Here is a 57,451-nt window from a genome sequence, read left to right on the forward strand (position 1 = left end):
GTAGGAGCGGCGTTGTGGCTGCATGAAAAGACCCGCTTAAAAGGCTAGAAAGGGTGTCCACTTAAATTAGGTGGACACCATCGCCTTTGGCGCCGGGGACAGGAAGGGGGGTTGGCCGGACGCATACCCATGTTCTTCCTCTCGTCTACGACCATTCCGCATCATTGCTCAGAGCGGGGATGGAAGTCACCTACAGGCTAAGCACAACGGATGTTAAGCGCATCAGCTGGCCATGCAGTCAGGGCTTGGCCAATAATGACCGAGCAAGGGGCAACAACCCCAGATCCACACGATACACCCACGAGGATGTACTCGGCGCGGTAGGGAAGATCGCAAAGAAGAAAGGAAAAGGGAATGCAACTGTTGACGACATTGTCGCGAAGGTCCCCTTTGGATTCTGGGAAACGATTATCAAAGGCTTGAAGCATAAATCGCACCCTGCTGGCATGCAGGCTAGCGTTTTATCAATAGCATTTCCAAACGCCCCTGACCTTGCTACGACGCCATACGATGATGCGGCGTTTGTCGATAGACTGGCCAACCTACTTAGCCAAGTACGAGATGTTCGAAATAGGATTGGCCATCACGATCAGATCTGGAGAACGCCGGAGTTTGACTCCTATGGCAATCTGGGCTTTATACCTCGCCGGCCACGCCAAACGGTAAACAGCCTCCGTTTGCTCGCAAACCAAATATCTTGGCTAGCAGGCTGGATAGATCCCGAAATTACTAATTACATTAAGGCGTCCGATCACTGGTGGTCCCTGCAAGCTCTGCTGACAAAAGAAGCATTGACAGTCTATCGGAAGAACGGTGGTAGGGTCGGTACCTACGAGGCGGTGATTCGGATGACACCACAGCATGAAGCCGTCACTTGGCCTAACAAGACTCCTCGTACACCTGAAAAAATCCATAGGATCAATCGTCGCAGAGTAACTAAAAATATTTTCTATTGAAGCCAGTTACTGTTGATGAGCCGTTCGTTAGTCTTGAAAAATTCATAACCTGAAGGCCTATGCTCATACTGCACTGGGTAGCGCAAGCCTCTCCCCAAAATACACCTGGGCCAGCCTAGGCTCACTGACAACCAGTTGATCGCTGGGTGGAGAAAGTCCTAAGCTTACTGGCAGGAGATTAAACAGTTTAGGATGACAACATCTGAAACTCGCCTCCATAAAGATAGCACTGATTGCAGCTAATTCAATAGTAAAAACCAAGATAATTACTCTAGAATAGTCTATTTGCCTTCTAAAAGCCGTAACGATAAATTAAATGCGTAAGCTACTTTAATCATCCACTCACGCGTAGATCGCGCTCAGCCAAAAAAATAATTTCAGTGACCTTGAGGTTATCTCGCTGAGTTGAGTGATGAATGCTGTAACAAGCCCCGCCTACTACCTTATAGATATAGCCCTCTTCTGTTCCTGACGCGTCTTCAGCAATGCTCACTTCCTGAAGCGGTTCCATCACCCAGTCGTTACCGCCTCTCATGTGACCAGGTGACATCAGATGTGCTTGCGCGAGCCATGAGCGGTCATCAAGCTCCGAAAGCATCTGCTGTAGGATCGGTACCGTGGGGATCATCAGCATGCTGCCCACGATGTCGTCACCGTAATCGCGCACAAGCTCCACGTAAAACCATGGGTGGTGCAGCTCCAGCTCAATAAATTTCCAGTGACGGCTGGCGGGCTCGCCGAAAATACCGGCTGGGCTGAGTTCGGCATGGCTATAGGTCTTGAACATCGAAAAACCCTCAAAATATTAACAATAGTTAATGGATGTATGGCGTTCAAGACGGCTTCATCATTCCTTTTGTAGGAATGAAAAAATGGAGCTGAAACAGGCATTTGGTAAGGCCATGAGGTTGCTGAGGAAATCTCGTAGCCTCAGCCAAGAAGAGTTCGGCGGCCACAGTAGCCAAACCTACCTTAGTCAACTGGAAGCCGGAGGAAAGGGCCCTACCCTCGAAATGGTGCATGGGCTCGCCTCTGTCATGAATGTTCATCCTTTGACGATCTTGACCCAGTGCTACCTTTTTATGGACAAGGATGCCACTCTGGATTCAATCATTGAGCGCGTTCGTGAGGAGCTAAGCGTGACGCCATCGGACCGATGAGGAGGGGCGCCTGTCCCCCTTCAGCATGGACTGAGATGTCCGATCGGATGCAACCAAAGTCTGCGCGATCTGACCCTGCGGCTGGTTTGATCTTGGGCGCTACCTACGTGGAAGAGGAGAGGCAATGAAGGGCCGACGGAAGGTAAAGACTGATAAGTGGCGTATAAAGTCGGAAAATGAAGACGACGCCCGAAGGCTTTTGCGAAGGCGGGTACAGACGCAAGGAAGGTTTCTCGACATAGCAGCACATGCCGGCAAAGGAATGGAACCTGTTGGCCGAATTGCCGGTTGAGAGATAGGCTTTCACCTTTGAGGTTTGCAAATGAAGGATCCTCAGATATTAGCGCTGTGCCCATGCTCGCCGCAGGGGTGCTGGAGCATCGACCACCGAAGCTTCAAGGGCAGGTGCGAAGAAATCGTGCATCTGGCAACGCTGGTGCTTGGCAGTCGAGTGCTTGCCGCGCAATGGCTGTACAAGCCAGCAATCGGGCTAAGGCATCAGTCACCTTGCAGCACCTTGGTGACTCGATCGGGCTACCAGCAAGTTGTGACACTCCTAGGACGAATTGAACACGGTGTCTACACTTAACGCCGTTGGGTTCCATGCCAGAGGACCTGTCTACATCTCGTCTGACATAGGATTAGCTGTGTCTATCGCAGGATCTAACTCGAACCGCATCAAGCGTATGCCTAAGGGGAAGCCCCTTTGTTAGGAAGGTATTCGAGCGAACGGGCTCACGCTCCGCGGTAAACAAAGCTCTGTCTCGGATGGTGCTCAGTGGTTCGATAGCGCGGTCATTAGCGACTGGCTGCTTGCGACCTCAAGCAGACACGGCCCTAAGCTGAGTTGTCAGCGCCATCGCCGCCAGCCGGAAGCAGGATTATCACTAAACTCCTTCATACTTGCGAAAGCAGAGCTTGCCGGTGCTGGCTCCAACATCCAGCCTTCGCAGTGGGTCGAATGCTGCCAGTAGGGGGCAAGTGGGCGTAGGATGGAGGCTTCCCCATCAGCTCATAAGGAGCCGCCCCTTATGAATGAATCCGTGCGGACAACCTTGAAATGCCAAGAACCAGGTGATGGTACTGGGGATGTCATCACTGACCTCCCGGACGATATCCTCGAACGCATGGGTCTCAAAATCGGTGATTCCCTGAGCATACAGCTGATAGGCGGGAGCATAGTGCTAAAGCCAATTAGTGATGCAGACGCCCAGCCCTAAGGCAGCTTTCGACCCACAGCGGTCGTTGTCGACCGGCCGCTTCATAGGTCGATTACGCTCAGTCGCCACCTGCTGCGACCCAGGTTACCCATGACTAGAACGGCAGCAACCGAGATGCCAGCCTAGGTCTCAACACTGGTCAATGCGCTTGATTGGCCCGAATTGCTTGAACGTACACTGCAGGCGCATCGCTCGCGGTACAAACGGATCGTGGAACACTGCGGTGGCAAGGTCGACATTCACAGCGAGCAAAACCTGGGCAACCAGATTCAACTGACTTTTCTGCTCTCCAATTGAATATTGCAGCTGATACGAGCGAGTATTTCAATCGCACTTCGAGCATTCAGAGGCCGGAGTACGTGCTTCCGGCCAAGGGCTTGCAAGGGGCAGTGAAGTCTAGGGCTGAGCGATACGAGGATGTCTGGACGCTCATCATCCCGAGCACCGTGTGGAACAGGTTGTCATGGCTCAATGGCGAGTTTGTCTGGGCTTTCAAGCAGCCCATATTCAGCCGTTCGCTCTTCGCGATAGAGTCAGACATCCAGAGCACCATTGGCACCTTGGTTTGCTCGTCCGGGGCCATCGCATAGGGCAGCCCATGTAGGTAGAGGCCACCCTCTCCCAGTGACTCCCCATGATCCGAGACGTACATGAGCGCAGTGTCGAATTTGGTGTTCGCAGCCAGGATGTCGATCAGCCCGGCCGTTACGTAGTCGGTGTAGAGGATCGAGTTGTCGTAGGCATTGATCACCTCCTGCTGCTTACATTTGTCGAGCTCATTGGTCTCGCAGACCGGCTCGAATTTCTTGAACTGCGAGGGATATCGCTTGTAGTAGGCTGGGCCGTGGCTGCCTTTGTAGTGGAGCACCAGGACAGCATCGCCTTCCTGACGGTTGATGAAGTCCTCCATTTCCGAGAGCAGCACCCCGTCCTTGCACTCGTCGCTGGTGCACAGCTGAGCATCCGCATGTTGGGTAGCCTTGTGGTTAGGCACCCGGTCACAGACCCCTTTACAGCCCGAATTGTTGTCAGTCCACATTACGCTGATGCCTGCGCGCTGAAGCACATCGAGTAGCCCTTCTCGGCTCTTGGCCAAGCCGTCCTTGTACTCATCCTTGCCGACGTCCAGGAACATGCACGGCAGTGATACCGCGGTGGCGGTGCCGCAGGAACTCACATTTGAGAAGCTTATGACATTGCGTTTTTTCAGTTCCGGATTCGTATCACGGGAGTAGCCATTGAGGGAGAAGTTGGCAGAGCGTGCTGTCTCCCCCACTGCCAGCACCAGCAGCTTGGGTTTGCGAGCTGCTCCCTGCCTTTTCACTACTGCATCGGTACCGATGGTGGTCAGTTCTTTCGGCGTGGCCAACTGACGTTTCAGGTAGCCATGACTGGCCGCAAACAGGTTGGTGGGAACCAGAATGAGCCGAATCTCCCGGTTGTTGCGCAGCAAGGACGCATAAGACTGGTATTGGCTCAGCACAATGCCGGCAAGGGTGACTAGGGCAAGCGAAAGGACAATGAGTCTACTGGCCAACGCTTTGATCCAGGGCTTACGTCGGAGCGGCACCTGACTGATCAGGTAAACGGGCAATCCCCCTACCATTGCCACCCAGAGGCCGAGCTTCCAGTTCAGTAGCTCGGAGACCTCACTGACGTCGGTCTCCACGACGTTGGTGAACATGGTGTAATCAATGACGATGCCGTAAGCATTCATGAAGTAGCTGGCGAAAGCCGCACTGATCAGGATCAGGCACAGTAGCGGTTTGGCGAGCCGTGCCCATGACAGCAGACTGAGTATGGTAAACACCCAAGCAAACACAACAACTGGCAGGCTACTCGCGAGCAGCCAATTAACTTCATCGGCATTGAAAATCAGCCGCGTAAGAACACGCCAAAGCTCAGCGTTCGTAAATAGCAACAACCAAAGAGTTACCAGCCCGATGAGCAGATTGGTGCTGATGCCTTTTTGTCGAGTACTGCGAATAGCAAAGATCAATCTACTGAACAGGGTGTGAACAATGGATTTCGAAGGTGTCATTATCAAACTCTAGGAGGCTGCTGATCCATGACGCATGGCTATGGAATCCTCGGTAGCTACCAGGCAAACCATCGACAGATACTGTGCGAAGGTGGGCGTGCGGAGCGCCAGAGACCCCGAGCCCTATGGCTTAAGGGCGCTTAGGATGTTTGAGGCAAAAGAATTGAATGAGAAGTAAACTCTCGCTAGGCGCATTATTTCCGGAACACGATAACGACACGATGACCTCGTGATTACAATGCTGTCAGAATCGCAGCAATGGCTTTTTTGATTGTGATCGACCAGGCTATGATAAAAAATCGGACACGTTCGACTGCTGTGTGGTTAGTGCCACCCAGCGAATTAAATTAAATTTCATAAACAAAATGGGCTTGTTTTGTCGTACGCTCATTTTGAACTTTTACTTCAATTTAGAAGTCTTTCTCGCGAGCAGAACACTTCCTTAACTTTTGCCCGTGCTTATGTCACTTATCAATGAGGGACGAACACCATGAGCTTTTTCAAGAACATCTTGGGCGGCCACCACGGCCGGGGAAACCACGGCGGTGGTAAGCACCACAGTGGTGGGCACGGGAGCGATCGGCATGACCGCTATGACCAGCAGCAGAGCTGCGACGGCAATGACCGGGTAATTGACAGTGGGCGGGCAATATCCCAAGCCCCAATCACTGATCTGCAGCCTTGCAGGCAGTGCCGGACCGCTAACGCCCCATCTGCGCGCTTTTGTCTAAACTGCGGAACACCACTATCGAGTGGCTGCAAGGCCTGCGGCTCCTCGCTGACGTCAGGAGCGAAATTCTGCAGCCAGTGCGGCCAAGCCACGCCTTAGCGCCTGGCCACCCTGGTAAGCCAACGCGACCACCCCCCTGCGCAAGGAGAAATACGTGGGATCGAATCATGATCATGGCAGTGCAGCAGTACGTGAGGGACATCAGAAGAAGCTAGTCATGGCATTGGCCCTGACTGGCAGCTTTATGATTGCTGAAGTAATCGGTGCATGGATAACCGGCAGCTTGGCGCTGCTGTCGGATGCATCTCACATGTTCACTGACACCGCCGCCTTGGCGATATCGCTGATTGCGCTCCAGATAGCCAAGCGGCCGGCGGATCAAAAACGAACCTTTGGCTATGCGCGGTTGGAGATCCTGGCCTCCACGCTCAACGCAGTCCTGCTCTTCCTGGTGGCAATGTACATCTTGTACGAAGCCTACCAACGCTTCTTCATGCCGACGGAGATCGCCACTGGCGCGATGATGTGGATCGCGATCGCTGGCCTGATCATCAACCTTATTTCGATGCGTCTTCTGGCATCTGCCAGCAACGAGAGCCTCAATGTCAAAGGGGCTTACCTCGAAGTTTGGAGCGACATGCTCGGATCGTTGGGCGTAATCATCGCGGCTCTCATTATCCGCTTCACTGGCTGGACCTGGGTCGACACGATTGTCGCTGTTGCAATCGGCCTCTGGGTACTGCCGCGGACATGGCAGCTGCTTCGCGAGAGCCTGGGCATCCTCATGGAGGGTGTCCCAAGGGGGCTTGACGTCGCGGCAATCGAGACCACCATCCGCAACGTTGATGGCGTCACTGATGTACACGATTTGCACGTTTGGGCCGTCAGTAGCGGCAGCAACGTGATGACTTCGCACGTAGTAGTGGGTGACACAGCAGATGGAGATGCCGTGCTGGCGGGCGTCGTGGAAGCGGTCAGCGATGCGTTCGAAATCCACCACTGCACCATTCAGATCGAGCGCGCAGCTTTCCACCAGAGCATGCCGTTACCGTCGCACTGATCGGTTGGTAACCACCTGGTCAACGCACCACTCTTCAAACAGAGAGAGTGGTGTCGTAAAGGAAAGATCGGGAATGATAGGCGTCAAAACGGCAGGAGCACTTCGTGAGCGCCTTGGGAAGATTCCGACAGACTCTCTCGAGTGCCCGTAGGAGGTTCAGCAATGGCTTGGATCATCACGAAGTACTTAGTCACTGCCGGAATAGTGATTCTAGTATCAGAGCTGGCAAAACGTAGCGACAAGCTGGGTGGCCTAGTTGCCGCTCTGCCTCTGGTCACGGTCATGACGCTGATCTGGCTGTACTTGGAAAACCAGAGTATGGAAAAGATAGCTAATCATGCCTGGTATACGTTCTGGTACGTCCTTCCAACCCTGCCAATGTTTATCACTTTTCCGGTGCTGCTGCCCAAACTGGACTTTTGGCCGACGCTTATCATCAGCATCATCATCACCATGGTAAGTTTTGGGGGCTTTGCTCTGCTGCTACGTCGTTTTGGCATCGAGTTGCTGTGAGCTAAGCGCCGGGGGCAGCAAGTGGGTGGCCGCTCACCGACTATTAACGCACTCGCCTTTCACCAGGTAGCGAACCATGTGCAATTCGCCCTTCGAGTCCTCGTAGGCCATCATGCTTTTCACGTTGCCGCAGTACCGCACGTTGGGCGACACGTACACCAACTTCCCAACGTCCAGATTCATGCCATAGGTGTAGTCTTCAAGCTCTGGCATGGGCTTCTTCACGCTCTGTGCATAGCGCTCTGTAGCCTGCCGAGCAGACTGCTCAAGATCCTCATTGATCTGCACGCTACTTAGAGCATCTGTCGACAGCACAGAGAAGAGCATGAATACGGCAATTGCAGATCTAGTGGTTTTCATGAGAAGTCCATTAATAAAAAAGCGCCCACGGCGGGCGCTAAAATTCACCTTACCAAAGGAGCGTATGGTTCCAAGGTGAATGCATTGGCGTGAGCAGGGTTTCGTTACTCCCGCCATGCTGCTCCGGATGAGACGACTCCAAAGCAGCGCTGCCTGTGTGCTGTACTAAAACTAGCAGAGGCGGCTAACGACAAGATGATTGTGAAATTACAATTTGGACATGTAATAGATTGTAAAGTAATTATCTGCACTTTCGACGGATCAAGAAATCATAGCCGCGCGCAGCGCAGCGCATCCTGCGATGCCACTGATCGGTGGTTGGCAACGAGCTCTTGGTAGCTCCCCAAGGAATTTTCCTGGCAAAACAGAACGGCTTGGCAGAAATGCCGCCTTTTACGACCGAATTCACATGCCAGCTACTGAGTGCTCAACCGGCTGAAGGCCGCTGAATCCGCTAAGCTCAAAGGGTATGCCGGTATGACTGTCAGCAATCTTACGGCTACATTACAAATTTGTAGGATTTCGCCACGGCCAGCTTCTTCGCGTTAAGATTCAAGCGTCCTCAGGTGACCACGGCGTATGGACAGAGGTAGCGACTACCGCATGCCATGCACTCAGCCGAACCTTTAAACAGCCTGCAAACCTCTTGGCGGATTGGCCAATTCCTTCTTCACACCTTGAGATAAGTCATGCGCGTTCTAGTTGTCGAAGACGAAATTAAAACTGCGGAATATCTTCAGCAGGGCCTATCCGAAAGCGGGTATGTCGTAGACATTGTGCACAACGGTGTTGATGCCCTTCACCTATTCAACGTCAATGTCTATTCGTTGGTTCTCCTCGATGTGAACCTCCCAGGTATCGACGGATGGGATCTGCTGGAAACCATCAGGAAATCCAGCCGGGTCCGCATCATCATGCTCACAGCCCGTGGTCGCATCAACGACAAGCTCAAGGGATTGGATGGCGGCGCGGATGACTACTTGGTGAAGCCCTTCGAGTTTCCCGAGCTGCTTGCTCGCATCCGTTCTCTCCAGAGACGTGGCGATGAACTCGTCGAGAAGAGCTCGCTGAAGATTGCCGATCTGGAACTCGACTCCGTGCGCCATCGAGTTTTCCGTGGTGGCACACGCATCGATCTCACCACAAAAGAATTTGCGCTCCTGCACCTGCTCATGAGCAGGACGGGTGAAGCGCTGACTCGTTCCCAGATCATCTCTCTGGTCTGGGACATGAATTTTGACTGCGACACCAACGTCATCGATGTTGCGATCCGGCGATTGCGCTCAAAGATCGATGACCCGTTTGAAACCAAGCTCATTCATACGCTTCGTGGCGTTGGGTACGTTTTCGAGGAACGCGCATGAGTCCGTTCAGCCTGGCTGCAAAGCTAGGGTTCAAAGTCGGGTTGATGAGCGCAGCATTACTGCTTCTGTTCGCGACCTTTGGCTACTTGATGGTGGGTCAAGCGCTGGAAAGAAATGCCAGAGCAGACCTAGAAGTGAAGATGGCAGGCATGGCTCACAACCTGTCCACTATCAACGATATCTCCGGCGTCAACGCGGATGCGCACCAGCTAGTTGATTTGGTCATGGGCCATAACAACCTGTACGTGAGCATATTCGATACATCAACAAAGCAGGTACCTTTGCTCTCGATAGGCTCAAAGCAGGTCAATCTGGAGGTGCACAAGTTCCAGCCGGCTGCGCAGCCTAAAGAGCATGAATGGCGTGATACCCAGGACCGCCCACTGTTGAGCGCTTCTCGTATCATGCGCTTAGCCGATGGAACCGAAGTCAGCGTCTACATGACCATGGACCAGTCATCCAGTGAGGCCCTGCTCGATGCATTGCTGACCTGGGCCCTGATGATGTCGCCCGTCATCCTCGCATTGATCTTGGCCATCGCTTGGTGGACCGTGCGCCGCGGACTGCTACCTCTGACCAAGTTCTTGAAAGTTGCCTCGAAAATCTCCACCGAGAGCCTGGACCATCGCCTGCCAACGGATGGAATGCCCTCAGAGCTTAAAGAGCTCGCTGACGGCATTAACATCATGCTGGCTCGCCTAGATGACGGTGTGCAGCAGCTTTCTCAATTCTCTGACGATCTTGCTCACGAGTTGCGTGCACCGCTTTCCAACCTGATGGGTAAGGCCCAGGTTGCCTTGACCAGAGAACGATCGCTTCAAGAGTACCGGGAAGTGCTGGAATCGTGCACAGAAGAGCTGGACCGCATGAGCCGGATGGTTTCCGACATGCTGTTCCTGGCTCAGGTCAGTCACCCAGCATCCATGGTGGAGTTTGAACCCGTGTCGCTGGTCGACGAGGTTGAGCGTGTATGCGATCTCTTCAGCATTTCGGCAGAAGAAGGCGAGATCCAGCTGCAAATCTCTGGCAATGAGGACGTAGTGCGCGGTAATCGTCTCATGATTCAACGGGCCGTCTCGAACCTGGTGTCAAATGCTATTCGCTACTGCCCACGCGGCCGCACGGTCTACGTGAAGGTGCAACACGGTACGAGCGGTACGACATTGAGTGTCGGCAACCCGGGCCGGGGGATCGCGAGGGAACACCATGCGCATTTGTTTGAACGTTTCTATCGAGTGGACAAGAGCCGAGCACGGAGTGAGGGCGGTACCGGTCTAGGCTTAGCCATCGTTCAGTCGATTATGAGCTTGCATCAGGGCTCGGCGAGCGTGGAAGTAACCGAAGAGAACTTCACGTGGTTCCACCTTCACTTTCCCGAAGCCCAGTTTAAAGAACCTGTAATGGCTGCTGCTTAACCAGCGCAGACATGCATAAGCCCGTCAATTGACGGGCTTTTTTGTGTGCAATAACGGCCGGCACAGGGCGAAACAATCTGTCGGCTGCTAGCACTTAACACACGAGAGGCAAGCAATGATCCGTTCTTCGAACATGCGGGAAAAGCTGTTGGTCGCTGCAATAGTAGGCACATTTTCCTCGCAAGCATTTTCCGGAACAGTCACTACCGACGGAGCTGACCTAGTTCTAAAAACCAAGGGCGGTCTTGAACTTTCTACCACCGACAAGGAATTCAGCTTCAAATTGGGCGGTCGCGTTCAGGCCGACTATGGCCGATTCGACGGTGTCTTCACCAAGAACGGCGATACCGCAGATGCGGCCTACTTCCGTCGCGCCTACATCGAGTTCGGCGGCACTCTGTACCGAGACTGGAAATACCAGGTCAACTATGACCTGTCCCGCAACACTGGTAACGACTCCGATGGCTACTTTGATGAGGCCAGCCTGACGTACACCGGCTTCGCCCCAGTCCAGCTGCGTTTCGGCCGCTTCTACACCGATTTCGGTCTTGAGAAGGCAACCAGCTCGAAGTGGACAACTGCCATGGAGCGAAACCTCTCCTACGACGTAGCCGACTGGATCAACGACAACGCCGGCATGGGTGTTCAGGCGACCAGCACCATCGCTGACATGGCCTACCTGTCGGGTAGCGTTTTCAGCGAAACCAACAACGACTCCGACGGTGACAGCACCAAGCGCTACAACGTGCGTGGTGTTTTCGCACCGCTGCACTCTGACGGTAATGTCCTGCATGTCGGTGCCCAGTATGCCTATCGCGACCTCAAGGACAGCGCCGTCGACACCCGTATACGCTCGCGCCTGGGCGTTCGCGGTGTAGACACCAACGGCGGCGGCGATGCGGGAACCAACGGCAATCGCATGCTGTTCGGTGGTGCTGCTGCGCAAGAAGGCCTTTGGGACAACGATTCGGTCTGGGGCGTTGAAGGCGCCTGGGCCACGGGTCCATTCTCCGTTCAAGCTGAGTACCTTCGCCGCAAGCTGAAGGCTGATCAGTCCGCCAATGACATGAAGGCTTCGGGTTACTACGCACAGATGGCGTACACGCTGACCGGCGAACCGCGAATTTATAAGCTCGACGGCGCGAAATTCGACACCATCAAGCCACAGAACAAAGATCTGGGCGCCTGGGAAGTTTTCTACCGCTTCGACGATATCAAGGTCGAGGATGGCAATCTGGTTGCCACCGCGGACCAATCCGATGAACGCAAGGCCAAGAGCCACACGGTCGGCGTGAACTGGTACGTCAACGAGGCGGTGAAAGTCAGTGCCAACTACATCAACGTGCGCACAGACAACAACGAAAACACTGTCGGCGACGACAAAGGCAACGCCTTCATCACTCGCCTACAATACGTGTTCTGATTCCCCAATCAGGTGACACAAAAAAGCCGGGAGCGCTCAGTGCACTCCCGGCTTTTTTGTGCGCTTCGTTCAATGATCAGGCGTCTTTACGATAAGCCAACAGGCGAAGGGCATTGAACACGACAAGGAGCGTGGAACCCTCATGAATGGCAACGGCAGCGCCGATGCTCAAGCCCATGATGGTGGAGGGAACCAGGATGGCCACGATTCCGAGGCTGACGAACAGGTTCTGGCGAATGATCGAGCGGGTGTGACGACTGAGGCCGACCGCAAAGGGAAGCTGCCGGATGTCGTCTGCCATCAGCGCGATATCGGCCGTTTCCAAGGCGACATCGGAGCCTGCCGCCCCCATTGCGATGCCTACGCTCGAATGGGCCATGGCAGGCGCATCATTCACGCCGTCGCCCACCATGGCGACTTGGGAGCTGAGGCGAAGGTTCTTGATCGCCTGTACCTTGTCGTCTGGCATCAGATCTCCCCACGCTTCGTCCAGGCCGACTTGCCTGCCCACTGCTTCGGCGACGCGGTTGTGGTCCCCGGAAATCATGATCATGCGGTCGATGCCCATTTCCCTGAGTTTCTGGAGTGCCTCTTTCGCTCCTTCTCGGGGGGTGTCCAACAAGCCGATCACCCCCAGATCCTTGTCAGCACGGCGCACCACCATGGTAGTGCGGCCCGACTGGCGCAGGCGCTCTGCTGCCTCTAGGGCGGCTTTGCTAAGGGCCGGAATGGCGTCGGCACCGAACATCTCGACTTTGCCAATCCAGACGAACTGATCATCCAGCTCAGCGCGTACGCCGCGGCCAACCAGGTTTTTCAGGTTCCTGGCCTGGTATTTGCCCCTGCTACCAATCATCTCCTCGCCGTCGCGCACGATAGCTGCGGCGAGTGGGTGGTCGCTCATAGACTCCACTGCGATAGCGACGGCCAGCAGGTCCGGAACCTGGGTACCGGCTAGCGGTATCACATCGGTGATGCGGGGACGCCCCTCGGTCAGGGTGCCGGTTTTGTCGAAGGCCATGGCATTCAAAGAACCGAGTTCTTCGAGCGGAGCACCGCCCTTGATCAGTACCCCGCCTCTGGCAGCCCTGGCGATGCCGGAAAGAATGGCGCTGGGTGTAGCAATCGCAAGCGCACACGGGCTGGCTGCGACCAAGACCGCCATGGCACGGTAGAACGAATCACGGAATGGCTCATCGATGAAAATGCCAGCACACATCAGCCCTACCACCAGAAGCAGGACCAAGGGGACGAACACCCTTTGGAAACGGTCTGTGAAGCGTTGAGTCGGCGACTTTCTGACCTCGGCTTCACTGACCATTTTGATGACCCGCGCCAGGGTGCTTTCCGTGGAGCGACGCGTTACTTCGACCTCAATCAGGGTTTCGCCATTGATGGTGCCGGCGAAGACTTTCGACACAGCATCCACGGCATCCGGCTTGCTGCGGGCAAGAGCGGCATCAGCGACTGGTTGCTTGTCCACCGGGACGCTCTCACCAGTCACGGGAGCCTGGTTGATGCTTGAAGAGCCTACGACCACAAAGCCATCGGCCGGCAAACGGTCATTGGGGCGTACGATGACAATGTCGCCAGGCACGAGGAGTTCTACAGGCAACTCCTTCGTGCCGTTTGTGCTCCGCACGATGGCGGTGGCAGGGGCGAGCTTGGAAAGTGCCTCGATGGCTTTCTTGGCTCTGCCCATCGCATAGCTTTCCAGTGAATGCCCCAGGCTGAACAGGAACAACAGCAGTGCACCTTCTGCCCAGGCGCCAATGCTCGCGGCCCCCGCTGCGGCGAGCAGCATCAGCGTGTCGATTTCGAAGCGCTTCTGGCGGATATTGCTGATCGCCTCCTTGGTGGTGAACCATCCACCGAACACGTAGGCAGATACGTACAGAACTAGCGGCAGCCTGTCGATCAGCCCGAGCTTTCCGGCCAGAACTCCGGCACCGAGCAGCGCACCACAGATCAGTGCGAAGACCAACTCGGTGTTCATGCCGAAGATGCCCCCATGCTCATGGCTGTGGCCTTCGTGCCCCGCTTGGTCGTCGGGGCGTTCAAGCAAACTTTTCATAACTCGTACCTTCTGGGGTATCGCTATTGATTAGCTGAAATCTATTTCACGGCTTGCCCGAGGGCTGATCATTAAGAGTGACGCTCTTAACAAGGCACGCAGGGGAAATAAAAAATGCCAGGCTCTGCCTGGCATTTATGAATTCATTAATTATTCTATTCAAAGCGCTCACTACTTATTGTTGATGCATTGCGAGTACATGGAGTAGCGAACCGTTTTGAGCGTACCCTGGGAGTCCTCGAAGCTCATCAACCGTGGGTAGACCTGGCAGGTGCGGGGGTCTTGAGATTGGCGCACGAATTTCGCCACATCGATTTTCATGCCGTATTTGTAATCTTGAATTTCCGGCATCGGCTTGCCATTTTTCTCGGCATACTTCGCCACAGCGGTCTGGTGGTCGTTGATATATTGCAGCTGCTTGCTTTCTGAGAAAGTGTTGGCCTGCGAAGCCATCGAGAAAACAACAAGTGCAGCAGCAATAATTAGCTTTTTCATAATAACCTCTCAAATTCAAATCTTCTCGGGCGTAACTTTAGCAACGCATAGGCATCACTGGCATGACGAGAAACTTACAATTTTGAAAGGTAAGTGCATCTGGCTCATATAAAACAAAAAAGCCCACAACGTGTGTTGTGGGCTTCTCTTTAGTGGCTATCAGCTAACCACTTCGGCCTCATCACCGTCTTCATCCTTGCGGTGTGCCCATTGATACAGGGCAGGGAGCACCAACAAAGTCAGCGCGGTGGAGGACAGGATCCCGCCAATCACCACTGTCGCCAGTGGCCGCTGAACCTCTGCACCGGTACCGGTTGCCAAGGCCATCGGGATGAAGCCCAGGGACGCCACCAGGGCTGTCATCAGCACAGGTCGCAGTCGGGTCAACGCGCCTTCGTCGACGGCCTGCCTAAGCGTTCGTCCCTCCTCTCGCAATCCGCGGATGAAGGCAATCATCACCAGGCCGTTCAGTACCGCGACGCCGGACAGTGCAATGAAGCCAACCCCAGCCGAGATCGACAGCGGGATGTCCCGCAGCCACAGCGCCACGACGCCACCGGTGAGTGCGAATGGAATACCGGTGAACACCAGCATGCCGTCTTTCAGGTTGTTGAACATCAGGAACAGCAGGGTCATGACCAGCAGCAAGGCCACCGGAACCACGATCTGCAGACGCTTGGCCGCCGATTGGAGCTGCTCGAACTGGCCACCCCAGGTGGTCCAGTAACCAGCAGGAATCTGCACCTTGGCATCCAGCGAAGCGGTTGCCTCTTGAACGAACGACCCCAGGTCGCGGCCCCGGACGTTGGCGCTGACGATCACCAGACGCTTGCCGTTCTCGCGGCTGATCTGGTTCGGACCCAGCTGCAGGTCCAGGTTAGCGACCTGCGACAGCGGGATGAAGCCGATCTGATTGGCACCTTGAGATGCATTGGCCGGTACAGGGATCAGAAGGCTGGACATACCTGCTACGTCGGTACGTACGGTCTCAGGCAGGCGCACCACCATGTCGAAGCGACGGTCGCCTTCATACAACGTGCCGGCCGTACGACCGCCGACAGCGATGGCGATCGAGTTCTGTACATCCGCGATGTTCAGGCCGTAGCGTGCGGCTTTCTCGCGGTCGATGTTGATGGTCAGCACCGGCAGGCCGGTGGTCTGTTCAACCTTGACCTCCGAAGAGCCCGGTACCGCTTTGAGCGCTGCAGCGATCTTGTTGGCCGTGTTGTTGAGCACGTCCATGTCATCGCCGAACACCTTCACTGCGACGTCACTCCGTACGCCCGAGATCAGCTCGTTGAAACGCAACTGGATGGGCTGGGACAGCTCATAGTTGCTGCCTGGGACACCGGCTGCGGCTTTCTGCACTTCAGCAATCAGCTCATCGCGAGGCTTCTTAGGGTCGGGCCACTGATCCTGAGGCTTGAGCATGATGTAGGCGTCGGAGGCGTTAGGCGGCATCGGGTCGGATGCGATTTCGGCTGTACCCGAGCGCGCAAACATCCGCTCTACTTCCGGGACCTGCTCAATCACAGCCTTTTCAAGGCGTTGCTGCATTTCTACGGATTGGGTCAGGCTCGTACCTGGCACGCGCATGGCCTGCATCGCAAAGTCACCTTCACTGAGGCTTGGAATGAACTCGCTACCCATACGACTTGCAAGCACACCACTGAGCACGACCAGGACTACAGCGGCCGAGAACGCGATGTTCCGATGCCCAAGGACCCACTTCAAAATCGGCTCATAACGCAGCCGCGCAGTGCGCATCACCACGCCTTCCTCTTCCTTGACCTTGCCAGTGACGAACATGGCGATGGCTGCCGGAACGAAGGTGACGGAGAGGATCATTGCACCCAGCAGCGCCATCACAACGGTGAAGGCCATGGGGTGGAACATTTTGCCCTCGACGCCGGTCAGGGCGAAGATCGGCAGGTACACCACCATGATGATCAACTGACCGAAGATCAGTGGCCGGCGAGCTTCACCCGCAGCAGCGAAGACCTCATGGAAGCGCTCAGCTTTGGTGAGCATACGGCCATGCTTGTGTTGCGCATGAGCCAGTCGACGGATCGCGTTTTCTACAATTACCACGGCACCGTCGACGATGATTCCGAAGTCGAGTGCGCCTAAGCTCATTAGGTTGGCGCTGACCTTGTTGTTGAACATACCGGTGAAGGTGAACAGCATGGACAACGGGATCACCATCGCGGTGATGAGTGCAGCACGGATGTTACCGAGGAACAGGAACAAAATGGCGATTACTAGAATCGCGCCTTCCACCAAGTTCTTCTTCACAGTTGCAATAGCTTTTTCAACCAGGTTGGTGCGGTCGTAGACCGTCACGGCAACCACACCTTCTGGAAGGGTACGGTTGATGTCAGCCAGTTTGGCGGCAACAGCCTGAGACACGGTACGGCTATTTTCACCGATCAGCATGAACACGGTGCCGAGTACGACTTCGCGACCGTTCTCGGTGGCAGCCCCCGTCCGGAGCTCTTTGCCAATGCTAACGTCAGCGACGTTGCTGATTCGAATCGGTGCGCCATCGACACTGGTGATCACAATGTTGGCGATGTCTTCGATGTTACCGACCTGCCCTGGCGCACGGATGAGGAGCTGCTCACCATTACGCTCGATGTAACCGGCGCCGACGTTGGCGTTGTTGCTTTCCAACGCTGCGACCAGATCATTGAGGGTCAGTTTGTATGTAGCTAGGCGCTTCGGATCCGGCGCGACCAGGAACTGCTTGGCGTAACCACCGATGGTGTTGATCTCGGCCACACCTGGGACGTTCCGCAGCTGCGGCTTGATGATCCAGTCCTGGATCACACGCAGGTCGGTTGGGGTGTACGGTGTACCGTCTTCCTTGACCGCACCATCCTCAGCTTCAACGGTCCACAAGAAAATTTCACCAAGCCCAGTGGATACCGGACCCATGACAGCCTCAACGCCCTCTGGCAACTGCTCCTTCGCAACTTGCAGCCGCTCGTTGATCAACTGGCGGGCAAAGAAGATGTCAGTGCCATCCTTGAAGATCACGGTGACCTGAGACAGGCCAGAGCGAGACAAGGAACGGGTCTGTTGAAGGCCCGGGAGACCGGCCATGGCCGTTTCAACTGGAAACGTGATCCGCTGTTCAGTTTCCAATGGCGAATAGCCAGGCGCAGCAGCGTTGATCTGCACCTGGACGTTAGTGATGTCGGGTACCGCATCGATGGGCAGCTTCTGATAGCTGTAGATACCGATGCCGGCCATGATCAGAACAGCGATCATTACAACGATGCGCTGCTCAATGGCGAATCTGATGATACGTTCAAACATGAGAAATCATCCTGTCAGTTCGCATCAGTGACCGTGTTCGGCAGACGCTTTGCCGAGCTCAGACTTGAGTGTAAAGCTGCCACTGGCTGCTACTTGGGCGCCGGCTTGGATGCCGTCGATGATTTCCACGTATCCATTGTCACGGCGGCCCGTTTTTACCGGCCGAGTGTCAAAGCCTTCCCTGGTGCGCACAAATACCGAGGGTTTGTCTTCAACGGTCTGCACGGCGCCTTCAGGAACGGCCACAGCCACTCGATCGGTCTGAGAAGTGACGGCGATGTTCACGAACAGACCTGGACGCCAGGCGCCGTCAGGGTTGGTCAAGGTAACGCGAACGGTCGCTGCACGGTTTTGCTCACCCAGCAGGCTGCCTACATAACCCACCTTGCCGTCGACCTCGACGTTCATGTCGGGCGATGAAACTTTTACCGCACGGCCCGTCACCACCTTGCCCAGTTCAGTGGGAGGGACAGCGAAGGTGGCCCACACCTGATTCAGGTCGGACAAGATGAAAGCGTTAGTCGCCTCGCTGACGACTTCACCCATGGTCAGGTGCTTCTCTACCACCACGGCGTCAAAGGGTGCCCGAAGCTCGTAACGATTGCCGCCTACGGAATTGACCGAAGCGCCGATGGCACCGACCTTCTGCTTGGCATTGGCCAGAGATATCTCTGCTTCTTGCAGCGCTTGGCGTGCCTGCAGGTAATCCTGCTCGGCGGAGATCTTGTCCTGCCACAGTTGCTTCTCACGGTCGAAGGTAACGCGGGCCAGCTCTACGCGTCGCTGTGCGGCTTGTTGTTCGCTGCGCAGGTCAGAAATCTGTTGGCTGGCAATCACTGCGAGGACTTGGCCTTTCTTAACGGCTTCGCCCAAGTCGGCCTGGACACTTTCAACAACGCCAGGGACCCGAGGGACAACATGTGCAGTCCGGTCTTCGTCGAAACGAATCTCCCCCGGGAAAGTCACAACGGTGCCGAGGTCACGGGGGGCCGCAGACTCCAGGACTACCCCAGCTGCCTTGATCTGTTCAGCGCTCAGGGTCAGCTTGCCCTCTTCCTCACCACCCTCTTCGCTATGGCCTTCTGCACCATGACCCTCATCACCCTCCTCTTTGGCGGCTGATGCGGTCGTCTTCTCATCGCCATGGCCATCGTTAGCGCCGTGCTCGACGGTACTGGCGGCCTGCTCTCCGGAACTGTTGTTCCAGGCAAGGCTGCCAAATCCAAGGGCTGCCACAGCGGCGACCGCGAGGGCGATCTTGCGTTTGTTATCCATTGCTACTCCTGCTGATCATAGGCACCGACGTGTTATGCCGAGCGCCGAAGAAAATTTCTGGCCCGTTCAACGAACGCCGGCAGTCGAACCGACATCGCCATAAACCCTTTCCACCTGCGCACGCGCATTGGTCGCTGTTGCCAACGAATCGAGGTATTGGCCACGAGCGACGATCAAGGTGCGCTGGGCATCCAGCACTTCGATGAAGCCGAATTTGCCCATCTCGAAACCGCGAGTTGCGGTCTCCACAGCCTGCTGTGCGGACGGCAGAATGGTCTTGTCGTAGGACTCGACCTCCTGCATGGCGGTCGCCCACTGGTTTACTGCGGTTTGGGTTTCGCTACGCAGCCTCAGCTCAACTGCGTTGCGCTGGTCTCGGGCTTGATCTGCGCGTCGAGAAGCGGAAAGAATGTTGCCCTGATTACGATCAAACAGCGGCAATGGCATGGACAGTCCTACAGTGTTGACCCGTTCACGTACGGAGCGGTCGTACTGGCTACCCACGCTTACAGTGAGGTCTGGGATTCGCTGAGCTTTCTCTGAGCCGAGGGACGCATCGCTTTTGTCGATCTGCACCACGGCCTGACGCATTTCCGCAGTTTGATCGAGCCTCGACAACAGCTCTTCAGCGTCCGGAGGCAAACCTGGGGAGAGGGTCGGCGAATCCAGGCGATCGAATACTGTGACCGAGCTCCCCGTAATTTGAGCTAGCTGCTGGTAAGCGGTCGCTTTCTCCGTTTCGGCGCGTCTGACCTGCAGCTTGGCTTCGGCCAACTGTACTTGAGCACGAGTAGCCTCTACTGGGGAGGATTTACCTGCGCGAACGCGGCCGTCGACAATGCGCAGACCACGCTCAGTCAGCTCCAGAGATTGCTTGGCTAGATCTAGGCCAGTCTGCGCTCGCAATGCTGCGTAGAAGGCTTGAACGACCTCGGCGCGCAGAGCGTTCACTCGACGGTCCAACTCCAGCTGTGCAGCAGTCTGGCCATAGGTGGCGACGTCAACACGTGCGCCCCGCTTTCCGCCCAGCTCCAGGGTCTGGCTGAGCGTCACAGTTGTCTGGCTAGTGCTGCGACGGGTGTCTTCTACGTCGTACGAGATTGTTGGGTTGGGGATAAGCCCTGCCTGCTTGCGTGCCCCATCTGCGATCCCAATCTCCTGACGGGCGGCGGCCATGTCAGGGTTGGCATCCATCGCCGTCGAAAGCGCTTGAGGCAAGCTGATGCTTTGGGCAAATGCAGCAGGTGCCATCAGCCCGGAGATGACCGCACAGAGTGCGGCTATCTTCCAGGGTGAGATTGAGGTCTTAGGAAAGACATTGCGGATATACCGGGGCACTTTAATGGTCCTCGTGCACAAACTTCGATAAAGCTTGGCGAGAACGCCGAAACAGCTGCCAAGCCCCACTGGATTAGGTGATGGCACTCTAAAGAGCGGTAGCTATCAGAGGGGTGGCTAGAAAATTACAATTTCGTAAGAAAAGTGGGTAATGCCCGTAAACACTGAGAAATTCAGTCGAACCCAGGATTTGATTACAACCGAGAGAGATGGCTAACACACGGTGCTAGGCACCCGGATAACCTGTAGATGACGAAATTGTAATTATCCTATCACCCTCCCGTTATCTTCGGCCTGCAAATATGAGCTCGGCGCTCTTCATAGGCGCGCCGCCGGGTCAGAACATATAAAGACACCCGCGTCGGTACACATAATAAAAACTGCCGTAAATCAAAGGAGCATCAGATGAAAATCAAAGTACCACTGTATTTGGCGGCAGTTTCTGCGCTGTCTGGAAGCTATGCAATTTCTGCTCAAGCTGAAGACAAACCAGAAGGTTTCATTGAGGGCAGCAGCCTTACAGTGCTCAACCGCAACTTCTACTTCAATCGTGATAATCGCGACAGTTCGGCTCCCACTTACAACAGTGGTAAGGGCAACACCAACGGCTACTCCGAAGCCTGGGCGCACGCGCTCATTTCCAAATTCAACTCTGGTTTTACCCAGGGTACCGTCGGTTTTGGTGTTGATGCCTTTGCAATGATCGGCCTCAAGCTTGATACCGGCGACGGTCGCAACGGCGGCCGTAGCTCCTTCGACGTGCTGCCCGTTGATAACAAGGGTGAGGCGCGTGATGAATACACCAAGGTTGGCGGAGCGGCCAAAATCCGCTTGTTCGATACCGTGGTGAAAGTGGGTGATGTATTCCCATCGACGCCGGTCGTCGCAGCGGGCGACTCGCGCCTCCTGCCAGAAAGCTTCCGCGGCGTGACCGTTGAGAACAGCAGCATCCAGGGCCTCACCCTGCAAGGTGGTCGACTGCATGCAATGAGCCAACCGGTTTCCAGTAACCTGAACGACAATTTCGTTACCTTCTATGGCGGCCCGGTCAACTCGCCTTGGATCGGCTACGGCGGCGGTGACTACTCGATCAACGACAATTGGACCGTGAGTGTCTACGGCAGCCAGTTGAAAGATGTCTGGAACCAGTACTACGCCGGTACCAGCTTCGCCTACCCACTGAGCGATGACCTCGCGCTGATTGGTGGGTTCAACTACTACAAAGCCGTGGATGAAGGTAAACGCCGACTGGGCGAGTTCGACAACAATATCTGGAGTGCCAAGGTCGGTGTTCGCTACGGCGCCCACACCTTGGCCCTGTCACACCAGCGCAACAATGGCGATGACGATTTTGATTACCTGCGTCAGTCGGACTCAATCTTCGTAGACAACTCGATCCAGTACAGCGACTTCAACTCGCCGAAAGAACGCTCCTGGATGATGCGTTATGACCTTAACTTCACCAGCTACGGTATTCCTGGTCTGACGTTCATGACCCGCTACGCAAGGGGTTCGGGCGCAGACTACTCGAACGCCAACCAGTTCTACATGCGTACCGACGACAACGGCAATCCGCTCACCGATCAAAAACGTTGGGAGCGTGACGTCGAGGTGAAATATGTCGTTCAAACCGGCCCGGCTAAAGACTTGTCCTTCCGGTTGCGCCAAGCTACCACGCGTGCCACTGCTTTCGAATCGGACCTTGATGAAACTCGCGTGATCATTGAATACCCGCTTTCTATTCTGTAATTCTCTGATCGGATCAGTTTTCCATGAACTGGCCCCTCAGAAAAACGTGCATTACGCATTCACCTTGAGTGGCTTAAGTGCTCCTTTGGTAAAAGGTGAATATTTGGCGCCCTTTGGGCGCCTTTTTTTATCTAAAATTCGAGCAGTTGTTCGAGTTCATGCATCGCATGTCGATGCAGCTCATGGCTACACCAATGTCCAGCCTCCTCAATGAGGGGAACTTCGCCGTCATCTGAACGGAATGAAACCAGAACAAAGAATAGAATAACCCAGCACTTCATAAGGTCAAATCACCTATTGGAGAGAGGGCTCGCATCTGTCAAACCCAAACCGCGACAAGATATAACGCCAGACTATCAAATATATTACCTAGAAATTACAAATCCGTAATTTAGCCCCCCAGACAACTCTTTTTGATTTACCATTCATTTCAATAACGTCGGCGCGCGTGCGCGGTTAATTGCTCAGTGATGTCGAGACAAAATCCCATGCGAATTCTGGTAATTGAGGATGAAGTAAAAACTGCGGAGTATGTGCGTCAAGGCCTTACTGAATGCGGTTATGTTGTAGATTGCGTCCATACCGGTTCAGATGGATTATTCCTGGCCAAGCAGCACGAATATGAGTTGATCATCCTTGATATCAATCTGCCGGAGATGGATGGGTGGCAGGTGCTTGAACTGTTGCGACGTAAAAACTGCCCTTCTCGTATCATGATGCTGACGGCTAGAAGTCGCCTAGCAGATAAGGTTCGGGGCCTGGAGAACGGTGCAGATGACTACCTAATCAAGCCATTTGAGTTCCCAGAACTGCTGGCCCGGGTCCGCGCCTTGATGCGCAGGTCTGACCACCCTGCATCCGTCGAGATAATTCGTGTAGCTGACCTCGAACTCGACCAGAGCCGTCACAGAGCCTTCAGGGATGGCCAGCGCATCGATTTGACTACAAAAGAGTTTGCACTGTTGCACTACCTGATGCGCAACACGGGGGTGGTACTGAGCCGTACGCAGATCATCTCACAGGTTTGGGACATGAACTTTGACTGCGATACAAACGTTGTAGAGGTGTCGATTCGAAGGCTCAGAGCCAAGATCGATGATCCTTTCGAGACGAAGCTTATCCACACGCTCCGAGGCGTGGGCTATGTTCTTGAGAAGCGGTAAGCGACCAACCGCCTAGCCTTGGAAACAGCTCGACTGATTATCCAGCGCCTACTACATTGACAGTTAAATTTTAATTCCAACAGCACTTATCTTCGCAATAAGCATGTCAAACCAACAAGCACCACCCATTGACCCGGAGTCAAGGAGACCAGACCACGAGAAATTTAGTGATACGCAATCCACTCAGAGTACTGATAGGACGGTCGTGGCGGAACGGGGCAACGAAAGCCAACAATCCAGCCATTAATCGCAAAAATCGCTCTGGGTTGCCGATTGGAAAACTACCAATCAGACAGTGGAATCTAGAGATCCACCACATAAAACGCAATTCCCACCAGTACGATCTAGCTCTCCGGGGCCAACAGGTTTTACCATCAAGATACTAATATCAATCGAGTGACTTAGCATTGCCTCGATAAGGTCAATGTATTGAACTCGAATCGCTTCATACATAGTCCGCACCATAACAACTTCACGCTGAAGCTTATGATTCTTTTCTTGAAGATTCCTGTATTTAGCATCGCCATCATGATTAATCTTTGAAACTAGACAAGACCGCAAGCAAGCGTCAATTTCAGATTGATATTTCCTGATTGTCTCTCTAGAAACTCCTGCGTATTTAGAAAATTCTTTTTGGCTATAAACATATCCTCCAATTTCTTTTTGGCGAACACTTATCAATTCCAAAATCTTAGAATTGAGATACCCCTTTAGACGCTCACCTCTGAGCTGCATAAGCCCCCCGATATATTAATTCTTTTTAAAAATCTCATTCAACAGAAAATCAGCCGACAGTTCAATATTTTTGAAATGTTGGTATTGCGGACTCAACTCCCCTCCAGCAGTTAAGATATGATTCTTTATTAAGTTAGCGTCTCGGCTCAATCTTTCAATTTCCAGACGCTGCGCATCATCTTGAACGTTCACTATTAAATCCTCGCAAGGCTTGCCATTTGTCCCCTTCGCCAAACATGACAGACTGTGCTGGCATGGTTTCAACGCAAGGTTGTGAGCGCACGCTCCATGTGGCATTGGATTAACCACACGAATGGCTGCTGAAAGATATTCCTCTGCGGCTTGACGATTTTCAATTCTAAGTTTATTGAAAGTTGTTTGAATAACCCCCACAGCTCTATCTTGCCTAACACTTTCAATCATATCCTGCAGAATCAATGATCTGCTTAAAGCTGGTGTATGATCATAAACCTGAGCCTGCGTGAGGTCTGAACGTCCTAGGATCAGGTTCACCTGAACATCAGATAAACCTCCCTGCTTATAGACAGTATTGAGCCAATGCCTAATATCATGCCAGTAAAACTCAGCCACTTCACCGGTACGAGGATCGAGGACATTAAATTTCTTAAATAATGACTCTTCAGTTCTTGATGTACCATCAAGCCACCCTTGAAACATACCAACCGAAACCTTCCTAAATTCCCTATCACTCTTAGCATTAGAAAATGTCAACAAATTCCGCGGGATAATGAATAATGAATTTTCCGGCTCTAGAATTGCCACACCATTCTTTTGGATCGTAGGCAGAATTTTTCGAGCAAAGTTTAATTCGAACTCAAAATCAGGCTGAAATGGAAAAGTTTTATTCTCAAGCTGACACAACAAAGCCTCATCAAGGATATCGTCAACAATCTCACGCATCCATGATGGATTGAAGGTAACTTCACAAAATGCCTCAAGACGCTGCAACGATATAGCATGAGGGTGGCGCCTCAACCTGCTTCGCCACTTATATACATTTGAAGTCAAAGGCAAATATTCATTCCAAGCTTTCTCATACATAAATATCTTAGAATTCATAGCTTTCTGACATTGAAGCAACTTGACAACTGTTCGTGTAGAGGCACCCAGAAATGCCGCGACCTCAGACACACGCCCGAGGCGTCCAACCAACTGAATTACATCTACAAATTGCCCTGTAGATTGATAATAAACCCCTCGCGGCGTATACAAATCGAATTCGCTCACCCATTTCGCGACAAACTTACGCGCATAATATTTCAAACTAATAGGCGTTTTTTTTACTTCCTTCCAATTCACCCCTGGATTCAATCTCATTTTCTTAACAATACGACGCCCTTCCGCAGTATGTTCAGTGATAAATTCTACCGCTGCGCGTACTGCTGGGTATAAATCTTGCGGAAATGGTCGGAAGTACAATCGCCCTCCCTTTTCGGGAAATATTTTTATAACCCATTTCCCCTCTTGCTGTATCAAGCAATCTACAGGAAGACATGCCAGCTCATTGATTCTACCGCCCACAGCTGCGTTAATCACTAGCGCACTAATATAAAATCTATCCCGAAAAGAAAGTTCTGGATGAGTGGCCAATCCGAATAAATCTCTAATCACCTCTGTAGGTAGGAACTTTCGCTCTCTTCCCTCTTCACTTCCATGCCGGCCATACTTACATCTGCCTTTTGGAGCATCATAGATTACCCTTAAACCAATTCGCTTCTGCATCCATTTAGCAAAGCCCTGAAGTGTTGTTAAAGTTGAAATCTTCCCGGTCACCCCGCGCTCTGCGTAGGTCCTTTCAACCGCTTTAAAATCCAATAGATTCAATCGTGAGATTTCTTTACTACCCATTTCCAAATCAAGCCTAACTAATGCCTCGATGGAGGCGAATGCACCATCAGCGGTTACACCCGCTTGGACTCGCTTTGCTGCTATATACACTTTAGCAACTAATCTAAGCTCGTCATTTCTAATACGGCAAAATCTCAAATTGTATTGCGACAGATTTCCAGGGCGTTCAACCCAGTCGAGAATATTCCATTCATCACAAAAAAAATCGACTGAAGGCTTTAACCCCTCAACAAGTGATGCTGCCAAATTTATCAAAGGCTCTGGGAGGCCATGACCACGCAACTTTGAGTGAATATCCATCTTCGTCATTCCCCACTATTGATCCTAGCCATAACATCGTTAACCGCTTGGTATACGCGCTCCAGCTCTTTCAGTATCTTACTCCTTTCCTTTCCACCCTCAGCTCTACCCCATCTTTCTAATTCAGACTCTAGGTAATCTAAAGATTTTTTATGGTCTGCGTTGCGCCAGGCAATGAAATACCTACAACCATTGTAACAATTAAAAAATGGATGATGCCCACAAGATCCGGACTTGCCACATTCCCCTACTATAGCTGGCTGATTTACGACCGGTATCAATATAGGCATCCCCGAACTCTTATGCCCAAGCTGACCGGCGAAAAATAAACCATTTAACTCTGAGAATATCCCACCTAATTTTCTGTTTGCTCGCTCCAACAACGGGCAAAACTCAGAAGCCAAACAGTCAATGTAAGCATCAGCTGCATGCACGGAGTCATGCTCAAGTACATATTGTATCTCGTCCCTAGACGCGCCTTGGGCGGCCATCTGTGTAGCTCCGCTATGTCGGATTCTATAGGGTGTCAAGATTAGAGGCCTATTCGTACGCGGACTGATCAGCTTTAATCTGCTACACCAGCCAGTTATCGCCCGTCCAAAATTTGATGATTCTCCCTCCCTTGAACTCACTAACAACCTCCCAGTCCTTTCCTGTAACGCCTTAACCTTAGGAGATGAGGAGTACTCGAGAATGGCATTAGCAAGTTGAGTAGTTATGGGCCAAAGCTCTGACGCCTGTCCTGTTTGATATTTTGCCTTAGGCATTCTAAGGAAATATTGGCCCCCTTCTGCCATCGAATCGGGTACCCACAATGCATCACGGAACATTTCATGCAACTGGATAGGTCTCTTTAATGTTTCGAACGAGATCCAAGTAAACAGCCTTGAGGTGAAATCCGCCGTGGATTCCCCCTCTGCAGAAATGATCATTGCTTTTCGAACCACTTCAATTTCGGAGCTTGTTAGCGCCCCGCGCGTCTCGTGCCATTCCAGTATCCTTAAAGTTGGGTGAGGCTTTTTAAGCCTTATAGCCTCTAACTCCAATGCATGAATCTCGTCCGCACCTGCCAACCCCTGAAAAGCAGCGTAAATGTAGAACCTTCGAAACTCGGTCGCCTCCGCATGGGATGATGTCATAACGCTCAACAATTTCCCGAGAGACATATCTGAAAAGTCCTTCCATGAAGGTTGCCAGTGCCTTTCCAAGCAAGAGATCCCCGCGTGCACTGAGCTCAGGATTCTAGGGCAAACCGACTCAAGCTTGTGCACTAGGTACTTTTTGACCACCTCAATAATTACTACTGGGAGCTGGTATCTGCTTAGATCAATAGAATATCTAGCCCTTCTCCACACCGCTTCAACATAATCTGTCGTCACATCAATGAAAAATGGACTACTCGGATCAGCATTACATCTTACATATAGCCGCCCGACTTCATCTTCAAATTCACCAGAATCATTGACTTCAATACCCATTGCTTACCCCTCAAAATTTAACCTCATCAACTCCCTTCTTGCCTTATCCCGAATCGCGCGCCGAGCATAACCTTTTAATGAGTCAGGACTACTCCATCCTCCCATGTAAACTACGTGATCTATTTCCGTAGAATTGTTCTCTAGCAAACTTGCAGCTTCGTAAAGCCTATTGAACACAGCGTGGCGTACGAGATGCCAATGAAAAGCTTTGACACACTCATTGCTAATCATGCAAGCGACTTTATTTGCCGCTGAACAGGATAGTGGATTACCCAGCGAGGCGTTACCGTGAGAGATCAACAGGAATTCGTGGTCTAGATAAGCTGTAAACCCTCCTTTTATTTTTCTTTTAACTCTATATGTATCTACATACTCCTCAATGGCTCTAATCATCCCCTCATCACCAGGACTAAAATAAAGCCGCCTACCAAAAGTTTTAACAAGTGGATTATTGGGAGCTCGCGGATCAGAATAATCTGCCCCTCTATCCTCTATGCGGATAATTTCCAAAAAAGGATATAAACCAGTCAGATCAATATCCACTAGGCGTAATGCTAACAACTCGCCTAGCCTTAATCCAAACCTTCTAACTAAGCGCCACATGATGTAGTTTCTTAGATTCAAGCCGCGAGTCACGTTCGCACTTGAAAGCTGCCCTACTAAAAACCCCTCTATTTTTTTCAATTCATCGTCCGTCAGGTCATGCGCGATTAGCTCTTTTCTGCCGCTCACCATTACACTAGACCAAACTTTCTTATGGCTTTCAATTAAACGAATATAGCTAACATTGACGTCAATACCGGTAGCAAACAAAGGTGTATAGTTCTCAACAAACCAAATTGAGAAAGTGCTGCAGCTTTGTAAGATCTTACAAACATATTTGTTTATCTGGGTCCCATCAACCGGCGGCGATATAATCTTCTCAAGCCAATTGGCAAATTTTCTTACACATCTAAAATCTAGTCCTTTCCCCTCAAGCAGCATGCGCTCGATATCGAGCCCAGTTATGTTTCCCCATGTGAATAAAAAGGCAACGTGGTAGAGCACTGTACGAATACTCGCCTTATAGCGACGATTACCCATTGAATACGCTACTTCGTACAGACTAGCGCTAAGACAAGGTACAAACGTTTCTACTGCCACCAACTGGTACCTAGCTACGTGTTGATGTGAAAACTTAAGAACCTTGTACTCTAACCCTACAGTCCTAACTGATTTAGTTCTTCTAGTTAGTCCAGGCATGAGACATCTCCTTCAGCATCAGTTGCAGAAGTTGTCTTCGAATGAATTTTATCAGCCTGCGACCAAAGCGACTTTAATAAGCCATCCCCAATCGAGTAGTTTGATCTTAACTTAAGACAGCTAGTTGACTTATAATCAACTAGCACGGACAGCAATTGATAACCGGTGAGAATTTCAAACAAAAAACGTATAAATATATTTTTGCCGCCCATATATCCGCACCTTGACATTAGTTTATGTCTTAAAGGTACAGATGCTGGGCCGCGGATAACTCCGTCGTCTGCCAACTATCTAACAACCTACGGTGCTACATTGGCACATTTTTAACGTAAACCAGTTGACTGGACTAATCAAGACCTTACGTCGCAGGTCTGACGGGACGCGGGGCTGCGGAGCTCTCATCCCCCCGCTATCTAGGCACTTTGAGGTCAGATAAATCATCGATAAAGCCGAAGCTGACCGTCATGACAAGATGCTTGAACTCGCTGAGTTGCTCGCAGAAGTGTTGCAAAAAGCCGTGCCGTCCCTGAGTGAGCAGCAGGTGGAGGAAGCCGGGATCTACATGGCGAAGAATCGCGATGTGTTTGCCAAGGCGTTCAAGAGCCAGCCGGATGCGCTGTCCGAGTTGCTGAACCCCGCGGCGGAATAAAGCCCGAATTGAACAGGCCCTGAATTGATGATTCAGGGCCTTTTTAATAAGTGCTAGGCGTACAGCAGGCGCTCGGCCAGTTCATCGGCGACCCGCGCGGGTGAGCGTTTTTCGGCTTGGGCGTGGGCGAAGATTTCGGTCAGGCGTGTACCGATGTTGGACAGGTGCGCGGTGATAGTCGCCAGGTCCGCGCCACCGTGCTTGAGGGCGACGTAGATCAGGCCGCCGGAGTTGATCACGTAATCCGGTGCGTAGAGGATGCCACGTGCCTCCAACTGGTCGGCCACTTGCAGGTGGGTCAGTTGCGCACTGGCCGAGCCGGCCACGGCGGCGCAGCGCAGTTGGGCGACGCTCTGGCGATTGAGCACCGCGCCCAGGCCGCAGGGCGCGAGGATGTCGCACGGGGTGCTGAGCAACGCATCGTTGGCAATCGGGTGGGCGCCCAGTTGCTCCATGGCCAATTGCACTTTGCCAGGGTCGATATCGCTCACCAGCAATTCGGCGCCGGCGGCGTGCAGTTGTTCGGCCAGGGCGTAGCCGACGTTGCCCAGGCCCTGGATTGCCACTCGCAAGCCTTCCAGGTTGTCGCTGCCCAGGCGGGCCATGGCGGCGGTGCGGATGCCGGCGAATACGCCCATGGCCGCATGGGGTGAAGGGTCGCCGGAAGCAGTGGTACTGGTGACGAAACGGGTGTGCTGGGCGATGCAGTCCATGTCGGCCACGGAGGTGCCACTGTCGATGGCAGTGATATAGCGGCCATCGAGTTGCTCGATGCATCGGCCAAAGGCTTCGAACAGCGCGGCACGGCTTTGCACATGGGCCGGGCGGACAATCACCGCGTTGCCACCGCCCACCGGCAGGCCCGCCAGCGCGGCCTTGTAGCTCATGCCTTGGGCCAGGCGCGCGGCATCGGCCACGGCGCTTTCGTCGTCGGGGTAGGCCAGGTAGCGACAACCGCCCAGGGCCGGCCCCAGGCGACTGCTATGGATGGCAATGACCGCCTTCAACCCGGTCACCGGGTCAACGCTCAGGTGCAGGGATTCAAGGCGGGTGCTGTGCATGAGAGCAAACATCGTCGAGCTCCCGAATGACTGCTTGTAGTCGCCAAGTATAGGCCGCCGGGAAAAGGTTGCAGGAGCGCGCAGGAATAAGCAGCCCGTAATTACAGGCTTTGCGACATAACCAGGTAGGCCAGGTCCTAAGGGACTGGACGAAAGTTCTCGGCAAGGCTAAAACGGGACATCCGACGGAGAATGCAATGAATCCCCGCCAAGCCTTTTTCGACTGCCTGCACCGCTCGCCTCCGGCGCTGTTTGAAGCCGCCTTATGGATCGCTGCCGAGCACGACCCTACCGTAGAGCCACGGGCGATCCTGGCTGACTTCACTGCGCTGCACCAGCAGGTCAGCCTGGGCATGCCGCTGCTGCCGGCCGATGAACTGGGCCAGCCGTTGCTGCGGATAATGAATGACCTGGGGTTCGCCCAGGACGACTTCACCCCCTTGCGCCCCGCCGCCGCGCTGTTGGACAAGGTGTTGCAGCGCCGACGCGGGCAACCCCTGGCCCTGGGTCTGATTGCCCTGGAGTTGGCGCGGCGCCTGGGGATTCCCATGGCCGGGGTCAACTTTCCGGGGCACTTCCTGCTACGGGTGAGCGGTGCCGATCATTTGCTCGATCCCTGTGGCGGGCGACGGCTGTACCCCAACGACTGCCGCGAATTGCTGCAACGCCAGTACGGCCCCAATCTCAAGCTGCAAGCCGAACACTTGCGCAGCGCCGAACCGCGGCTGATCCTGCAACGGCTGTCGCGCAACCTGCGGCAACTGCACGTGGCCAATGACAATCACCTCGCGGCGCTGATCGATGCCGAACGGGTGCTGGAACTGGGCGACGCCAATGCCGCCGACTATCTGGCGCGGGCCAGTCTGTACAAGCATCTGGATTGCCCAAATGCCGAGCGCTTCGACCTTGAGCATGCGCTGTTGCTCAGCGAGGATCCGGTGCAGCGACTCAGACTGACTGAACGCCTGGGCCACCTGCCACCTGGCGCGGTGGTGCATTGAAGGGGGGCGACCGTTAAACCGCGTCGCCCCCATCGCAGCCGCCCCGGGCTCGACAGTACCCACAGATAAGCATGGTGTTCTTCAGGTTTTGAGGATATCGCCACGCAATGAATCTTTTGGCGCCTTGGCCTCGGGCGAACGCACCTGAATGATCAGTAACGCGGCAATCACCGCCGGAATCGCACAGAAGAAGAAAATCTGCTGCACCGGTACATGCATCGCCAGCAGCATGCTGCCAAACAGTGGCCCCAGGATCGAACCAAAGCGCCCGACACCCAACGCCCATCCCGTGCCCGTGGCACGCACGTGGGCCGGGTAGAAGTTGCTGGCAAACGCATTGAGGGTCAACTGGCCGCCAATGATGCAAAAGCCCGCCGCAAATACAAATGCCACCAGGTAACGCGGGTTATCGTGATTAAGCCCCAGCAGAATCGTGCACACCGCCGCTGCCGCCAGCACACCCGAGAGCAAGCGCACTTTGCTTTTCAGGCGGTCGGCAAACCAGGCCATGCCAATCGCGCCCAAGGTGCCGGCGAACAGGAACATCGAGGTCACCAGGTTGGCTTTATTCAAGGCCATGCCACTTTCCAGCAACAGTGACGGCAACCAGCTGATCATGAAATACAGCAGGATCAGGCTGACGAAAAAGGTCGACCAGATCAGCAACGTTGGCCGTGCATAACCATTGCGAAACAACTCCACCACCGTCAGTTTGCTGCCCTGTTCCTGGCGATTCTGTTGTTCGCTGGCCGCCGGTGCCTGCCAGCCGGGCAGCATGCGCGCCGTGACTTTTTGCAGGCGCGCATAGGGCGGCGCATCGCGCAACAAACGCGGTAAGGACTCAGGCAGCAGCCATGCCAGAAACGGGAACAACAGCAATGGCGTCACGCCGCCGGCGAGGAACACCGCCTGCCAGCCGAAGCTGTCGATAAAGCCCGCCGCAACAAAACCACCCGCCGCCCCGCCGAACGAGAAGCCACAGGCCGCCAACGTCACCATCAAGGTGCGCATACGCGGTGGCGAGTATTCCGACATCAACGCCATGGCGCTGGGCATCGCGCCGCCCATGCCAATGCCGCAGATAAAACGCGCGACCATCAGCGTTTCGAGGGAATTGGCGAACACCATCAACACCGTGAGGCTGGCGTAGATCAGTACGCAAGCGAGCAAAATTCGGCGCACGCCGAAGCGATCAGCCAAGGGCGTCACGGCCAGCGAGCCGAGGGTCAGCCCCAGCAGGTTGGCACTGAACACAGGGCCGAAGGCGGCTTTTTCCAGGCCCCAGTCCTGGGCCAGGGCCGGGACCACGTAACCCAGCACCTGGGCATCGTAGCCATCGGTCACCAGCAACAACGCCAACAACAGAAGAATCAACCACTGATAGCGCGACACCGGACGGGCGTCGAGTGCCGCGCGAAAGCTGGCAATCTGATTGTGCATCGCAAGGTACCTGTTTTATTTTTATGGGGTATCACTTGTGGGAGCTGGCTTGCCTGCGATGGCAGTGTGTCAGTCAACACCGTCATCGCAGGCAAGCCAGCGCCTACATTGATCTAGGGGGTGTCAGGTTGGTTGGAGGGATGGGCCTGGATAAATGCAGGATGTTTGGCAGCCAAGGCTGCGACGCGCAGGATCCGTGGATAGCTGTCCAGCGCCACTTTGAAGCGCTCCGCCGCGTACAACTGAGGGATCAGAAAGGTATCCGCCAAGCCAGGCTGCTCGCCAAAGCAGTAACCCTGGTCGCCGATCAATTGCTCGACGGCGCCCAGGCCCTGGCTGATCCAGTGCCCGATCCATGCCAGCAACTGCGCTTCGTCATGCCCCCACTGGCGCAGGAGGTTCTGGGTGCTGGAGTTGTGCAGCGGGTGAATGTCACAGCCGATGATCGCGGCCACCGCGCGCTCATGGGCGCGGGTCGCCAGGTCCTCGGCCAGTAGCGCGGGCTGTGGATAACGTTCATCCAGGTACTCGATGATCGCCGGCGACTGGATCAGCAACTCGCCTTCATCGGTGCGCAAGGCCGGGACACGGCCCTGCGGGTTGATCGCCAGGTATTCGGGCTGGCGATTGGCGCCGCCCTTGGGTACCAGCAGGTTGACTGGCAGCGCGGTGAACGCCAGGCCCTTGAGGGCCAGGGCAATGCGCACCCGATAGGACGCCGTGGAACGGTAGTAGGTATAGAGTTCCATGCCCCTGCCCTCTTAGCGCGCCGCGACTACGGTGCCACGGCATTCGCCAAAGCCGATGGAGGCAAATCCATCACGCTGGCAGCGGGCACGCAGGATGATTTCGTCGCCGTCTTCAAGGAACTTGCGCACCTCGCCCGAGGCCAGTTCAATCGGCTTTTTCCCGCCTTCGGTGATTTCCAGCAAGCTGCCGAACTGGCCGGCCGCCGGGCCCGACAAAGTGCCCGAACCAAACAGGTCGCCCGCCTGCAATTGGCAGCCGTTGACACTGTGGTGCGCAACCATTTGCGCCACGGTCCAGTACATGTGCTGGGTGTTACTCAGGGTCAGGCGATGGGCCGGCAGGTTCTGCTCGCGCATCGCGGCGGTGGTGAGCAGTACTTCCAGTTCGATATCAAAGCCACCAGCGGCCTGGTCGCGGCTGTCCAGCAGGTACGGCAGCGGTTGTGGATCACCGGCCGGCCGCGCGGGCTGGGCCTTGCGGAACGGTTCCAGGGCTTCGGCCGTGACCACCCACGGCGAGATGCTGGTGATAAAGCTTTTGGACAGGAACGGCCCCAGCGGCTGGTATTCCCAGGCCTGGATATCCCGCGCCGACCAGTCGTTGAGCAGGCAGAAACCGGCGATATGCTCGGCGGCGTCGCCAATGGCAATCGAATCGCCCATGGCATTGCCCTGGCCGATCCAGATGCCCAGTTCCAGTTCATAGTCCAGGCGTGCGCACGGGCCGAAGGTCGGTTCGCTCTGACCGGCCGGCAGGGTCTGGCCCTTGGGCCGACGCACCTCGGTGCCGGAGGTGCGGATGGTCGACGCACGACCGTGATACCCGATCGGCACGTACTTGTAGTTGGGCAGCAAGGGGTTGTCGGGGCGAAACAGTTTGCCGACGTTCTGCGCGTGCTCGATGCCGACGTAGAAGTCGGTGTAGTCGTTGATTTTCGCCGGCAGGTGCATCTGGCAATCGCTGGCCAGGGGCAACACCTGGGCGCCCAGGGCTTGCAACTGGGCTTGCTGGTCGCTGCCCTCGGCCAGCAATTCCAGCAGGCGTTCGCGCAGGGCAACCCGCGGGCCGCGGCCCAGTTCGAAGAAGGCGTTCAATTGGCCGCCTGCCATGGCGTCGATGGCGCGGCGCGCTTCACCGTCAAACAGCTCACGGGCGGCCTGCAGATCAAAAATATGCTCGCCAATCGCCACGCCACTGCGCGGCGCCGAACCGTTGAGGCTGAAGATGCCCAGGGGCAGGTTCTGCAGGGGGAAATCCGTGTGACCGTTGGCCGAGGCCACCCAACTACGGGTGAGAGTGGACTGAGTCATGGTTTATCTCCGATTCGGGTTGAAGGTTGCCGGCAACGTGGCCCAGCAAGCGTCGTAAGTGTTTTGCAGTTGCGGGCAGTCCAGGGCGAACCGGGTCGGGCGCAGCACCTGGCTGGTCTCGAACATGAAGGCCATGGTGTTATCGATCTTGTGCGGCGCCAGGTCCACGGCGATGGCCTTGGTGCAGGTCTCGCCATCCGGGCCGTGGGCGCTCATGCAGCTGTGCAGCGACGCGCCGCCCGGCAGGAAGCCTTCGGCCTTGGCATCGTAGGCGCCCTGGATCAGGCCCATGTATTCGTTCATCAGGTTGCGGTGGAACCACGGTGGCCGGAAGGTGTTCTCGGCCACCATCCAGCGCGGCGGGAAAATCACGAAGTCGAGGTTGGCCAGGCCATGGACGCTGGTGGGCGAGGTCAACACGGTAAAGATCGACGGGTCCGGGTGATCGAAACTCACCGTGCCGATGGTGTTGAAGCGGCGCAGGTCGTATTTGTACGGCACGTTGTTGCCGTGCCAGGCCACCACGTTCAGCGGTGAGTGGTCCAGGGTGCAGCCCCACAGCTCGCCGAGGAACTTCTGCACCAGGGGCGTGGGTTGGGAAAGGTCTTCGTAGTGGGCGACCGGGGTCAGGAAGTCCCGCGGGTTGGCCAGGCCATTGCTGCCGATCGGCCCCAGGTCCGGCAGGCGCAGCGGTGCGCCGTGGTTTTCGGCAACGTAGCCGCGCGCCTGGGCATCCAGCAGTTCGATGCGAAATTTCAGGCCCCGAGGCAGCACGACGATTTCCAGCGGCTCGACCTCCAACACGCCCAACTCGGTGGCGATGCGCAGGCGGCCTTGCTCGGGAACGATCAACAGTTCGCCATCGGCGTTAAAGAACACGCGCTCCATGGAGCGGTTGGCGCGGTAATGATAGATGCTGATGCCTGAGGGCTTTTCGGCACCGGAGTTGGCAACCATGGCCACCAGCCCATCGATAAAGTCGGTGGGTTCTGCGGGAACATCCAACGGGTTCCAACGCAGGCGGTTAGGCGTGACCTCACCCAGCGGGCCACCGGCCAGTTGCCGTTCCAGTTTGACGAATGCCGGGTGATTGGCCGACGGCTGGATGCGATACATCCAGGTGCGCCGGGCTTCGCTGCGCACCATAGTGAAGGCGGTGCCGGAGAACAGCTCGGTGTACAGCCCGTAGGGCGCTTTTTGCGGGGAGTTCTGGCCGACCGGCAGTGCACCTGGCAAGGCTTCGCTGGCGAATTCATTGCCAAAGCCCGATTGATAATCGAGGGTCATGGATCGTCCTCAGTAAGGAAGTTGTTTTTATCGTAATCCAGTTACGCATAACGTAATTTGCTCCGTATCGACCGTCAAGCTATAAAGACCGCCATTCGTCTTTGGGACACACGTTCTCCATGGAAAAGCCGCCCGCCCCCCGCGACACCGGTAAACAGAAAGTCCGCTCGGCCGAAGTCGGCACCGACATCCTCAAGGCCCTGGCCGAACTGTCGCCGGCCACCTCCCTGTCGCGCCTGGCCGAACATGTGCAGATGCCCGCCAGCAAGGTCCACCGCTACTTGCAGGCCCTGATTGCCTCGGGCTTTGCCGAGCAGAACACCGCCACCAACCATTACGGCCTGGGTCGCGAGGCCCTGCGCGTGGGGCTGGCGGCGCTGGGCAGCATGGATGTACTGAAAGTCGCCACCCTGCCCCTGGCGCAGTTGCGCGATGAGTTGAATGAAACCTGCTTTCTCGCGGTGTGGGGCAACCACGGCGCGACCGTGGTGCATATCGAACCGGCCGTACGCGCGGTCACGGTGGTGACGCAACTGGGGTCGGTGCTGCCGCTGCTCAGTTCCTCAACCGGGCTGGTGTTCAGTGCCTTTTTGCCGGAGCGGGAAACCGTGGACCTGCGTGCGCAGGAGATCCAGGCCGGCATCGCCCATGCACTGGCGGACGACCAGGCGTATAGGCAGGCCTGTGAGCAGATTCGCCAGCGTGGCCTGCACTTTGTGCATGGCTTGCTGATGCCGGGGGTCGATGCGCTGTCGGCGCCGGTGTTCAACGCGATGGGGCAGGTGGTGGCGGTGATGACCGTGGTGGGGCCGACCTCGTTGTTCCATGCCGATGAAGATGGGCCGGCGGCCAGGCAATTGCTTGCGGCGAGCCAGGCGGTGAGTTGGCGGATGGGGTATCAGCCCTGACTGCACGCACGCAGGTAAATGTGGGAGACCCCACTACCTCTTCGACTTAGCGCTGTCGCGCATCAAACTGGATTCCCTGTGGCGAGCGGGCTTGCCCCGCGCTGGGCTGCGCAGCAGCCCCAAAACCAGTCTCTGCGCAGTATCTGGTACACCGCATTCGTCCTTTATTAGGGGCGCTACGCGCCCCAGCGCGGGCGATGCGGCGTTCCGACAAGCCCGCTCGCCACAAAAAACAGTCACTTAAGTAAAAAATTTAATCCTTTAAAATCAACAATTTATTTTATGTTTGATATGAGCTGGCTTGCCTGCTCCTGCATGCTGAGCTGCGTTGCTTGAAAATCAGGCCATCAGGCCCAGGGTCTTGGCCTTGGCCACCGCCTGGGTGCGGCGCTCCACCCCCAGCTTGCTGTGGATCCGCCGGGCATGGGTCTTTACGGTGTGCAGCGAGATAAACAACAGATCGGCAATTTCCAGGTTGGAGTTGCCCAGCGCAATCAGTTGCAGCACCTCCAATTCGCGCTGGCTCAGGGGGTTTTCTCCGGGTGCCGCCACCGCCTCTTGAGGTTCAAGCCCCAACTCACAGAGCAACCCCGGCTGGCGCAGGCGCAGTTCACGCACCGCCTGCTGCACCTGGCAGCGCGCCGCCAGGGCCAGCCCGGTTTGCAGCGAGCGCACCGCGTTCGCTCGCTCGCCCAGTTGCCAGGCCACCTCGCCCAACACCAAGTGCAGTTCCACCTCCAGGCATTGCATGCCGCGCTCGCGGGCAGTGTCGAGCAAGGCTGTGAGCCGCTGGATGGGCTGCTCGGCCTGGCGCAGTTTGACTTGGGCCAGCACCAACAGGTATTCCAGCCGGGGGATCAGTTCCAGGGTCGCCGGCGGTGCCTGTTTCGCCTGGGGCCCGTGATAGTGGCGCAGCACCCGGCTGACCGCTTCCTGGGTCAACTCGGCCCGCCCCTGCTGTAACCAGAAATGCCCGCTGAGCAAGAGCAACACCGCCCGGTACACCGTGTCGGGCACGTGCCGGCGTTGCATCAGGCGTTCGGCGTCACGTAGCTGGATAAACGCCTGGGCGTAATCACCACGATTGGCCGCCAGCATCGCCATCCCAAGGAAACCATAGAGCACACGCTTGTCCTGGCTGTGCAAGCACATGCCCAGGCCGGCTTCGAGGCACTCGGTGGCCAACGCATCATGCCCCTGGCGCAAGGCCAGGTGGCCACGGCGCAAGGCTATCCGGCCCATCAATGGCCCCGCCTTGAGGCGCTGCTGCACCAGCATCGCCTGCACACCTTCCAACAGGCTCTGGGCCCGGTACGGTGCGCCTCGCTGTTCCAGCAGCTGCGCATGGTCAAGTTCCAGCACCGCCTCCAACAGCAACGAACCGTTGGCCCGCGCCAGGCACAACGCCTCACGGTTGAGGGCTTGGGCCACGTCCAGTTCGCCGCGCAGCAACGCTTGCTGGGTCAGGCCCGACAAGCACATTAACCGCGACGTCCAGGCGCTGTCCGGCAAGTCATTCAACGCCTCCAGAAAATGCCCGCGCGCAGGTACCGCGTCCCCCCCAAGATGCAACAACCACCCCCACTGCGCCTGCCAGCGCGCCAGCAGATGCCGTTGCAGGGCGGCCGTAGGTTGCGGGGTGAAGCGCGCCAGTTGGTCGATACATTGCGCGGCCTGGTCGAAACGCCCGGCAAACAGCAAGGCGGCGGTGACCAGCCCCACCAGTTGCGCTGAGCCGAGCATCAACTCGTCGCCATGTTGCTCATGCAGGCGCAACAACAGCACGGCGTTTTGCTGGCGGAACAAGTCTTCAAAACTGAAGTGCTCCAACAGGCTGACCGCCACTTCGTATTCCTCAGCCAACAGCGCCTGCTCAAACGCCGCCTGCCAGTCCTGGGCCGCGGTGAACCATTGGCAGGCGCGCCGATGCCAGGAGCGCCGGGCAGGCCAGGGTTCGTCGCGCAGCAACTGGGCCAGGGGCGGGAAGACCTGCAGCCAGTCTGGCGAGTCGTCCCAGGGCTCGATGAACGCACCCAGGGCCTGAAGGTCGCGCAGGTAGCCGGCGCCATCGCCAAACCCGAACAAGTGCTCGCACAGTCCCGGGTTGAAACGCGGCAGATGTGCCAGGACGCGCCAGGCTTCCTCCAATTCTTCGGGCAACGTGCTGAACAGCTCGTGTTGCAGGTAATCGAGCAAGGTTTGCGAACGCCCATGCCAGGCGCCGCTGTCGGGATGGTTGTCGCCTTCGAGCAGGGCGATACGCACGCCCGCGCACCAGCCCGCAGAAAATTGCAGGACTTTGTCGGCAGACTGCCCGGCAGCGGCGTGGTGATCGAGCAGTTGCTGGACCTCGCGCTGATCGAACGCCAACTCGGTGCCGCCCCATTCCCACAGCTCATCATCGAGCAGCAGCCGCGGCCAATTGCACGCCGGCCGACGTCGCGCGCCCAGCCACCAGGTCAAGGCCGGGCTACTCGAGGCCAGCAGCCGATCGAGCAAAGCATCCAATGCGGGCGCCGCCACCCGGCAATAGTCATCGAGAAACAGCCAGGCCGGCGTTTGCCAGCGGCTCAGGTCCAGCAACAAGCTGGCCTCATCGACAAACGCCAGGCCCAGGCTTTGTGCCAGGCGCTGGCACAGAGCATGAGGGTCCAATGCCGTACCGTTGAGCGCCAACCAATACACCTGGCAGCTCGCCGGTGCCTGCTGGGCGCATTCAGCCAACAAGGCGCTCTTGCCGCTGCCGGCCGGCGCGCACAGCAACCTTACCCGCGCCTGCGTCCCTAGCAACGGCTCGGCCAGGCGGGGGCGCAGCAAATGGTGGGAAGACAAACGTGGCATGAATCCAGGACGATCCAGGCGACGGGTCATGGCGGTCATTACAGCGTCCCTTTTTTATTTTTATGCGGCGTGCGGCCTACCGTAGTCCCCTCGATGGGCGTTGTTGAAGAAGTATTCAGCGGGCTGATTGCCGGGCATAAAAAAGCCGGGCTTCAAAACAAGCCCGGCACGATCAAAGGTAAGCCAGCTCCCACAATGATTGGGTCTACAACCTTGGATCAGCGTACGCCCGAGGCGCGCAGGGCCGAAGGGGTGTAGTCCGCCGCCTTGGCATTGAAGCCGAACACGAAACTGCTCTTCTCCTCGTTCTTCATGCCCAGGGCGATGTAGCGCCCGGCGATGATGTCGTACAGGGTCTCGACAGTGTAGGCCGGGGTCTGGTGGTTGTAGTAGAACTGCGCGTGACCTTCGGCAACGCGCCACAGTTGGCCACGACCGTCGTAGTGATCCACCAGCGCCACCTGCCAGCTGTCTTCATCGATGTACATATGGCGCTTGGCGTAGATGTGCCGCTCGCTCGGCTTGACGGTGCCGACCACCTCCCAGACCCGGTGCAGTTCGTAGCGGGTCAGGTCCTGGTTGATATGCCCGGCCTTGATGATGTCGTCGTACTTGAGCGAAGGCGAGTCGAGCTTGTAGGCGTTGTAGGGAATGTACATTTCCTTCTTGCCCACCAGCTTCCAGTCGTAGCGATCTGGCGCACCGGAGAACATGTCGAAGTTATCCGAGGTGCGCAGGCCGTCGGACGCGGTGCCCGGCCCGTCGTAGGCCACTTGCGGTGCGCGGCGTACGCGGCGTTGGCCGGCGTTGTAGATCCACGCCAGGCGCGGTTCCTTCACCTGGTCGAGGGTTTCGTGTACCAGCAACACGTTGCCCGCCAGGCGCGCCGGGGCGGTGACCGACTGTTTGAAGAACGTCAGCACGTTGGCGCCCTTGGCCGGGTCCATGTCGGGGATCAACTGCGGCACCGCCACTTCTTCTTCAAAGCGGATCGGCGTGTAGCTGCCGTTGGTCTGCGGTGTGGCCTGGGTGATGATGCGCCGCAGGTTGCCACCGTGGTAACGGGTGATGTGGTTCCACAACACCTCGACGCCAGTCTTCGGGATCGGGAAGGCGTAGTAACGGTTGCCGGTGAAGTTCTCCAGGCCGTTGCCGTCGTTGATCGACTTGACGTTGAGTGCGCTGCGCTTGATCGACTCGTAGATATCGTCGGGCAGGTTGACCGTGCGGTGGGTGGTGTAGACCGGGATTTTGTAAGTCTCGGGGTAACGTTTGAACATCGCCACCTGGCCATCCGACAGCTTGTCCTTGTACTTGTCGACCGTGGCGGCGGTGATCACAAACAGCGGTTTTTCATTGGCGAACGGGTCGGCCAAAAAGCCCTTGCTGTCGACTGCACCGGCGTTTTTCGGGATGCCACCGGTCCAGGCCGGGATCGAGCCATCGGCATTACCGGCCATTTGCGCGCCGACCGGAGTCAAGGTGGTCCCAAGCTTGGCGGCTTCTTCCGCTGACACGGCAGCCATCACGTTGGCGGCCAACAGGCTGAGGGCCAGTACGCCGCACTGCAAAATCATCTTACGCATGGTTATTGTCCTTGTTCTTTTTTAGCCGAATCAGAAGTTCACGCCAAAGCTGAGGGCGAGGAAGTCACGGTCGGTCAGGGTGTTGTAGTCACCGCCAAAAAAGTCGGTGTAGCTCAGGCTCGCGGTGTAGGTGTTGCGGTAGTCCGCATCGACCCCGACGCTGAGCGCCTTGGCCCCCTCGTTGAACAGGCCGTTGGGGCCATAGCCCTTGACGTCATGGGACCAGGACAGGTTGGGCTTGAGGTTGATCCCGGCGATCACGTTGTTGTAATCAAGAATGGCCCTGGCGCGATAACCCCAGGACGTCGCCGTGACGAAGCCGTCGGTATCACCACCAAAGCCGTACTGGCCGTAGACCGAATCGCGGCCGTAGCGCAGCTTGGTTTTGTTCTCCAGCCCGCCCACTCGCACGATGGCCGCCTCGCCCACTACAGTCAGGCGTTCGGCGCCCAGCACCTGGTCGAAAAACTGGGTCATGGTGGTTTGGAACTGGGTGATTTCCTTGCGCCGGTAGCCGGTGTTGTCGGCACCGAATGAGCTGCGAATGGGTGACACGGTGTTACCGGCAATCGGGTTGACCAGGGCCAGGGTCAGGTCTGTGGTGTTGAGTTGCACGGGCGCGTTGGGACGGTAGCTGATTTCCCCGGTCCAGGCCGTGCCGGTGGGCAAGGTGGTGGAAAAGCTGGCGCCGTACAGGCGGATGTCTTCCGGGTAATCCAGGTAGTACTGGCCGCGTCCGAGCATCACGCTCTGCGCCAGGCCGGCGCCACTGCCGGGGGCAATGCCGTTGGCGGTATTGATGATATTGCCGATGGTCGCAAGGTTAGTGTTGGCCGTAAGCGTGCCCACGGTCGGCGTGCGGCTGTGGTAATTCATGAAGTACAGGCCGTACTCGGTGTCATCGCCGAGCCAGCGCAACGCCATGCCGAACTGCCCGGAATCCCGTGCATCACGGTCGGCGGCGCGGCGCACAATCACCCCTTCATCGGTCACGCCAAACCCCTGGCCGAATGCGGCGGCCACCGGTTGCAGCGGGCGGATCGCCGGGCTGCCGACGGTGTAGTTGTTGGTGCAGCCATCGGCCGCCACGTCGCCACCAAAGAAGGTGCCGCAGTTATCCAGCACCGTCTGGTCCCATTCCAGTTGGTAGAAGCCTTCCACGGTCAGTTGGTTGGTCAGGCCCTGGGAGGCGAACAGCATGTTCACCGGAATCAGGCCTTCCTTGATCTCGGCGCCGGGCCGGCGGAAGGCCGAGACGTCGATAGGGTTGATGCTGTTGATGGAGTTGCCGATGAAGGTACTTTCGCCCCAGCTGACCACCTGTTTACCGGCGCGCACGGTGCCCGGCAAATCCCACAGGGAGTAGTTGTGATAGACGAAGGCATCGAGGATCTGCGCCCCGCTGGATTTGGAGCCTTCCTTGCGGTTGTGGTCGCTGATGGGCTTGAACTCGCGGTCTTCGTCCTTGAGTTCGAAGTCGTACCAGTATTTGCCCCGCACAAACACACCGGTATCGCCGTACTTGAGCTCCAGGTCGTGCAGGCCCTTGAAGATTTTCGAGAAGGTCTCGCCTTTCTTGAAGTTCAAGCGCCCGTCATCCCCAGTGGAGGCCTGGCCACTGCCGCCATTGACCGTGCCCACCAGCTTGCGGTCGGCATCGCGCATGCCCCAGCTGGCACCTACCGACAGCGACGAATCGAATTGCCCCTCGATCTCGCCGATGTTGAATGAAACAGCCTGCGCCTGAACGCAGCAACCCAAAGCAACCGCAGCGGCCAGCGCCTGTGGCCTGAAGATGGCGCGCATTGTTGTTTTTGTCATGCGTCTTCCCCGGTGGTGTGACAGAAGGCCCCACCCTACTGCCCGCCATCAGGAGCGATAAGCGCACCAAGGAGGTATTCGTTTTGTCGCTCGAAAGGATTAGCGCAGGCTCTAGCGCGGGTATTGGCGAGGCTATCGACGTAGTGGATGAAGGGTTATCAAGAGAATGGATAACCCCCCGCCCCTGTAGGAGCGAGCTTGCTCGCGAAGAACGTGAGTACGCCGCGTTAAACCAGACAAAACGCGTCATCGTTCACGTTTTTCGCGAGCAAGCTCGCTCCTACAGGGGGTAGTCACTGTTGTTGTTTTGGTAATAGTCCTTGTCCTGAATCAGTATTTTTCATTCCGCTACAAGGGACTATTCTTACCGGGCTTTCAGAACAAACCATCCGTTTCCTGGAAGCCAGTCTTCAACAGATTGAAGCGAATTTTCAGTCTGTTACCCGTGTTCACTGACGTTGATTTGTAGCTCCTTGATCCAACGTCTTACTTCGGCCGCTGCGTATGCAGCGGCCTTTTTTATGCCTGAAACAAAGCGGGGCGCCATCAGCGCCCCGCAGGATTGAATATTTTTAGGTAACGATCAGAGGCTGTATTTCTGCAGGTTGTCCATCATCTCTTTCAGGGCTTCGATGTTGTCCTTGGGATGGGCCGCCCCTTCAAAGTCGCAGATCTGCTGCCAGTGCGCCGCCACATCCTCTGGCGAGAAGCCGGCCTCGGGATCAAAGCCCACGCCCAGGCTGCGCTCCCAACGGGTCTTGCCGATCCAGCCGCCCCCCACTTCGAACAGCCCGGAAGTTTCCTGGCACGCCTCGCTGCCCAGGTACACCACCAGCGGGCTGACCAGCTCGGGCTTGAGGCGCTCGAACACCTGTGGCGGGATCAGGCCTTCGGTCATGCGCGTACCGCCCGTGGGCGCGATGGCATTGACCAGGATGTTGTTCTTGCGCCCTTCCAACGCCAGGGTGCGGGTCAGGCCATACAGGCCGAGCTTGGCCATGCCGTAGTTGGACTGGCCGAAATTGCCGTAGATGCCCGACGTCGACGCCGTGAAAATCACCCGGCCATAACCTTGCTCGCGCATATGCGGCCAGGCAGCGCGGGTGACTTTGTAGGCACCTTCGACGTGTACGCGGTAAACCAGGTCCCAGTCGCCGTCCTCCATTTTATGAAAGGTCTTGTCGCGCAGGATCCCAGCGTTGTTCACCACCACGTCGATGCGGCCAAATACATCGAGGGCGTGTTGCACGATCTTTTCGCCGTCGGTCACCGAATCATGGTTGGCCTCGGCAATGCCCCCGGCCTCGCGGATCTCGGCCACTACGCGGTCGGCGGCCGAGGCGTTGGCGCCTTCGCCCTGAGTCGAGCCGCCAAGGTCGTTGACCAGCACCTTGGCCCCGTGCCTGGCGAACAGCAGCGCATGGGCACGACCCAAGCCACCACCGGCCCCGGTGACGATCACGACTTTATCTTGGAACTGCACAGACTCACTCATAGGGAACTCCAGCGAAGACAGTGGACGATGGGTTGAGTGTCAGGCACGGAGCTTGTGGTCACAATAAATACGGGCGGGGGTGAATGGTGCGCAATAAGGTACGGGGATGATCGGCTCGTGTAGAAGCTGGCTTGTGTGGGAGCTGGCTTGCCTGCGATTGCATCACCTCGGTGCAACTGACTTACCGAGGTACCCGCATCGCAGGCAAGCCTGCTCCTGCATAAGCCAGTTCCCACAGGCGATCCTGGTTGCTTTCAATGCCCTCGCGAAACGCCAGGTAATGCTTGAGCACCTGGACCGGCGCCTCCACCTGCGGGTAGTGGCCGATATTGGCCAGCAATACCGTGTCGGCATCCGCTATCAGCTCGCGGTAGCGCGCGACCATATGCCCGCCGGAAATCGGGTCTACCTCGCCATCGATCACCCGCAACGGTACTTCGCCGCGTTGCATGGCCGCCACCCAGCGCTCGCGTTGTTGACGGCGCTGGGGGATGTAGGCGATGAGTTTGTGCAGGATCCGTGGGCCGTCGTTGTTTTCGATCAGGCTCCAGAAGTCATCCAGAGCGCTTTCGCTGGGGCGGGTGCCGGGGCCGAAGATCTGCTTGAAACTGTCAGCCAGGGCGTTGCGCCCGAATGCACGGCCGATCATCCAACCCAAGGGGCTGAGCAATAGTTTTTGCACCAGCGCCGCGCGGTGGGTCTCGGGGAAGAGCCCGCCATTGAGAAAGACACAACTGGCCAGCTGGAAGCTGCCCTCGTAGTGCCGGGCGAGCAGTTCCTGGGCCACGCTGTCGCCGTAGTCATGGGCCATGATATGCACCGGCTGCTGCACGCGCAGATGGGCCAGCAGAGCCTGTTGCAGATCAGCCTGCTCCAGCAGGCAATAGGTGTGGTCCAGGGGCTTGGCCGAGTCGCCAAACCCGAGCATGTCGCAGGCAATCACCAGGTTGCGCTGGGCCAGGGGCTGCCAGAGGTAATGCCAGTCCCAACTGGCGCTGGGGAAGCCGTGGATCAGCAACAATGGCTCGCCCTGGCCGGCCACCCAGTAACGGATGGTCTGCCCGCGAAAAACAAAACTCTGCCCGCGTTTGCGCCAGGCACGCAGCGGAATCTCGGCCAGTGGCATTAGAGTCGGTATCCAGGGTCTTGTGTATCGAGTTTGCGCAACAGCGCCGGCCAGGCCAATGCACCACCCATGCCTTGGGCGCTCTTGGTCACGCCAGCGATCATCGCCTTGGCCCCCGCCAGAATCTGCGGCTCGATGGCGATCAATTCGGCCCCGCCGTTTTGCGCCAGTACCTGGATATCGCAGGCGCGCTGGAAGGTGAACATCATCAGGAAGGTATCGGCGATGGTCGCCCCGCAGGTCAGCAGGCCATGGTTGTGCAGCATCAGAAAATTGTTCGGCCCCAGGTCGGCTTGCAGGCGGGCCTTTTCCTCGTGGTTCAGCGCGACGCCTTCGTAGGCGTGATAGGCCAGGCTCGACAGCACGAACAGCGACTGCTGGCTGATGGGCAGCACGCCCTGCTTCTGCGCCGACACCGCCACGCCGGCTGCGGTATGGGTGTGCAGCACGCAGACCACATCGTGACGAACTTCGTGTACCGCGCTGTGAATGGTGTAGCCCGCCGGGTTGATCTCGTAGGGGCTGTCCATCAGCTTGTTGCCGGCCTGGTCGACCTTGACCAGACTGGAGGCGGTGATCTCGTGGAACATCAGCCCGAAGGGGTTGATCAGGAAGTCTTCAGTGCCGGGTACCTTGGCCGAGATGTGGGTGAAAATCAGATCATCCCAACCATGCATGGCCACCAGGCGATAGCACGCGGCCAAGTCTATGCGGGCCTGCCATTCGGCAGCGCTGACCTGGTCTTTAACACTCTGTGTCGATTGAACGGGGGCTAGGCTCACGGCAATGACCTCGACGCTGTGGTGTTTTTATTATTTTTAGACTGAAGGGCCAGTCTAGTCAGACCTCGGGCACGCCGTAGTTGCGTTGGCAGCCAGCTTGATGACCGAGCGAGTCAACCGTGAGAATAGTTCGGATTCGTACAACGTGGTGTCAGAGAAGCGACGCCAATAAAGGTGCGGCGAACAGGTTGAGCAAGCCCGTAAGCACCATCACCAAGCCCGCCACCGAGCCCTCTTCGCCGCCTACTTCATGGGCACGACTGACGCCAGCACCGTGGGCGCCCACGCCAAACAACGCGCCCCGCGCCAGGGCACTGCGCAGCGGCAGCCACTTGAGCAGCACCCCGCCAAGCAGGGCGCCGAACACGCCGGTGAACATCACGAATACCGCCGTGAGTTCCGGCACGCCGCCCAGGTCGTGGGCCAGGGGCATGGCAAAGGGCGTGGTGATCGAGCGTGGCACCAATGACAGGGTGACCGAACTGTCCAAGGCCAACGCCTTGGCCAAGCCGAAAGAAGTCCCGATGGACGCCGCGCTACCCGCCAGCATGCCCAGCAGCAATGCCGACCAGTGGCGCATCAATAACTGGCGCTGCTGCCAGATCGGGATGGCGAACGCCACCGTCACCGGTCCCAGCACCAGCATCAGCCAATGGGTGTCGGTGGCGTACTCGGCATAGGCGGTGTTCAGCGGCACGGCCACCGCCAGCAGCAGCGCGGGCACCAGGATCAGCGGCGATAGCAGGTAACGCCCGGTGCGCCGGTAGATCCAGCGGCTGAAACCGTAGGCCACAAGGGTCAGGGCCAGCCAGAACAGTGGCATCAGTTCAAGCTTCATGGCGCAGCTTCCAACGGCAGACGAGTTCAACGGTAAATGCCGTGACCAACATCACCGTCAGGGTGCTAAGGGCGATCACCAACATGATGCGCCAACCGTCGTGGCGCATCAGCCCACCGTAATCGAGCAGGCTCATCAACGCCGGGATAAAGAACAGCAGCATTTCCGCCATCAACATGCCAGCGCCCAATTGCAGGGCTGCGGGCTTGATCAGGCCACTGGCGAACACCAGCAACAGCAGGCCCAGGCCGATGACCCCGCCTGGAATCGGCCAGGCCAGCCACAGGGCTACTTGGCAACCCAGCAGGTAAATCGCCAGCAATACCAGCAACTCAACCAGCAACCGGCACACATATTTGAAGGTGAAACGTTTAGTAGACATGGGTTCCTCGCAGGCCCCCATGTTAATGAGCCCCCTGGCACCCCCAAAGCGAATTGTTAGACTGCAAGCCATTCCAATCTGGAATTACCGTAATGGAATTCAAACAGCTGCGCAGTTTTATCGAAGTGGTTCACCGTGGCGGTTTTACCCAGGCCGGGAGAACCCTGCATATCAGCCAGTCCGCGGTGAGCAAGCAAGTGGCGCAACTGGAGCAAAGCCTGGGTACACCGCTGCTCGACCGCATTGGCTCGCAGGTGCGCCTGACCGCCGCCGGGCACGTGGTGCTGCAACGGGCCGAGGCGATGCTGCGCCTGCAAACCGAATTGTTGAGCGAGTTGGACGACTTGAATCAGTTGACCCGTGGCGAGTTGCGCATGGGTCTGCCGCAACTGGGGGGCGACACACTGTTTGCCGAGTTGTTTGCCGAATATCGGCGACGCTATCCCAATGTCAGCATCCAATTGCTTGAGGGCGGCAGTCGCAATATCGAGCAGGCGATCCTCGCCGGGGAGCTGGACGTAGGCGGCAGCTTGTTGCCCACCGATCCGGCGTTTGCCTGGCAAGCCTTCTGTGATGAACCACTGGATGCGCTGCTGCCCGCGGACCACCCGCTGGCGCAGCGTGGGCAGATTGGCTTGGAGGAATTGGCCGACACGCCGTTTTTGATGTATCAGCGCAGCTTTGTGCTCAATGACCGGCTGCTCCAGGCTTGCCAGCAAGTGGGCTTCACACCCCGGGAAAGCGGGCGCAGCGGCCAGGCGGATTTTCTCGTGGCACTGGTGGCTGCCGGCCAGGGCGTGGTGCTGCTGCCCAGTGTGGTCGCGCGCGGCCTGGAGCGCCCTGGCGTGGTGCGCCTGACACTCAGGGCGCCCGAATTCCTACGCTGGGACATCGCTTTTATCTGGCGCCAGGGCGCCTACCTGTCGAAAGCCGCCCTGGCCTGGCTGGCGTTACTACGCGAGTACCCGATCAGCCGCGCAGTGCCGTGACCAGCTCTGCCAACCAGGGCTCGGCATCGGCTTCCGGGGTGACACTTTCGCTGGCGTCCAGGCGCAGCATCGGCAGCACTTCGCGTACGCCCAACTCGCTGAACAGCTCGCGCATCTGCTCCCCGCCGCCACAGAAGGTATCGCCATAGCTGGCGTCGCCCAGGCCGATCACCGCACCTGGCAAACCACGCCAGGCGGCGGGCAGTTGATCGCGGATTGTCGAATACAGCGATATCAGGTTGTCTGGCAATTCGCCCATGCCGGTGGTGGAGGTTACGGCCAGAAAGGCCTCCGGGGCGAACGCCTGCACATCGGCCAGGGTCGCCCGCGGGTTATGCCAGGCCTCGAACCCGGCTGCGTTGAGGAGACCCATGGCGTGGCGGGCAACTTCTTCGGCCGTGCCATAGACCGAGCCGGAAAGGATGGCGACTTTCATCAATCTGATCCTGTAGTTGAGTGAAAACCTGGGATATTAGCAGTTGGCAGCCGCGTGAGTTGTCTTACACTACGAAATCCACAAACACGCTATGGATCGCTCAATGATCAACGCCAAGCTGATGCAGATGGTGATCAATGCCTCTAACGACGGGATCACCGTGGCTGAGAGGGAGGGCAAGGACAAGCCCCTGATTTACGTGAACCCGGCCTTCGAACGCATGACCGGCTACAGCCTGGACGAAATCCTTTACCAGGATTGCCGCTTCCTGCAATCGGGTGACCGTGACCAGCCGGCCCTGATGGCCATCCGCGAAGCCCTGGACACTGGCGGCGCGTGCCGGGAAATCCTGCGCAACTTCCGCAAGGACGGCACGCACTTCTGGAATGAGCTGTCATTATCGACGGTTTACAACCCAGCCGATCAGCAGACTTACTTCGTCGGCGTGCAAAAAGATGTAACGGTTCAGGTCAAGGCCCAGCAGCGTGTAGCCCAGCTTGAAGCCCAGGTGGCGCAGCTTACAGCCGAGCTGGCAGCACTCCGAGCGACGAGCGGATCTAACAAACTTTAGAAAACACGGTCTTTAGGGTGATAATCAGTTTAATCACGCATTTCCTTGAGCCACATCAATGCAACGCGACACGCTCTTGACCCAGGACGAACTGGACTTCATCCAGAACATGCACCACAACCCGCAACTGAATGTGCGGGATGTGTCGTCGAGCCTGACGGTCAATGGCGGAGCGCAGATCCGCGACCTGCTCACGCGCCTGGCGGCCCATGAACAGGTAACGATCCAGGCGCAGTTCGATAACCAGCAGATGACCTTTCCCCTGCAATTGGTGGAGGACGAGTTTCATGCCCTGCACCTGCGACTGGGGGTACCGAGCATTTTTGAAGACGGGCCGATGATCCGGCCTTGGCGCCTGGTCCTCGAAGAGCCGGTCGCCCTGGAAAACGTCAAGGGCCAGCCCGGGGCGCTATGGGTACATGAAGTATCGTTCAAGGGCTTGCTGGTGCAATCCCGTGGCCGCAGCAAACCACCCAGGACTTTCTCGATGTGGTTCAGCCCGTCCGGCTACGAGAGGATTGCGGTGCGTGGCACGCTGGAGCGCGAGACCGCTCGCGGGCTGTTTGCCTACCGCTTGAGCCAGGGCGATGTGGATGAAACCGAGCGCCTGCGCCAGTTCATCCTGCAACAGCATCGCCTGGCGCACCCCGAAGTGCATGCCTGAATTCAGGTATCCAGGGTTCCCCTGAGGAACTGCTGCAAGCGCCGCTGCATCAATCTTCCCTCATTGCCCAGGCAGCCAATGGCAGTATCGGCCAGTAGCTGCTCGGCCATGTCGGAGGCATCACCGGCCAGCAGCAGCGGGCACTCCAGGGTCAGGGCCAATCGCGCCAACCGCTTGGGCAACTCATGGGTCGGTGAACGATTGGAGAACAGCACCAGCGCCTGCGGGCGGGTCTTCTCGCAGATCAGTGTCAACTCATCCAGGGGCTGGCCCACGTTCAGCACATGCACGGCCAGGTCCTCACCACTGAGCATGAGCCCCGCCACCAGCAATTCCAGTTCTCGGCATTCACCGGCAATGGCTGCCAGCAGTACTAGCGGCGTACGGCCGGCGCGGGCCAGTTGCAGGCGCTGGGAAATTCGCGCGCGCAAGAAGCTGTCGAAAAACAGCCATTCGCTGGCCTGGCCAAAACGGCCCTGATGCCGCAGCAATTGGCGCCAAAGGGGCATCAGGATGTCCTGAAACGCCACTGAAGCGGGGTAGGCCGCAAATACCTGCCCGTACAGGCGCTCCAGTTGCAGCTCATCAAACGCGCCGATGGCCAGTTGCAACTGCTGCTGCCACTGCGCCCACTCAAGCTCACCGCTGCCTTCCTGTTGGTCTTGTAGTGAAGACACTTGCGCATCGTCCCGGGCGAGGATCTTGCCGACTTTGCTGACTGCCACGCCCCGCTCGATCCAATCCAGAATGCGATGAACGGTCTCTATGTCCTTCTGCGTGTACAGGCGATGCCCACTTTCGGTGCGCACCGGCTGGATCAAACCATAACGGCGCTCCCACGCACGCAAGGTGATCGGGTTAATACCTGTCAATCTTGCGACTTCACGAATCGGGAACAACTCATCCGCGGCGGCTAGACCGCCATGCTCAAGACCGGGGGGCAGGGCTGTGATTACAGGCATCGAATGACCAGGAACTTATACGAAGTTGGATCCCATTTAACGCTTTTATACCTGTCTTTTTCAAGGGACCTGCCCAGCCGTCCAATGCCGCTGGTGTATTTCGTCAAATCAGGAATAATCCTTGCCTGTTTTTCTGCGTCGCCGCCCTACCCTGCGGTTTCGCCAGGGACGCCACCTACCCGGTGCCGCGCTCCCACGCATTCGGAGATACACAATGTCTACCCTACCCGTCACCTTGATGGTCGCGCGCCGCGCTGCCCAAGGTCGTTATCAGGACATGATGAGCTGGCTGCGCGAAGGCGAGCAACTGGCCACGGACTTCCCCGGCTACCTGGGTTCAGGCGTGCTTGCACCGCCTGCCGACGGTGGCGAATTCCAGATCATCTTCCGCTTCGCCGACGAGCAGACCCTGCACGCCTGGGAGTTCTCCGCGTCGCGCAGCGCCTGGCTGGGGCGCGGCAGTGAATTGTTCGCTGACCCCACGGAACATCGTGTCAGCGGCATGGAGGGCTGGTTTGGCGCCGTAGGCCAGCGCCCACCGCGCTGGAAACAGGCCGTGGCGATCTGGCTGGCGTTTTTCCCGGTGTCACTGCTGTTCAACGTCGGCCTGGAACCGTTGTTGGCCGAGTTGGGCTTGTTCAGCCGCGTGCTGGTCAGCACCCTGGCCCTGACGCCCTTGATGGTCTATCTGTTCATTCCCCTGTCGACCCATTTGCTGGCCGGCTGGCTCAATCCTGCTCCGCGACGGGTAAAACCTGCCGAAGCAACCGTTTGAGCCGATCCGCTACAGCCCGGTCGCTGGTATAGTTTTAGCTTGCCCGCGACCCGAGCTTCCCATGACCTGCACCCCCGCCCCGATCCTCATCACCGGCGCCGGCCAACGTGTCGGCCTGCACTGCGCCCAGCGCCTGCTGGATGAACAGCAACCGGTGATCTTCAGCTATCGCAGTGAACGTCCCGGTGTGCAGGCCTTGCGCGAGCGTGGCGCGGTGGGCGTATTTGCCGATTTCTCGTGCGAGGCCGGTATCCTGGCGTTCATCAGCGAACTCAAGACCCATACCGACAGCCTGCGGGCAATCATCCACAACGCCTCGACCTGGGCCGCAGAGACACCTGGTGACGAGGCCAGCGCCTTTATCGATATGTTCAGCGTGCACATGCTTGCGCCGTACCTGATCAACCTGCATTGTGCTGACTTGCTCAGACGCTCGACGCCGGCCGACATTGTGCATATCAGCGACGACGTCACCCGCAAGGGCAGCCGCCAGCATATCGCCTACTGCGCCACCAAGGCCGGGCTCGACAGCCTGACCCTCTCCTTCGCCGCCCAATACGCGCCTCGGATCAAGGTCAATGGCATCGCGCCAGCCATGGTGATGTTCAACGAAGGCGACGACGCGGCTTATCGCGCCAAGGTCCTGGCCAAGTCGGCACTGGGTATCGAACCCGGGCCTGAGGTGATTTACCAGAGCGTGCGTTACCTGCTGGACAACCCTTATGTGACCGGCACCACCCTGACCGTCAATGGCGGGCGCCATGTCAAGTAAACCCGAACACCACCCGCCTGGGGTTCCTGCAACTGATTGGACGGAGCAAGTAGCAATGCCACAACTTCAACCAGGTATGGCGCGCATCCGGGTCAAGGACCTGTGTCTGCGTACCTTTATTGGCATCAACGAGGATGAAATCCTCAACAAGCAGGATGTGTTGATCAACCTGACCATCCTGTATGCCGCACAAGACGCCGTGCGCGACAACGATATCGACCACGCCTTGAACTACCGCACCATCACCAAGGCCATCATCGCCCACGTCGAAAGCAACCGCTTTGCCCTGCTCGAACGCCTGACCCAGGAAGTGCTGGACCTGGTGATGAGCAATGAGTCGGTGCTGTATGCCGAAGTCGAAGTCGACAAGCCCCATGCGCTGCGCTTTGCCGAATCGGTATCGATTACGCTCGCGGCCAGCCGTTAACCCCCCTGAATCTGCGTGAACCCTATGACCGATCAACAACGCCTGGAACTCGAAGCTGCTGCCTTCCGCCGCCTGGTTGCGCACCTGGACAGCCGCAAGGATGTGCAGAACATCGACCTGATGAACCTTGCCGGGTTCTGCCGCAACTGCCTGTCCAAGTGGTACAAGGCCGAGGCCGACGAACGCCAGATCGAAGTCAGCCTCGATGACGCCCGCGAAGTGGTGTACGGCATGCCGTACGCCGAGTGGAAAGCCCAGTACCAGCAAGAAGCCAGCGCCGAACAACAAGCGGCGTTTGCCAAAGGAAAAACCCATGACTGACCTGAACACCCTGCACACCAGCCTCGACAGCGGCGAACACCAGTTTGCCGATACCCTGGCCTTCATCGCCGCTGGCTACGACTACCAGCCACAGGCCTTTACCAATGGCAGCGTAGAAAACGCCGCTGGGCAGAACGAAGGCTCGTGCAAGACCCTGGGCCTGGCGCTGCTCGAAGGCTTGAGCGACCAGCAGGCTTTGCTGGCGTTCGGCGAACATTACCGTTCGGTGCTGGCGACGCCTGAAGGCACAGATCACAGCAACATCCGCGCGTTGATCGAGCATGGGTTGGCGGGAGTGAAGTTTGTCCAGCCGCCTTTGACCCGCCGCTGATCCAGCTTGCAAACCCGGTCAATGTGGGAGCCGGGCTTGCCCGCGATGGCGGTAGGTATCTACACAACTTCCAGAAACTGACGAACTTCCCTGTGGCGAGCGGGCTTGCCCCGCGCTGGGCTGCGTAGCAGCCCCACTTCAGGCACCGCGGTTGTTTCAGGTGTACCGAGCCAGCAGGGTTTGGGGCGGCTTCGCCACCCAACGCGGGGCAAGCCCGCTCGCCACAAAAAAACCGGCCGCGCGGCCGGTTTTTTTATTGCAACGGTTTAGAAAGAAGCGTCTTTCAAACCATCGAGGTAACGCTCGGCATCCAGGGCCGCCATGCAACCGGCGCCGGCCGAGGTGATGGCCTGGCGGTAGACGTGGTCGGCCACGTCGCCAGCGGCAAAGATGCCTTCGATGTTGGTCGCGGTGGCATTGCCTTCACGACCGCCCTGCACCACCAGGTAACCGTCTTTGGCGGTCAGCTTGCCTTCGAACAACGATGTGTTCGGGGTGTGGCCGATAGCAATGAATACGCCGTCGACTTTCAGCTCGTCGAAGCTGCCATCGTTGTTCTTCAAACGCGCACCGGTCACGCCCATGTTATCGCCCAGGACTTCGTCCAGGTTGGCGTTGAGCTTGAGGATGATCTTGCCTTCGGCAACCCGCGCGTGCAGCTTGTCGATCAGGATCTTCTCGGCGCGGAAGGTTTCGCGACGGTGAACCAGGGTCACGGTGCTGGCGATATTGGCCAGGTACAGTGCTTCTTCCACGGCGGTGTTACCACCACCGACCACCGCCACCGGCTTGTTGCGGTAGAAGAAACCATCGCAGGTGGCGCAGGCGGAAACGCCCTTGCCCATGAAGGCCTCTTCCGATGGCAGGCCCAGGTAACGGGCGCTGGCGCCAGTGGCGATGATCAGCGCGTCACAGGTGTAGACGCCGCTGTCGCCAGTCAGGCTGTAGGGCTTTTTCGAGAAATCCACGGCATTGATATGGTCGAAGACGATTTCGGTCTCGAAGCGCTCGGCGTGTTCTTTCATGCGTTCCATCAGCACCGGACCGGTCAGGCCATGGACATCGCCCGGCCAGTTGTCGACTTCAGTGGTGGTGGTCAGCTGACCACCCGCCTGCATGCCGGTGATCAGCAACGGCTTGAGGTTGGCCCGGGCCGCGTAGACCGCAGCGCTGTAACCGGCAGGGCCGGAACCGAGAATAATCACTCGCGAATGACGGGTATCAGACATGACTCACTCCTATCGACCGCCCGGACTACAGAGCGGCTGGAATAAAAAAGGACCGCGAAGCACTTGGGGAAGGCTTGAACTCGCAGGCCCTGAAAATAATGGGTGCAGCGTATAGAGGGGGGCAAGATTAAGGAAATACGGAATAACAATCCAGCTCATAGGTGGTCTCTATCCTGTGCCCCCTATTAATCGACATGTTTGTTACCGTTAATGTCGACTCGCTGACCGTGCTTTCACCGCTTTCGCAAAGCCGGTAAGGTCGGCGCGTTTGCCCTTTTACCCGGAGTTACCCATGCCCGCCCCCGTTCTGTCAGGCCCACAATACCTGCGCGAAGGCCTGAAACTGGTCTTGAGCCCAGGCCTGCGCCTGTTCGTCCTGCTGCCCCTGGCGATCAACCTGATACTGTTCGTCGGATTGATCTATTTTGCTGGCCATCAGTTCAGCCTGTGGGTCGACACCTTGATGCCAACGCTGCCCAGTTGGCTGAGTTTCCTCAGCTACATCCTGTGGCCGCTGTTCGTGCTACTGGTGGCTTTTATGGTGTTTTTCAGCTTCACCATGCTCGCCAATATCATCGCTGCGCCGTTCAATGGTTTTCTCGCCGAGAAGGTCGAAGTGGTGGTGCGCGGTACCGATGACTTCCCGGCCTTCAGTTGGGCCGAACTGTTCGCCATGGTCCCGCGCACACTGGCGCGGGAAATGCGCAAGCTCGGCTACTTCCTGCCACGCGCCATCGGCCTGTTTATCCTGTCGTTCATTCCCGTGGTCAACCTGATCGCCGCCCCCCTGTGGCTGCTGTTCGGGGTATGGATGATGGCGATCCAGTACATCGACTACCCAGCCGATAACCACAAGCTGGGCTGGAACGAAATGCTCGCCTGGCTGCGGCAGAAGCGCTGGCAGAGCATGAGCTTCGGTGGGATTGTTTACCTGGTGTTGCTGGTGCCGGTGGTCAACCTGCTGATGATGCCCGCGGCGGTGGCCGGGGCGACGTTGTTCTGGGTGCGTGAGCGCGGCGCCGAAACCATGCTGGCGCAAAAGCCCTAATCTGTTCGATTGACCTGGATCATGACGATTTGCCCACATAAAGCACATGGTTATTAAAACTATAAGCCTGTGGGGAGCAAGCCATGTACAGACCGTTGATGCTGATGTTTGGGTTGATGTTGGGCGGCGAGGCCTGGGGGGCCGCTGCCGCCAACGAGCCGATCTTGCCGGTGCAGCCGGCGAAAATCACTGACGCCGCCAAGGTCGAGTTGGGCAAGCAATTGTTCTTCGACCCGCGCCTGTCCAAGTCCGGCTTCATTTCCTGCAACTCGTGCCACAACCTGAGCATGGGCGGCAGCGACAATCTGCCCACCTCCATCGGCCATAACTGGCACCAGGGGCCGATCAACTCACCGACGGTGCTCAAC

At 57.0% G+C, this 57,451-nt stretch carries 53 protein-coding genes (1 of these 53 cut by a window edge); 25 read left to right on the forward strand and 28 right to left on the reverse strand.

Annotation, left to right across the window (positions count from 1 at the left end; translation table 11 throughout):
• Positions 1–179 precede the first annotated feature (179 nt).
• Positions 180–956 carry a hypothetical protein gene (locus FIV38_RS07530; RefSeq protein WP_092233637.1) on the forward strand — a complete coding sequence of 259 codons (777 nt, stop codon included), beginning with the start codon at positions 180–182 and terminating at the stop codon, positions 954–956.
• A gap of 334 nt (positions 957–1,290) precedes the next feature.
• On the opposite strand, the gene FIV38_RS07535 is transcribed toward FIV38_RS07530, so the two are convergent.
• Positions 1,291–1,743 (reverse strand): hypothetical protein, encoded by a 453-nt coding sequence (locus FIV38_RS07535; RefSeq protein WP_059395175.1) that lies wholly within the window; start codon positions 1,741–1,743, stop codon positions 1,291–1,293.
• 85 nt (positions 1,744–1,828) lie between these two features.
• On the opposite strand from FIV38_RS07535, the gene FIV38_RS07540 reads away from it, so the two are divergent.
• The 3 genes from FIV38_RS07540 (at position 1,829) to FIV38_RS30865 (ending at position 3,336) form a co-directional block, all read left to right on the forward strand.
• Positions 1,829–2,116, forward strand: coding sequence for a helix-turn-helix domain-containing protein (locus FIV38_RS07540; protein WP_059395176.1), 288 nt, complete (start codon positions 1,829–1,831; stop codon positions 2,114–2,116).
• Between the two features lie 322 nt (positions 2,117–2,438).
• Positions 2,439–2,705 carry an antitoxin Xre/MbcA/ParS toxin-binding domain-containing protein gene (locus tag FIV38_RS30860; protein ID WP_080761430.1) on the forward strand — a complete coding sequence of 89 codons (267 nt, stop codon included), beginning with the start codon at positions 2,439–2,441 and terminating at the stop codon, positions 2,703–2,705.
• Positions 2,706–3,147: 442 nt separating this feature from the next.
• Positions 3,148–3,336 carry an AbrB/MazE/SpoVT family DNA-binding domain-containing protein gene (locus FIV38_RS30865; protein ID WP_034138156.1) on the forward strand — a complete coding sequence of 63 codons (189 nt, stop codon included), beginning with the start codon at positions 3,148–3,150 and terminating at the stop codon, positions 3,334–3,336.
• A 343-nt stretch (positions 3,337–3,679) separates the two neighbouring features.
• On the opposite strand, the gene FIV38_RS07555 is transcribed toward FIV38_RS30865, so the two are convergent.
• Positions 3,680–5,377 (reverse strand): phosphoethanolamine transferase, encoded by a 1,698-nt coding sequence (locus FIV38_RS07555; RefSeq protein ID WP_034138157.1) that lies wholly within the window; start codon positions 5,375–5,377, stop codon positions 3,680–3,682.
• Between the two features lie 490 nt (positions 5,378–5,867).
• Between FIV38_RS07555 and FIV38_RS07560 the strand changes: the two genes are divergently transcribed.
• The 3 genes from FIV38_RS07560 to FIV38_RS07570 all read left to right on the forward strand — a co-directional run bounded on the left by FIV38_RS07560 (position 5,868) and on the right by FIV38_RS07570 (position 7,680).
• The gene (locus FIV38_RS07560) at positions 5,868–6,206 is read left to right on the forward strand and encodes a zinc ribbon domain-containing protein (RefSeq protein WP_080761431.1); all 339 of its coding nucleotides are present in this window, start codon (positions 5,868–5,870) and stop codon (positions 6,204–6,206) included.
• 55 nt (positions 6,207–6,261) lie between these two features.
• Positions 6,262–7,167 (forward strand): cation diffusion facilitator family transporter, encoded by a 906-nt coding sequence (locus tag FIV38_RS07565; RefSeq protein ID WP_034138158.1) that lies wholly within the window; start codon positions 6,262–6,264, stop codon positions 7,165–7,167.
• 162 nt (positions 7,168–7,329) lie between these two features.
• A complete protein-coding gene (locus FIV38_RS07570) occupies positions 7,330–7,680 on the forward strand; it encodes a DUF3147 family protein (protein ID WP_034138159.1) in 351 nt (116 codons plus the stop codon).
• A gap of 33 nt (positions 7,681–7,713) precedes the next feature.
• On the opposite strand, the gene FIV38_RS07575 is transcribed toward FIV38_RS07570, so the two are convergent.
• Positions 7,714–8,040, reverse strand: a complete 327-nt coding sequence (locus tag FIV38_RS07575) for a DUF2790 domain-containing protein (RefSeq protein ID WP_034138160.1) — start codon at positions 8,038–8,040, stop codon at positions 7,714–7,716.
• 689 nt (positions 8,041–8,729) lie between these two features.
• On the opposite strand from FIV38_RS07575, the gene FIV38_RS07580 reads away from it, so the two are divergent.
• The 3 genes from FIV38_RS07580 to FIV38_RS07590 all read left to right on the forward strand — a co-directional run bounded on the left by FIV38_RS07580 (position 8,730) and on the right by FIV38_RS07590 (position 12,242).
• Positions 8,730–9,404, forward strand: coding sequence for a heavy metal response regulator transcription factor (locus FIV38_RS07580; RefSeq protein WP_034138161.1), 675 nt, complete (start codon positions 8,730–8,732; stop codon positions 9,402–9,404).
• Positions 9,401–10,819, forward strand: coding sequence for a heavy metal sensor histidine kinase (locus FIV38_RS07585; RefSeq protein WP_034138162.1), 1,419 nt, complete (start codon positions 9,401–9,403; stop codon positions 10,817–10,819). Before FIV38_RS07580 ends, FIV38_RS07585 begins: the two co-directional genes overlap by 4 nt.
• A gap of 115 nt (positions 10,820–10,934) precedes the next feature.
• Positions 10,935–12,242, forward strand: coding sequence for an OprO/OprP family phosphate-selective porin (locus FIV38_RS07590; RefSeq protein WP_034137073.1), 1,308 nt, complete (start codon positions 10,935–10,937; stop codon positions 12,240–12,242).
• 76 nt (positions 12,243–12,318) lie between these two features.
• Here the strand turns inward: FIV38_RS07590 and FIV38_RS07595 are convergent, their stop codons facing one another.
• The 5 genes from FIV38_RS07595 to FIV38_RS07615 form a co-directional block, all read right to left on the reverse strand.
• Entirely contained in the window at positions 12,319–14,316 is a 1,998-nt protein-coding gene (locus FIV38_RS07595; RefSeq protein ID WP_034137072.1) for a heavy metal translocating P-type ATPase, read from the reverse strand.
• A gap of 171 nt (positions 14,317–14,487) precedes the next feature.
• Positions 14,488–14,811, reverse strand: a complete 324-nt coding sequence (locus FIV38_RS07600; protein ID WP_034137071.1) for a DUF2790 domain-containing protein — start codon at positions 14,809–14,811, stop codon at positions 14,488–14,490.
• Positions 14,812–14,970: 159 nt separating this feature from the next.
• Positions 14,971–18,132, reverse strand: coding sequence for a CusA/CzcA family heavy metal efflux RND transporter (locus tag FIV38_RS07605; protein ID WP_034137070.1), 3,162 nt, complete (start codon positions 18,130–18,132; stop codon positions 14,971–14,973).
• Between the two features lie 24 nt (positions 18,133–18,156).
• Positions 18,157–19,407: an efflux RND transporter periplasmic adaptor subunit gene (locus tag FIV38_RS07610; protein WP_034137069.1), complete on the reverse strand. Its 1,251-nt coding sequence runs from the start codon at positions 19,405–19,407 to the stop codon at positions 18,157–18,159.
• Positions 19,408–19,473: 66 nt separating this feature from the next.
• Positions 19,474–20,745 (reverse strand): TolC family protein, encoded by a 1,272-nt coding sequence (locus FIV38_RS07615; RefSeq protein ID WP_139273552.1) that lies wholly within the window; start codon positions 20,743–20,745, stop codon positions 19,474–19,476.
• Between the two features lie 405 nt (positions 20,746–21,150).
• Here FIV38_RS07615 and FIV38_RS07620 point away from each other — a divergent pair, with 405 nt between their 5' ends.
• Complete coding sequence (locus FIV38_RS07620) at positions 21,151–22,494, forward strand: OprD family porin (RefSeq protein ID WP_034137067.1); 1,344 nt, start codon at positions 21,151–21,153, stop codon at positions 22,492–22,494.
• 488 nt (positions 22,495–22,982) lie between these two features.
• Positions 22,983–23,657, forward strand: coding sequence for a heavy metal response regulator transcription factor (locus FIV38_RS07625; protein ID WP_034137066.1), 675 nt, complete (start codon positions 22,983–22,985; stop codon positions 23,655–23,657).
• 288 nt (positions 23,658–23,945) lie between these two features.
• Here FIV38_RS07625 and FIV38_RS07630 read toward each other — a convergent pair whose 3' ends face one another.
• Genes FIV38_RS07630 through FIV38_RS07645 form a run of 4 tightly spaced genes read right to left on the reverse strand, consistent with a single transcriptional unit; the run spans position 23,946 to position 29,281 of the window.
• Positions 23,946–24,392: a hypothetical protein gene (locus FIV38_RS07630; RefSeq protein WP_125923840.1), complete on the reverse strand. Its 447-nt coding sequence runs from the start codon at positions 24,390–24,392 to the stop codon at positions 23,946–23,948.
• Positions 24,393–24,407: 15 nt separating this feature from the next.
• The gene (locus FIV38_RS07635; RefSeq protein WP_139273551.1) at positions 24,408–26,561 is read right to left on the reverse strand and encodes a hypothetical protein; all 2,154 of its coding nucleotides are present in this window, start codon (positions 26,559–26,561) and stop codon (positions 24,408–24,410) included.
• A gap of 5 nt (positions 26,562–26,566) precedes the next feature.
• Entirely contained in the window at positions 26,567–28,039 is a 1,473-nt protein-coding gene (locus FIV38_RS07640; RefSeq protein WP_080761392.1) for a site-specific integrase, read from the reverse strand.
• A gap of 3 nt (positions 28,040–28,042) precedes the next feature.
• Positions 28,043–29,281: a site-specific integrase gene (locus FIV38_RS07645; RefSeq protein WP_069553525.1), complete on the reverse strand. Its 1,239-nt coding sequence runs from the start codon at positions 29,279–29,281 to the stop codon at positions 28,043–28,045.
• Between the two features lie 439 nt (positions 29,282–29,720).
• Here FIV38_RS07645 and FIV38_RS07650 point away from each other — a divergent pair, with 439 nt between their 5' ends.
• Positions 29,721–29,930: a YebG family protein gene (locus FIV38_RS07650; protein WP_046071033.1), complete on the forward strand. Its 210-nt coding sequence runs from the start codon at positions 29,721–29,723 to the stop codon at positions 29,928–29,930.
• Positions 29,931–29,983: 53 nt separating this feature from the next.
• On the opposite strand, the gene FIV38_RS07655 is transcribed toward FIV38_RS07650, so the two are convergent.
• On the reverse strand, positions 29,984–31,003 hold the full coding sequence (locus tag FIV38_RS07655) for a Leu/Phe/Val dehydrogenase (RefSeq protein ID WP_092233634.1): 1,020 nt from the start codon (positions 31,001–31,003) through the stop codon (positions 29,984–29,986).
• Between the two features lie 185 nt (positions 31,004–31,188).
• Here FIV38_RS07655 and FIV38_RS07660 point away from each other — a divergent pair, with 185 nt between their 5' ends.
• The gene (locus tag FIV38_RS07660) at positions 31,189–31,992 is read left to right on the forward strand and encodes a SirB1 family protein (RefSeq protein WP_092233631.1); all 804 of its coding nucleotides are present in this window, start codon (positions 31,189–31,191) and stop codon (positions 31,990–31,992) included.
• A gap of 81 nt (positions 31,993–32,073) precedes the next feature.
• On the opposite strand, the gene FIV38_RS07665 is transcribed toward FIV38_RS07660, so the two are convergent.
• The 4 genes from FIV38_RS07665 to hmgA form a co-directional block, all read right to left on the reverse strand.
• Positions 32,074–33,432 (reverse strand): MFS transporter, encoded by a 1,359-nt coding sequence (locus tag FIV38_RS07665; RefSeq protein ID WP_092233628.1) that lies wholly within the window; start codon positions 33,430–33,432, stop codon positions 32,074–32,076.
• A gap of 113 nt (positions 33,433–33,545) precedes the next feature.
• Positions 33,546–34,181, reverse strand: a complete 636-nt coding sequence (maiA, locus tag FIV38_RS07670) for a maleylacetoacetate isomerase (RefSeq protein WP_070996829.1) — start codon at positions 34,179–34,181, stop codon at positions 33,546–33,548.
• A 12-nt stretch (positions 34,182–34,193) separates the two neighbouring features.
• Positions 34,194–35,492 carry a fumarylacetoacetase gene (gene fahA, locus FIV38_RS07675; protein WP_092233625.1) on the reverse strand — a complete coding sequence of 433 codons (1,299 nt, stop codon included), beginning with the start codon at positions 35,490–35,492 and terminating at the stop codon, positions 34,194–34,196.
• Between the two features lie 3 nt (positions 35,493–35,495).
• Positions 35,496–36,779 carry a homogentisate 1,2-dioxygenase gene (gene hmgA, locus FIV38_RS07680; protein ID WP_092233622.1) on the reverse strand — a complete coding sequence of 428 codons (1,284 nt, stop codon included), beginning with the start codon at positions 36,777–36,779 and terminating at the stop codon, positions 35,496–35,498.
• Positions 36,780–36,898: 119 nt separating this feature from the next.
• Between hmgA and FIV38_RS07685 the strand changes: the two genes are divergently transcribed.
• Positions 36,899–37,687 (forward strand): IclR family transcriptional regulator, encoded by a 789-nt coding sequence (locus FIV38_RS07685; protein ID WP_092233619.1) that lies wholly within the window; start codon positions 36,899–36,901, stop codon positions 37,685–37,687.
• A gap of 339 nt (positions 37,688–38,026) precedes the next feature.
• Here the strand turns inward: FIV38_RS07685 and FIV38_RS07690 are convergent, their stop codons facing one another.
• The 8 genes from FIV38_RS07690 to FIV38_RS07725 form a co-directional block, all read right to left on the reverse strand.
• A complete protein-coding gene (locus FIV38_RS07690) occupies positions 38,027–40,567 on the reverse strand; it encodes a LuxR C-terminal-related transcriptional regulator (RefSeq protein ID WP_092233616.1) in 2,541 nt (846 codons plus the stop codon).
• Positions 40,568–40,746: 179 nt separating this feature from the next.
• Complete coding sequence (locus FIV38_RS07695; protein WP_029295549.1) at positions 40,747–42,114, reverse strand: DUF1329 domain-containing protein; 1,368 nt, start codon at positions 42,112–42,114, stop codon at positions 40,747–40,749.
• 30 nt (positions 42,115–42,144) lie between these two features.
• A complete protein-coding gene (locus tag FIV38_RS07700; protein ID WP_092233613.1) occupies positions 42,145–43,935 on the reverse strand; it encodes a DUF1302 domain-containing protein in 1,791 nt (596 codons plus the stop codon).
• A 583-nt stretch (positions 43,936–44,518) separates the two neighbouring features.
• Complete coding sequence (locus tag FIV38_RS07705; RefSeq protein WP_029295554.1) at positions 44,519–45,430, reverse strand: SDR family oxidoreductase; 912 nt, start codon at positions 45,428–45,430, stop codon at positions 44,519–44,521.
• Between the two features lie 181 nt (positions 45,431–45,611).
• Entirely contained in the window at positions 45,612–46,556 is a 945-nt protein-coding gene (locus tag FIV38_RS07710; protein ID WP_050492893.1) for an alpha/beta fold hydrolase, read from the reverse strand.
• Positions 46,556–47,338, reverse strand: coding sequence for a class II aldolase/adducin family protein (locus FIV38_RS07715; RefSeq protein ID WP_029295558.1), 783 nt, complete (start codon positions 47,336–47,338; stop codon positions 46,556–46,558). The genes FIV38_RS07710 and FIV38_RS07715 overlap by 1 nt, the downstream gene beginning before the upstream one ends.
• Positions 47,339–47,489: 151 nt before the next feature.
• On the reverse strand, positions 47,490–48,176 hold the full coding sequence (locus FIV38_RS07720; protein ID WP_029295559.1) for an LrgB family protein: 687 nt from the start codon (positions 48,174–48,176) through the stop codon (positions 47,490–47,492).
• A complete protein-coding gene (locus FIV38_RS07725) occupies positions 48,166–48,558 on the reverse strand; it encodes a CidA/LrgA family protein (protein WP_139273550.1) in 393 nt (130 codons plus the stop codon). Before FIV38_RS07725 ends, FIV38_RS07720 begins: the two co-directional genes overlap by 11 nt.
• A 92-nt stretch (positions 48,559–48,650) precedes the next feature.
• Between FIV38_RS07725 and FIV38_RS07730 the strand changes: the two genes are divergently transcribed.
• Positions 48,651–49,547: a LysR family transcriptional regulator gene (locus tag FIV38_RS07730; RefSeq protein ID WP_092233607.1), complete on the forward strand. Its 897-nt coding sequence runs from the start codon at positions 48,651–48,653 to the stop codon at positions 49,545–49,547.
• On the opposite strand, the gene FIV38_RS07735 is transcribed toward FIV38_RS07730, so the two are convergent.
• Complete coding sequence (locus FIV38_RS07735) at positions 49,528–49,983, reverse strand: flavodoxin (protein ID WP_092233604.1); 456 nt, start codon at positions 49,981–49,983, stop codon at positions 49,528–49,530. The genes FIV38_RS07730 and FIV38_RS07735 overlap by 20 nt on opposite strands.
• Before the next feature lie 103 nt (positions 49,984–50,086).
• Here FIV38_RS07735 and FIV38_RS07740 point away from each other — a divergent pair, with 103 nt between their 5' ends.
• Together FIV38_RS07740 and FIV38_RS07745 are read left to right on the forward strand one after the other, a co-directional pair.
• Positions 50,087–50,554, forward strand: a complete 468-nt coding sequence (locus tag FIV38_RS07740; protein WP_092233601.1) for a PAS domain S-box protein — start codon at positions 50,087–50,089, stop codon at positions 50,552–50,554.
• Between the two features lie 58 nt (positions 50,555–50,612).
• Complete coding sequence (locus tag FIV38_RS07745) at positions 50,613–51,218, forward strand: hypothetical protein (protein ID WP_070996812.1); 606 nt, start codon at positions 50,613–50,615, stop codon at positions 51,216–51,218.
• Between the two features lie 2 nt (positions 51,219–51,220).
• Here FIV38_RS07745 and FIV38_RS07750 read toward each other — a convergent pair whose 3' ends face one another.
• Positions 51,221–52,180 carry a MerR family transcriptional regulator gene (locus FIV38_RS07750; protein WP_092233598.1) on the reverse strand — a complete coding sequence of 320 codons (960 nt, stop codon included), beginning with the start codon at positions 52,178–52,180 and terminating at the stop codon, positions 51,221–51,223.
• 214 nt (positions 52,181–52,394) lie between these two features.
• Here FIV38_RS07750 and FIV38_RS07755 point away from each other — a divergent pair, with 214 nt between their 5' ends.
• From FIV38_RS07755 to FIV38_RS07775, 5 genes are all read left to right on the forward strand, one after another.
• Positions 52,395–52,955: a putative antibiotic biosynthesis monooxygenase gene (locus tag FIV38_RS07755; RefSeq protein WP_092233595.1), complete on the forward strand. Its 561-nt coding sequence runs from the start codon at positions 52,395–52,397 to the stop codon at positions 52,953–52,955.
• A 61-nt stretch (positions 52,956–53,016) separates the two neighbouring features.
• Positions 53,017–53,727 carry a dihydromonapterin reductase gene (folM, locus tag FIV38_RS07760; RefSeq protein ID WP_092233591.1) on the forward strand — a complete coding sequence of 237 codons (711 nt, stop codon included), beginning with the start codon at positions 53,017–53,019 and terminating at the stop codon, positions 53,725–53,727.
• A 55-nt stretch (positions 53,728–53,782) separates the two neighbouring features.
• Positions 53,783–54,154 carry a dihydroneopterin triphosphate 2'-epimerase gene (gene folX, locus FIV38_RS07765; protein ID WP_029295577.1) on the forward strand — a complete coding sequence of 124 codons (372 nt, stop codon included), beginning with the start codon at positions 53,783–53,785 and terminating at the stop codon, positions 54,152–54,154.
• Positions 54,155–54,178: 24 nt separating this feature from the next.
• Positions 54,179–54,475, forward strand: a complete 297-nt coding sequence (locus tag FIV38_RS07770) for a DUF1244 domain-containing protein (RefSeq protein WP_032857713.1) — start codon at positions 54,179–54,181, stop codon at positions 54,473–54,475.
• Positions 54,468–54,806 (forward strand): HopJ type III effector protein, encoded by a 339-nt coding sequence (locus FIV38_RS07775; protein WP_029295581.1) that lies wholly within the window; start codon positions 54,468–54,470, stop codon positions 54,804–54,806. Before FIV38_RS07770 ends, FIV38_RS07775 begins: the two co-directional genes overlap by 8 nt.
• Before the next feature lie 266 nt (positions 54,807–55,072).
• Here the strand turns inward: FIV38_RS07775 and trxB are convergent, their stop codons facing one another.
• Positions 55,073–56,035, reverse strand: a complete 963-nt coding sequence (gene trxB, locus FIV38_RS07780) for a thioredoxin-disulfide reductase (RefSeq protein ID WP_029295584.1) — start codon at positions 56,033–56,035, stop codon at positions 55,073–55,075.
• A gap of 292 nt (positions 56,036–56,327) precedes the next feature.
• Here trxB and cysZ point away from each other — a divergent pair, with 292 nt between their 5' ends.
• Entirely contained in the window at positions 56,328–57,083 is a 756-nt protein-coding gene (gene cysZ / locus FIV38_RS07790; protein WP_029295586.1) for a sulfate transporter CysZ, read from the forward strand.
• 83 nt (positions 57,084–57,166) lie between these two features.
• On the forward strand, positions 57,167–57,451 hold the start of the coding sequence (locus FIV38_RS07795) for a cytochrome-c peroxidase (protein WP_029295589.1). 708 nt of this gene lie beyond the right edge of the window; 285 of the gene's 993 nt are visible here — the first part of the coding sequence; it begins with the start codon at positions 57,167–57,169; the stop codon falls past the right edge of the window.

This window comes from Pseudomonas proteolytica (assembly GCF_007858275.1).
Classification (GTDB): Bacteria; Pseudomonadota; Gammaproteobacteria; order Pseudomonadales; family Pseudomonadaceae; genus Aquipseudomonas; species Aquipseudomonas proteolytica.

Coding starts and splice junctions, on each gene's coding strand:
- FIV38_RS07580 (WP_034138161.1), top strand. CDS start 8,730: ATGCGCGTTCTAGTTGTCGAAGACGAAATTAAAACTGCGGAATATCTT.
- folM (WP_092233591.1), top strand. CDS start 53,017: ATGACCTGCACCCCCGCCCCGATCCTCATCACCGGCGCCGGCCAACGT.
- FIV38_RS07665 (WP_092233628.1), bottom strand. CDS start 33,432: ATGCACAATCAGATTGCCAGCTTTCGCGCGGCACTCGACGCCCGTCCG.
- FIV38_RS07535 (WP_059395175.1), bottom strand. CDS start 1,743: ATGTTCAAGACCTATAGCCATGCCGAACTCAGCCCAGCCGGTATTTTC.
- FIV38_RS30860 (WP_080761430.1), top strand. CDS start 2,439: ATGAAGGATCCTCAGATATTAGCGCTGTGCCCATGCTCGCCGCAGGGG.
- FIV38_RS07735 (WP_092233604.1), bottom strand. CDS start 49,983: ATGAAAGTCGCCATCCTTTCCGGCTCGGTCTATGGCACGGCCGAAGAA.
- FIV38_RS07610 (WP_034137069.1), bottom strand. CDS start 19,407: ATGGATAACAAACGCAAGATCGCCCTCGCGGTCGCCGCTGTGGCAGCC.
- FIV38_RS07620 (WP_034137067.1), top strand. CDS start 21,151: ATGAAAATCAAAGTACCACTGTATTTGGCGGCAGTTTCTGCGCTGTCT.
- FIV38_RS07530 (WP_092233637.1), top strand. CDS start 180: ATGGAAGTCACCTACAGGCTAAGCACAACGGATGTTAAGCGCATCAGC.
- FIV38_RS07705 (WP_029295554.1), bottom strand. CDS start 45,430: ATGAGTGAGTCTGTGCAGTTCCAAGATAAAGTCGTGATCGTCACCGGG.
- folX (WP_029295577.1), top strand. CDS start 53,783: ATGCCACAACTTCAACCAGGTATGGCGCGCATCCGGGTCAAGGACCTG.
- FIV38_RS07570 (WP_034138159.1), top strand. CDS start 7,330: ATGGCTTGGATCATCACGAAGTACTTAGTCACTGCCGGAATAGTGATT.
- FIV38_RS07595 (WP_034137072.1), bottom strand. CDS start 14,316: ATGAAAAGTTTGCTTGAACGCCCCGACGACCAAGCGGGGCACGAAGGC.
- FIV38_RS07605 (WP_034137070.1), bottom strand. CDS start 18,132: ATGTTTGAACGTATCATCAGATTCGCCATTGAGCAGCGCATCGTTGTA.
- FIV38_RS07750 (WP_092233598.1), bottom strand. CDS start 52,180: ATGCCTGTAATCACAGCCCTGCCCCCCGGTCTTGAGCATGGCGGTCTA.
- maiA (WP_070996829.1), bottom strand. CDS start 34,181: ATGGAACTCTATACCTACTACCGTTCCACGGCGTCCTATCGGGTGCGC.
- FIV38_RS07640 (WP_080761392.1), bottom strand. CDS start 28,039: ATGGGTATTGAAGTCAATGATTCTGGTGAATTTGAAGATGAAGTCGGG.
- FIV38_RS07560 (WP_080761431.1), top strand. CDS start 5,868: ATGAGCTTTTTCAAGAACATCTTGGGCGGCCACCACGGCCGGGGAAAC.
- FIV38_RS07635 (WP_139273551.1), bottom strand. CDS start 26,561: ATGGATATTCACTCAAAGTTGCGTGGTCATGGCCTCCCAGAGCCTTTG.
- FIV38_RS07775 (WP_029295581.1), top strand. CDS start 54,468: ATGACTGACCTGAACACCCTGCACACCAGCCTCGACAGCGGCGAACAC.
- FIV38_RS07695 (WP_029295549.1), bottom strand. CDS start 42,114: ATGCGTAAGATGATTTTGCAGTGCGGCGTACTGGCCCTCAGCCTGTTG.
- FIV38_RS07555 (WP_034138157.1), bottom strand. CDS start 5,377: ATGACACCTTCGAAATCCATTGTTCACACCCTGTTCAGTAGATTGATC.
- FIV38_RS07685 (WP_092233619.1), top strand. CDS start 36,899: ATGGAAAAGCCGCCCGCCCCCCGCGACACCGGTAAACAGAAAGTCCGC.
- FIV38_RS30865 (WP_034138156.1), top strand. CDS start 3,148: ATGAATGAATCCGTGCGGACAACCTTGAAATGCCAAGAACCAGGTGAT.
- trxB (WP_029295584.1), bottom strand. CDS start 56,035: ATGTCTGATACCCGTCATTCGCGAGTGATTATTCTCGGTTCCGGCCCT.
- FIV38_RS07540 (WP_059395176.1), top strand. CDS start 1,829: ATGGAGCTGAAACAGGCATTTGGTAAGGCCATGAGGTTGCTGAGGAAA.
- hmgA (WP_092233622.1), bottom strand. CDS start 36,779: ATGACCCTCGATTATCAATCGGGCTTTGGCAATGAATTCGCCAGCGAA.
- FIV38_RS07625 (WP_034137066.1), top strand. CDS start 22,983: ATGCGAATTCTGGTAATTGAGGATGAAGTAAAAACTGCGGAGTATGTG.
- FIV38_RS07700 (WP_092233613.1), bottom strand. CDS start 43,935: ATGACAAAAACAACAATGCGCGCCATCTTCAGGCCACAGGCGCTGGCC.
- FIV38_RS07690 (WP_092233616.1), bottom strand. CDS start 40,567: ATGACCGCCATGACCCGTCGCCTGGATCGTCCTGGATTCATGCCACGT.
- FIV38_RS07575 (WP_034138160.1), bottom strand. CDS start 8,040: ATGAAAACCACTAGATCTGCAATTGCCGTATTCATGCTCTTCTCTGTG.
- FIV38_RS07585 (WP_034138162.1), top strand. CDS start 9,401: ATGAGTCCGTTCAGCCTGGCTGCAAAGCTAGGGTTCAAAGTCGGGTTG.
- FIV38_RS07755 (WP_092233595.1), top strand. CDS start 52,395: ATGTCTACCCTACCCGTCACCTTGATGGTCGCGCGCCGCGCTGCCCAA.
- FIV38_RS07645 (WP_069553525.1), bottom strand. CDS start 29,281: ATGCCTGGACTAACTAGAAGAACTAAATCAGTTAGGACTGTAGGGTTA.
- FIV38_RS07600 (WP_034137071.1), bottom strand. CDS start 14,811: ATGAAAAAGCTAATTATTGCTGCTGCACTTGTTGTTTTCTCGATGGCT.
- FIV38_RS07660 (WP_092233631.1), top strand. CDS start 31,189: ATGAATCCCCGCCAAGCCTTTTTCGACTGCCTGCACCGCTCGCCTCCG.
- FIV38_RS07770 (WP_032857713.1), top strand. CDS start 54,179: ATGACCGATCAACAACGCCTGGAACTCGAAGCTGCTGCCTTCCGCCGC.
- FIV38_RS07720 (WP_029295559.1), bottom strand. CDS start 48,176: ATGAAGCTTGAACTGATGCCACTGTTCTGGCTGGCCCTGACCCTTGTG.
- FIV38_RS07740 (WP_092233601.1), top strand. CDS start 50,087: ATGATCAACGCCAAGCTGATGCAGATGGTGATCAATGCCTCTAACGAC.
- FIV38_RS07745 (WP_070996812.1), top strand. CDS start 50,613: ATGCAACGCGACACGCTCTTGACCCAGGACGAACTGGACTTCATCCAG.
- fahA (WP_092233625.1), bottom strand. CDS start 35,492: ATGACTCAGTCCACTCTCACCCGTAGTTGGGTGGCCTCGGCCAACGGT.
- FIV38_RS07630 (WP_125923840.1), bottom strand. CDS start 24,392: ATGCAGCTCAGAGGTGAGCGTCTAAAGGGGTATCTCAATTCTAAGATT.
- FIV38_RS07655 (WP_092233634.1), bottom strand. CDS start 31,003: ATGTTTGCTCTCATGCACAGCACCCGCCTTGAATCCCTGCACCTGAGC.
- FIV38_RS07725 (WP_139273550.1), bottom strand. CDS start 48,558: ATGTCTACTAAACGTTTCACCTTCAAATATGTGTGCCGGTTGCTGGTT.
- FIV38_RS07710 (WP_050492893.1), bottom strand. CDS start 46,556: ATGCCACTGGCCGAGATTCCGCTGCGTGCCTGGCGCAAACGCGGGCAG.
- FIV38_RS07590 (WP_034137073.1), top strand. CDS start 10,935: ATGATCCGTTCTTCGAACATGCGGGAAAAGCTGTTGGTCGCTGCAATA.
- cysZ (WP_029295586.1), top strand. CDS start 56,328: ATGCCCGCCCCCGTTCTGTCAGGCCCACAATACCTGCGCGAAGGCCTG.
- FIV38_RS07730 (WP_092233607.1), top strand. CDS start 48,651: ATGGAATTCAAACAGCTGCGCAGTTTTATCGAAGTGGTTCACCGTGGC.